Below are 55,861 nucleotides of genomic sequence, written 5' to 3' on the forward strand. Positions count from 1 at the left end.
GAACAAAAATTTCACCCTGGACATCAGCCGCGCCCGGCATTATCTGGATTACGACCCCAAGGTCAGTCTGTGGACAGCGCTGGATGAGTTCTGCGGCTGGTGGAAGGCCCAGGATATTCGCTGAGCAGCGCGGCACTGAACCGGGCCGAGGGGTGAAGGTCAATCGGTGCGGCGTGAAGGTTATACTCGCCGCATCCAGCTATCACCGCGTTTCACAAAGGTTGACTCAATGTCCATGCGTAACGATGCCAACGATGACTTCGACGATGTACCGAGCCTGCGCGCCGACAGCCTCGACGACGATGATTTTCCGGTCACCACGCGTACTTCCGTGCACTCACGGCCCGCGCCGGTAGTGCAGGCCAAAGGCCCGAGCACCGGGCCGTTGTGGGCATTGGTCGGGGCTTTGTTCTTTGCGTTCGCGGGCTTGGCCTGGTGGAGCTTTCAGCAGATTTCGCTGATGGAGCAGCAATTGGTGGCCACCCAGGAAAGCTTCGCCCGGATCAGTGAAGAAGCGGCGGGGCGCCTGCAGGATATTTCCGGCAAGGTGGTGGCCAGTCAGACCAACGTCACCAGCGACAGCGAAGCCCTGAAGCTGCAAATCAAACAGCTGGAAAGCAAGCTGCAGGATCAGAGTCAGCAACAACAAGGCGTCGCGGGCCAGACCTCGGATCTCGACAAGCGCCTGGCGCAGATGACGGCACAAACCACCGATCTGGATAAGCGCCTGGCGCAAATCAGCGCGCAGAGCACTGAGCACCAAACCGCCAATACGCAATTGCAGGCTCAGGTCAAAGTCTTGATCAGCGACGTGGCCGCGTTGAAGAGTGCTCCGGCAGACACGGAAAAATTCGATGCACAGCTGAAAAGCCTCGGCGCCGACATCACCGCATTGAAGAAACAAGGCAATCCGAGCGCCGCCATCGAGCGATTGGAGCAGGAGATCGTGGTGCTCAAAAGCGAACAGGACAATCGCCCGACGCCTGTCCAAGGCTCGACCAACACTGCCGAATTCGATGCGTTCCGCAGCCAGGTCACTCGCAATATCAATACCCTTCAGGCGCAGATCCAGAACCTGCAGCAGCAACTGCGCGCCCGCCAGTAATAGACCTGCGCATGAACACTTGTGGCGAGGGAGCTTGCTCCCGCCGGGTGGCAAAGCCGCCCCACTCCGTTCACTACGGATCCTGAATATTCGTACATGGCCCCAACCCGTCTACGCTCTTGAAACACGATCAAGATCGAGGGATGCGCAATGGGGTTTCTGCACAAATTGGCCTTGCTGGGCAGCATGCTTTTGCTGTGCCTGGGCCAGGTTCAAGCCGCCAACACCGAAAAATCTGACAGTCAGGCCGCCATCGCCTTACTGGAAAAAGCCTTGGCCTATTACCACGAAAATGGCGACAAGGCCTTCGCGGCGTTCAGCCGACAGGGCGAATTTGTCGACAAGGACCGTTATGTCTTTGTACTGGATACCAAGGGCGTGATGCTCGCCAGCGGCGGGCCATCCTCGGCGCTGATCGGCCGGGACGTATCGGAAACCCTCGGGCCGGATTTGCAGAAAACCTTCAAGGACGCCCTGAAAGTGCCGGAGGGCAATGGCATCCAGCAGGCGGAATACCGCTGGCAGAACTGGGCCGACGGCAAAATCGAACGCAAGCACGTCTACTACCAGCGTGTCGGCCAGCGGATTCTGGCGGTCGGGTATTACCTGCCACGGGCGTCAGCGGAACAGGCCATGGCACTGCTGAACAAAGCCGCGGCCGATCTGGCCAAAGACGAGAAGGGCACCCTGAGCGCCATCAACTCACTCAAGGGCGGTTATTTGCAGGATGACCTGTATGTGTTTGTCGTCGACCTGAATACCCGGCGTTACGTCGCCCACGGCACCAACCTGCGCTTGATCAACACCGATTTCAGCAAGATCAGCGACCCTGAAGGCAAGCCGGTGGGCGAGCCAATGCTGGCGCTCATGGCCGGGCAGGATTACGGCGAATACGACTATCGCTGGAAAAATCCGGTCACCGGCAAGGTCGAGGACAAGCATGCCTACCTGAAGAAAGTCGGGCATTTTCTGGTGGCTGTGGGGTATTACAGCCCTTGAGAGATGTTGTGTCTGTCATGACGTCATCGTCGGAACGCCGCCTGGAGCTTGCTCGCGATAGCGGGCGACTCGGTTCATCTACCGAACCTTGTCTTCCCGCCCCCGCAACAGCATGTTCGGCATGGCAATCGCCGCCGCCAGCCCCAGCAGCGACACCCCGGCACTGACCATCAATAGATGCCGGAAAGTGAGCAGCAGTTCGGCCCGCAGAGCGTTTTGTGTATCCCCCGCTGCAGCGTTCAAACCGTCCAGCAGCACATTCCCCGAATGCCCTTCGGCAATCAGCGATGAGCCGGCCAGGTGCGCGAAACTCGAATCCTGCAGCAACGCCAGCAGCAGCGCCGACATCACAGAAACGCCCACCGCGCCGCCCAGCGACCGGAAGAGGTTGGTGGTGCTGGTGGCGACGCCTATGTCGCGTTGTTCCACTGAGTTCTGTGTGCCCACCAGTGAGGTCGGGAACTGCATACCCCCGGCGATGCCGCTGAGCAACATGAACAGGCTGCTTAGCACAATCGCCTGGGGTGGGCTGAAGGCCATGCCGAGAATCGAGATTGGCATCAGCACAGCGCCGGTCAGGATCATCGGTTTGTAGCGTCCGGTCACAGACGTACGGCGGCCGGCGAAATAGGCACCGATCGGCATACCCATGGCCAGCGGCAGCAGATGCAGGGCTGCGCTGTCGGCCCCGGCCCCGGTCACGCTCTGAAAGCGCAGCGGCATCAGCACGATCAGCGAGATCGCCTGGAAACTGGTGAAGAAAATCGTGCACCAGCACAGAACCGCATTGCGATTGGCGAACAGATGCATGGGCAGCAACGGTTCCTGTGCCCGTCGTTCACAGGTCACGAACAAGCCCAGCACGAACACGGCGCAACCGAGCAGGGCCAGCACTTCGACGCTGCGCCATGAATGACCCTGGCCAACCAGGGTTATGCCCAGCAGCAACGCCGTCAGCCCGATGATCATCAGCAGGGTGCCGAGGTAATCGATGACCGGCTTGCGTTGCGGTATCGGCAAGCCCACCAGGGTGCGATTGGCCACCAGCCAGGCACCCAGGCCCAGCGGCAAGTTGATCAGGAACACCCAGCGCCAGGACAGGTATTCAGTCATGTAGCCGCCCAGCACCGGACCGGCCACGCTGGCCACGGCGTACATGCTGCTGAAATAACCCTGATAACGACCGCGTTCCCGTGGCGGCACGATGTCGCCGATGATCGCCTGGCTGACCGAGATCATGCCGCCGGCACCGACGCCTTGAAAAATCCGCGCCAGCACCAGTTGTTCCATGCTCTGGGCCATGCCGCAGAACAACGACGCCAGGGTGAACAGGCCCATGCCGAACAGCATCAACTTGCGGCGCCCGTACAAGTCGCCGAGTTTGCCGTAGATCGGCACGGCGACCGTCATCGCTACCATGTACCCGGAAATCACCCAGGCCAGCAGACTGACGTCCTTGAATTGCGCGGAAATGGCCGGCATCGACACGGCGACGATGGTTTGGTCCAGGGCGCCGAGGAAAATGGCCAGCATCAGGGCGATCAATACGCTTCGGATAGCCGGCTTGGGCGTTTCAGGCTGTTTGAGATTGGTCACGAAGAAAACCTGCGGGCAGTGATAACCGCCAGTGGCAAGGCGAGCGGGGGGTGCTCGCCAGTTTAAATCGATAGCAGGCTATTCGATAGCCCTCGACTGCTGCGCCACGCCATGGAAGCCATCGAACCCGGCGACCTGACGAGCGGCCATCAGGTCGTGGATGACCTCGGTCTGGCCTTGGATCATCAGTTTTTTCCGCCAGTCAGGGCGTGCAGATCGATAGGCACCTGGCGTCCATCGAGGGCCTGTTCGAAGCCACCGTGGACCCATCCTTCGGCGTCCATGCGCTGACCCACGCCGGCCTGGCGCAACAGCTCTACCATGCCTTTTTCAAGGACCCGGCGCGGATTCGCCCAAGCACATAGTCCGGGCTCTGACGTTCGAGAACGAGGGGATCGATGCCGGCGTTGTGCAGCCATTGACCGAGCAGCAGACCGGAAGGACCGGCGCCAATGATGGCAACTTGGGTTTCAGGGTTTTCATTGTTTTCATGACTCCCAAGCAGCACACGACCAGGGTCGCTGAGCGAGTTTTATGGATCGAGTGCTTGCATTTTTCACTTGCGAGTCTGTCAATTGAGGGTGAAAACTGAGCCGATATCTGTGCATTCTGCCAATCGGTGCGATTATCGTCCGTCATCTATTTCGAGGCCTGGATTGAAGTGATGAACAAGCCTGACCTGCCTTCGATTCCGGTGTTCAAGCTCTACGGTGAAAGCCTGAACTGGCCAACCCCGGACTTGCTGCACTGTGAAACCATTTCCAAACGCAGTCGCGAACATCAATGGGAAATCAAACCCCATCGCCACCCGGATCTTTGCCAGTTGCTCTTCGTGTTCAAAGGTCAGGCAGAGCTTGAAATCGAAGGCAAACATACGCAACTGAGCGAGCCGGCGATCCTGGTCCTGCCGCCGTTATCCGTGCATGGCTATCGTTTTTCCGAAGATGTCGAAGGGTTCGTCGTGACCCTGGCCGCGCCGTTGATCGCCCACCTGCAGGCGCAACTGGGGCATTCGGGGAATGCGCTGGCCCAGGCCGAGAGCTACCCGGCGGGTGAAAACAGCGAGTACCTCAACAGCTTGTTTTCGGCCTTGCAAGCCGAATACACGGGGCACCAACCGGCGCGGGAAATGCTGATGCATTCGCTGGTCAGCGTGATCATGGTATGGGTCAGCCGTCAGGTGATTCAGCGTCGTTCAGCCTCGCAGCGGCCGCAACGGGCGCGGGAGTACCTCAACGGGTTCATCCAACTGGTGGAAGAGACTTATCGCCAGCATGTCAAAGTCGAGGATCTGGCCCATCGGCTGGGGATTTCCGTGTCCCACCTCAATGGTACCTGTCGGGAGCTGGCCGGTCAGCCGGCGTTGCAGATCATGCACGAACGCCAATTGCTGGAGGCCAAGCGCTTGCTGACCTACACCAGCATGACCATTTACGAAATGTCCGACGTGTTGGGGTTCTCGGATCCGACCAACTTCACACGCCTGTTCCGACGCAGGGTGGGGATCTCGCCCAAGGCCTTCCGCGACCGCTTGAAGGCCGATCAGGGCAATGAAGCCTGATCCCCTTTGTTAACGGAGGGCATTGAGGGTCGCGTTGTGTGGAATGCAGCGTTCGAAGTTGCAACTGGCGTATTCACGGGGCAGGTTGCGTAACTGCTCGACCCGCCAGGCCGCAGCGCCATAGAGCCCGAGCGTGACCGCGCAGGTGATGAAAATGGCGAGGTATCTTCTTGTTCTGATGTTCATGGCGTTGACCTCTGAACGAATACCTTCCGGTATTACTTTGAGCATAGGTCAGTGCCAGTGAGTTGCCAGTGATGCCACGAACGTTGAGGGCCCCTGTGGGACGGAGGTTACAGGCCGATATCCCACACCGGTTCTTCGGGGAACCTCACCACCAGAAAATCCAGCAGGCTGCGCAATGCCGCCGGCATGTGCTTGCGCGAAGCGTACACCGCGTACACGTTCATCTGTCGCGGTTCGGCCCTTGGCAATAGGCGGACCAGCTCGCCGCTGTGGATGTGCACGCCCGCCTGATAAGTCGGCAGCATCGCCACTCCGGCACCGGCCATCGCCGCGCGCATGAGTGTGCTGGCTTCGTTGGCGCTGATGTTGCCCTGCACGGGCACCGAGACGTCTTCGCCCTCCTGCTCGAAATGCCACAGGCTTTTGCCGAAGTAGGAATGGGTCAGGCAATTGTGCTGGCTCAAGTCCTCGACCCGTTGCGGCGCCGGGTGCTCGCGCAGGTAAGCAGGAGAGGCGCAGATCACCGAGCGGCAGACGGTCAGTCGGCGGGCGATCAAATTGGGGTCCAGGTCATTGCTGGTGCGAATCGCCAGATCAATGCGCTCATCGACCAGGTTCACCGTGCGATCAAGCATCTGCATGTCGATGCTCACGCCGGGGTAGCGCTTGACGTACGCCGCCATGGCATCGGCCAGTTGCGCCTGGCCGAATGAAGTACTGACGCTGACCCGCAGCAGGCCGCGCGGTGCTTCGTCCGGTTCGCTGACGGCGGCTTGCATGTCGCTGGACAAGTCGAGCATTTGCCGGCAGCGCGGCAGGATTTCACTGCCGGCCGCGGTCAGGCTCAACTTGCGAGTGGTGCGGTGCATCAAGCGCGCGCCGACCCAGTCTTCCAGCTCGGCCAGATACCGGGAAACCACCGGCCGGGAAAGCTCCAGATGATCGGCGGCGGCCGACTGGCTACCGAGGTCGACCACCGTAACGAACACCCGCATTGCTTGTAGACGATCCATGATTTGCCCGATTTCAGAAACAAACTATGTTCCAGCATCGCATTTTTTGTACTGAACCAGGCAACTAAGCTCTGTTCCCTGTAGGAGCGAGCTTGCTCGCCCCTGCAAGGGACCACCACAGCCATTGGATACGGAGCAACAGATGATCGGTTTCACCACTCTCAAACGCGTTTTGCTGGCGACCACCGCTCTCGGTTTCGCCGCTCACGCCGCTGCGTCGACATTGACCCTGGATGTCTACAACCCCGGCGAAAAGGCCATTTTTCCGGTGACATCGGTACTGGTCAGCGGTGAGAAAGAGGCCATTCTGGTGGACGCCCAATTCGGCAAGTCCCAGGCCGAACAGGTGGTGGAAAAAATCCGCGCCAGCGGCAAGCAACTGACCACCATCTACATCAGTCACGGCGACCCGGACTATTACTTCGGCCTCGACACCCTGACGGCTGCATTCCCCAACGCCAAGGTGCTCGCTTCCCGGCCGACCGTTGATCACATCAAGCACACCGTCGACGGCAAACTGGCGTTCTGGGGGCCGAAAATGGGCGCCGACGTACCGGCTAAAACCATCGTGCCGGAGGTGCTGAAGGGCGACAGCCTGATGCTCGAAGGGCAAAAACTGCAGGTGGTCGGTCTTGAGGGCAAGCAACCGGATCGCAGCTTCGTGTGGATTCCATCGATCAAGGCCGTGGTCGGTGGCGTGGTCGTGGCAGAAAACATTCACCTGTGGATGGCTGACACCCAAACCCCGCAGTCCCATGCCGATTGGTTGACTACGCTGCACTCGATCGAAACCCTGAAACCGAAAACCGTCATCCCGGGACATTACCTCGGTGACAGCGCCCGCTCCCTGGCGGCGGTGCAATTCACCGCCGATTACATCAAGGCCTTCGACGTGGAAACCGCCAGGGCCAAGGATGCGGCCGCATTGATCGCCGCGATGAAAAAACGCTTCCCGACACTGGGTGACGAAAGCTCTCTGGAGCTGAGCGCCAAGGTCGCCAAGGGCGAAATGAAGTGGGGTGAATGAGTTTTTGTGTCCACCGCATGACCTGTGGCGAGGAAACAAGCTCCCTCGCCACAAAAGCATCGTTATCGCTACAGATACACCTCAAGCCAACTGGAGAACGTCATGAGCAAAATCGCAATCATCGGTGCCACCGGTCGTGCCGGTAGCCAGCTGTTGGAAGAAGCCCTGCGCCGTGGTCACAGTGTCACCGCCATCGCCCGCGATACCTCGAAGATCGGCCAGCGTACCGGCGTGGTCAGCCAGAATGTCGATGCCCTCGACAGTGCTGCGTTGCAAGCCGCAGTGGCGGGTCATGACCTGGTGATCAGCGCCGCGCATTTCGCCACGCTGCCTGCCAGTGCCGTCATCGGACCGGTGAAAAAGGCCGGGGTCAATCGCCTGTTGGTGGTGGGCGGTGCCGGGTCGTTGTTGTTGCCGGATGGCACCCGGGTGATCGATAGCCAAGGCTTCCCGGCCGAGTACAAGGCAGAAGCCGGAGCGGGTGCCGAGTTCCTGGAAAACCTGCGTCAGGAACAGGGTCTGGACTGGACCTTTTTGTCGCCATCGGCAGAGTTTGTCGAAGGCGAACGCACAGGCAAATTCCGCATCGGCAAGGATAATCTGCTGGTGAGCAGCGAAGGGCGCAGCTGGATCACGTTCGCTGACTTTGCCATCGCAATGCTGGATGAAGTGGAAGCGCCGAAGCACATTCGCCAGCGGTTTACCGTCGGGTATTGAACTGACTGTCTCTGTGGGAGCGAGCAAGCTCACTCCCACAGGGGTATCACGCCAGGACTCCTGGCTTTCAGCGACTCTGCGCCTGCTCCACCAACCACCCCGTCAGCTCGCGTAATTTCGCCGAGGGTCCGGGTTTTTCGGGGGAGACCAGGTAATACGCCAAGCCTGTCTTGACGATCAGATCGAAAGGCATGACCAGCCGCCCGGCGCTCAGGTCATCGCCAATCAGCGACCAGTCGCCGATTGCTACACCGGTGCCCTGTGACGCCATCGACATCGCCAGGTCCAGCGTTTCGAAATGCTGACCCTTGCTCACATTGCTCAAGCGAACATCCGCCGAGGCCAGCCAGGCCTTCCAGTCCCGTTCATCCCGGGTCGGGTGCAGCAGCATGTGCTGTTCCAGATCCTTCGGCGTGTGCAACGGCACCGGGCCTTCGAGCAATGGCTTGGAGCACACCGGTGTCAGTCGTTCTTCGAACAGGCGTTGCGACACCAGCGAAGCCTCCGGCGGCGCGCCATACATCACGGCCGCGTCGAATTGCTCGCGATGGAAATCCACGCCGTGCTTGACCGTGGTGGTCAGTTCGACCGGCACGTCCGGGCGTTCTTTCTGCCACTGCAACAGTCGTGGCAACAGCCAGCGCATGACGCAGGTCGGGGCCTTGAGTCGCAGGGTTTCGCGCTTCTCGCCGATCTGCTCCACCGCTTCATCGATCAAGCCGAAAATCTGCCGGACACGTGGCAGCCATTCCCGTCCCTCGGCGGTGAGGTCGAGGCCTCGGGCCTGGCGGATGAACAGTTCATAACCCAGGTGATCCTCCAGCCCGGCAATCTGCCGGCTCACTGCGCCCTGAGTGATGTGCAGTTGCTCGGCGGCCCGGGTGAAGTTGCAGCACTGCGCGGTAATCAAAAATGTGTACAGCGCCGGCAGGGGAGGCAGTCGTTTCATTCGGATCCAAGGTATGACGTGAGGACATGGCTAGTATGATTTTTTATCCATTGTTGCGGCTATGTGTCGCCCGTTCCAATGAGGCCATCCCTGGACCTGCGAATCCATCATAAACACTGCGCAGGCCCGGCGTCTCAATCGAATAAAAAGGGCAATGACATGGCGACGTGTGGCGAAGTACTGGTCAAGTTACTCGAAGGTTACGGGGTGGAGCAGGTGTTCGGCATCCCCGGGGTTCATACCGTGGAGCTGTATCGCGGGCTGGCCCGTTCGAGCATCAACCACGTCACGCCGCGTCACGAACAGGGCGCCGGTTTCATGGCCGACGGCTATGCCCGCACCCGCGGCAAACCGGGCGTGTGCTTCATCATCACCGGCCCCGGCATGACCAACATCACCACCGCGATGGGCCAGGCCTATGCCGACTCGATCCCGATGCTGGTGATCTCCAGTGTGCAATCGCGCAACCAGTTGGGCGGCGGTCGCGGCAAGCTGCATGAGCTGCCGAACCAGAGCGCCTTGTGCGCCGGTGTCGCGGCGTTCTCCCACACCCTGATGTCGGCCTCGGAGTTGCCAGGTGTTCTGGCCCGGGCGTTTGCGCTGTTCCAGGCCGGCCGTCCGCGCCCGGTGCACATTGAAATTCCGCTGGATGTTCTGGTGGAAGACGCCGACGACCTGCTCGCCAGCATCCCGGTGAACATCGACCGCGCCGGGGCCTCGCCCACTGCGGTGTCGCGCATGACCGAACTGCTGGCGGGCGCCAAGCGTCCGCTGATTCTCGCCGGCGGCGGCGCCATCGACGCCGCCGCCGAGCTGACTGAACTGGCTGAGCTGCTGGACGCGCCCGTCGCCCTGACCATTAATGCCAAGGGCATGCTGGAATCCGGTCACCCGCTGCTGATCGGTTCGACCCAAAGCCTGGTCGCCACTCGCGCGCTGGTCGCCGAGGCCGACGTGGTGTTGGCGATCGGAACTGAATTGGCCGAGACCGACTACGACGTTACCTTCGCCGGTGGCTTCGACATTCCCGGCAAGCTGCTGCGCGTCGACATCGACCCGGACCAGACCGTGCGCAACTACCCGCCGCACATGGCCCTTGTGTCCGACTCGCGCAACGCCGCGCAAGCCCTGTTGAGCGCGCTGTCGCACAAGTCCCTGGCCGAGCGCCGCAACGATTGGGGTCAGGTGCGTGCCGCCCGCCTGCGCGAAGAACTGGCGGCCTCCTGGGATGCGCCGACCCTGGCCCAGACCCGTTTCCTCGAAACCGTTTTGCACGAATTGCCGAACGCGGTGTTCGTCGGCGATTCGACCCAACCGGTGTACACCGGCAACCTGACGTTCAACCCGCAGCGCCCGCGTCGCTGGTTCAACTCGTCCACCGGCTACGGCACCCTCGGTTACGCCTTGCCGGCCGCGATTGGCGCCTGGTTGGGCGGCAGTATCGAAGGTGGCGCACGTCCGCCGGTGGTGTGCCTGATCGGCGACGGTGGCCTGCAGTTCACCCTGCCGGAACTGGCCAGCGCCGTTGAAGCGCGCACGCCGGTAATCGTGCTGCTGTGGAATAACCAGGGCTACGAAGAGATCAAGAAATACATGGTCAACCGCGCCATCGAGCCGGTCGGCGTGGACATCTACACCCCGGACTTCATCGCGGTGGCCAAGGCCCTGGGCTGTGCCGCCGAAGCAGTCAGCGGCGTCGAGCAACTGCGTGGCGCCTTGCGCGCAGCCTCGGACCGCCAAGGCCCGACCCTGATCGAAATCGATCAGACGGCCTGGACCAAGGCGGTGTCGAAATGAGCGCGGCCTTGACCTTACCCACCACGTTGGACGGCCTGTTCATCGACGGCCAATGGTCCGCCAGCAGCGAACACCTGCGGGTGATCAACCCGGCAACCGAAGCCCTGTTGACCACGGTGAAGGGCGGTGACGAGCGCGCTGTCGAACAAGCCGTCAGCGCCGCGACCAGGGCTTTCGCCGATTGGTCGAAAACCACCGGTGCCGAGCGCGGCGCGATCCTGCGCAAAATCGCCGCCGGCGTGCAGGCCGGTCGTGAGCACTTGATGCATTTGCAGTCCCTCAACAACGGCAAGCCACAATTCGAAGCGGCCATCGACGTCGATGACGTGATCGCCACGTTCGAGTATTACGCCGGTCTGGCCGAAGGCCTCGACGCAAAACAGGACAGCGCCGTTGAACTGCCGAGCGAAGATTTCCGCGCTCGTCTGCGCCGCGAACCTTGCGGCGTGGTCGGGCTGATCGTGCCGTGGAATTTCCCGATGGTCACCACGGCCTGGAAACTGGCGCCGGCCCTGGCTGCCGGTTGCTGCGTGGTGCTCAAGCCTTCGGAAGTGACGCCGTTGCCGGAGCTGGAACTGGCGGCAATCATTGCCGAAGCCGGCTTGCCCGCCGGTGTGTTCAACCTGGTGTGCGGCACGGGGCTGGCGGTTGGCGCGCCGCTGTCGGCGGACCCGCGCATCGCCAAGGTGTCGTTCACCGGCAGTAACGCGGTAGGCGTACAGGTCATGCAACGCGCGGCAGAAACCGTCAAAGGCGTGAGCCTGGAACTGGGCGGCAAATCCTCGTTGCTGGTGCTGGCCGATGCCGATATCGACCTGGCCGTGGAAGTCGCCTGTGGCGGCGGTTTCTTCAACGCCGGGCAAATGTGCTCGGCCACCAGCCGCGTGCTGGTCGCCGACGAACTGGCCGATGAATTCCTGATTCGATTGAAGAGCCGTGCCGAAGCGATTCGCGTGGCAGACCCGTTCGATCCGAACGTGGAAATGGGCGCGCTGGTCAATCAAACGCAATACCAGCGCGTGCTCGGCCACATCGACCGCGGTTTGAGTACCGGTGCCAAGCTGATTTGCGGCGGCAATCGCCCGGCGGATCTGCCGCGCGGATATTTTTTGCAGCCGACCATCTTCACCGAAGTGCCCCTCGACAGTGCGCTGTGGTGTGAAGAGATATTCGGCCCGGTGATTTGCGTGCGCAGCTTTGCCAGCGAAGCCGAAGCGATTGCCCTGGCCAATGACAGTCAGTTCGGTCTGGTCGCCAGCGTGGTGACGCGCAATGCCGAGACGGCGGATCGCGTCGCCAACGCTTTGCAAGCGGGGCTTGTGTGGATCAACGCGCCACAGGTGATCTTCCCGCAGACCGCCTGGGGTGGCTACAAACAGAGCAGCATTGGTCGTGAATTGGGCCCGTGGGGCTTGCAGGCTTTCCAGGAAATCAAGCACGTGATTCGAGCCGTCTGACCCCCTCCTTGTAGGAGCGAGCCTGCTCGCGATGGACGCAAGGACGACATGGGCTGTCTGACGCCCCGCGTTATCGTTGACGTCCATCGCGAGCAGGCTCGCTCCTACGGGGAGGCATGTGCTGGCGTCATGGCTTCAATGAGTTTTTATCGATAGTCAGCGGTTTTACACAACCTCAGGATGAACTCACTGGTTCAACCAACCCCCCGAAAATAGAGGGGAAAGCGCTGATCCAGTCGCGCGGATGCAACAGCTTCGACCTGCCTTATACCTAAAAAAACAAAGGGAGTCCGTAATGGGCGAGCATGATCTGAACAGACGTCAATTCATCAAGACTGTGGGCGTAGCCTCGGTTGCTGCGGCGGCCATGAGCCTGCCGTTCGTCAAGGCCAATGCCAGTGATACCCGTTTCCAGGGCAAGACCCTGCGTCTGTTGACCTGGTCTGACGACACAGGCCTGGCTGCACTGCGCAACATCGCCGCGACGTTCGAGGACAAATACGGCGTCAAGGTCATCGCAGACCGCACCGGCAGTACCTCGGAAATGGTCGCCAAACTCAAGGCCGGCGGTGATCGTCCGCAATACGACATCATCACCCTGGCAGGCGTCGGCGCCGAAGGTCTGGCCGCCGCCAACCTGCTGGAAAAACCCGACCTCAACCGCATTCCCAACATTGTCGATGTGCCGGAAAAGTATCGCACCGGCGCCAATGGCCACGGTATCGGTTACCTGCTCTGGTGCAATAGCCTGGTCTACAGCACTCGCACGCAGAAGGAAGCTCCGGCCAGCTACGCCGCCCTGTGGGATGCCGAGCTGGCACCGAACATCTTCCTGCCGCCGCCGAACTGGACCGAGGCCATGGACCTGATCATCATTGCCGCCAAACTGGCCGGTGGTGACGAACACAACATCGAGCCGGGCTTCAAGAAACTCGCCGAGCTCAAGGACCGTGTGGTGACCCTGGGTGAAAACCCGAACCAGATCGCCGAACTGTTCCGCACCGGTTCGCTGGACATGGGTGGCCTGTATGCGCCGGCGTTTTTCCCGAAACAGATCCGCGATCCGAACTACGGCCTGAGTGCAACCTTCGGCATGAAAGAAGGTTTCTACACCGACTTGATGCAATCGGTAATGCCGAAAAACCGTCCGGGCGACACCGACCTGGCTTACGCCTTCATCAACCACTCTCTGGACCCGCTGGTACAGGGCAAGATGGCCGAAGACATCTACAACGGCCCGGTCAACGCCAAGGCGATCATCTCCGCCGAAGCGCGCAAGAGCCCGTACATCCTCACCCCAGAGCAGATTGCCGAGAAGGCGATCATGCACGACAACGCCTTCCTGGCCACCGTGCATGACCAATGGATTCGTCGTTACACGGAAATCTTTTCTTCCTGATCGAGTGACGCCCACAGGATCTTCAAGCATTGAAGATCCCCTGTGGGAGCGAGCTTGCTCGCGATAGCGGAGTGTCAGTCACCTTCAATGGCGGCTGACAAGCAGTCATCGCGAGCAAGCTCGCTCCCACAAGGGGCCGATGCGTCTGCAAGTCCTGTGTTTGTCAGCTGCTTTCCATTGACGAGACCTTTGCTATGGAACACCAACCTCTGACCCATCCGGTGAGTGCCGCTCCCGCGCGCACTGATCGGGGTGTTTCGCCGACGACGCGCGCCTGGCTCTTTCTGACGCCGTCGATGCTGTTTCTGGGCGTACTGATTGCCGCCAGCCTGTTGGTCCTGCGCATGAGCGTGGGCACCAAGGGCGCGGAATGGACCGGGTTCAGCCTGGCCAGCTACGCGCAATTGCTGGAACCCTACTACCTCAAATCCCTGCTGCTGACCCTGCGCCTGGCGCTGATCAGCGCAGTGATCGCGGTCGTGCTGGCGATCCCGGTGGCTTACACCATGTCGCGCCTGACCTCGCCGTTCGTGCGCCGGATTTTCCTCGCGGCGGTGCTGCTGCCCTTGCTGGTCAACCTGCTGCTGCAAAGCTACGGCTGGCTGGTCATTCTCGGCCCGGGCGGGATGCTCAACCAGACGTTGATGGGCCTGGGCCTGATCAAGCGTCCGATCATGCTGCTCTACAACCAGAACGGCGTGTTGATGGGCCTGGTGCAAACCGCCTTCCCGCTGGCCGTGCTGCCGATCGCCAGCGCCATGCGCGGCGTTGCCCGCAGTTACGAAGAGGCCGCCGCCACCCTGGGCGCCAGTCGTTTTCAAGTGTTCCGCCAAGTGGTGTTGCCGATGAGCCTGCCGGGGATCATCACCGGTGCGACCCTGGTGTTCGCCTATAACGCCAGCAGCTTCGTGGTGCCGCTGCTGCTCGGTGGCCGTCGCGTGCCGATGCTGGCGGTGATGGTGCATGACCAGATCGCGCCGCTGATGAACTGGCCCGCCGCGTCCGCTGCCGGTGTGGTGCTGATTGTCACCACGCTCGCCATCATGACGTTGTCCGAATACATCACTGGCCGTCGTCGGCGCAGACTGGAGGCTTCGCAATGAGTACCCTGATCAAAAAGCGCCAGTCGCTGTTGCCGGGAGAAACCGGCAAGTTCGCAGGCATACTGTCCGGCTTCATCCTGTTGCTGGCGGTGTTGCCGATCCTGACCATGATCGTCATGTCCTTCAGTGGCGCGTCGAACCTCGACTTCCCACCGAGCAGCTACAGCCTGCAATGGTACAAGGCCGCCTGGCACACCTTCGTTTCGCCGGACGCCAGCGACGTGTTGAGCCTGGGCAAAGCCATGACCACCAGCCTCATGGTGTCGTGTCTGACCATGGTGTTCGCGACGCTGATCGCGGTGCCGGCGGCGTACGCACTGACCCGTTGCGAATTCCGCGGCAAAGCCGTGGCGCTGCAACTGATGTCGCTGCCGCTGGTGTTCCCGATGGTGGTGTTGGGCCTGGCGTTGCTGTTGGTGTTCGACAGCCTGCCGTTCCAGATGACCACCTCGCGCCTGGTGATTGCCCACGTGATCCTGGCGTTGCCGTTCGTGGTGAAGAACTGCACCGCCGCCATGCTCTCCATCGGCAGCGAAGTCGAAGAGGCTGCGCAAATGCTTGGCGCGTCACCGCTGCGGGCGATCGTCGATGTGGTGGTGCCGTTGATGAAGTCGGGGATTCTGGCGGGCATGCTGCTGGCGTTCATCGTCTCGTTCAACGAATTCACCGTGACCTATTTCCTCTACACCATCGACGTCATGACCGTGCCGATCTGGATGTACAGCCGCACCGTGTCTTCACTCGACCCAACCGTATTTTCGTTTGCCGTGCTGATCGTGCTGATCGACTTCGTCCTCATCTGGGCGCTGGAGAAGCTGGTTGGCGAAGGTGGCGTTTCGTTCTAGCTCCTGCCTGGAGGTGCCTGCGCTCGATCACGCTGCGTTAAAAGTCAGCTCAGAATGCTCATTGACTAAAGTCAACTCCGCTTCTTCGCAGACTTTTGCCTTGCCTGATCATCGCTCGGCGACCTCCAGCCAGAACCCCTGATTTCTTGAGGTGATTTATGTCTGGTCTGATTCTGGAAAACGTCGAGAAACACTACGGCTCGGCCTGCGCGGTAAAAGATGTAAACCTGCATTTGCCCGAGGGCAAGCTGGTGTGTTTCCTCGGCCCTTCGGGTTGCGGCAAAACCACGTTGCTGCGGATGATCGCCGGTCTTGAAACCCTGACCGGCGGTGAGATTCGCCTGGACGGTGAAGACATCGGTCAAACCCCGGCGCACTTGCGCAATTTCGGCATGGTGTTCCAGTCCCTGGCCCTGTTCCCGCACATGACGGTGGGCGAGAACATTGCTTACCCGCTGAAACTGCGCGGGGTCAGCAAGGCTGACCAGCAGGCGCGGGTGGTGGAGTTGCTGGAATTGATCCAGCTGCAACAGATGATTGATCGCCCGGTGGCCAAACTCTCCGGCGGGCAGCGTCAGCGGGTGGCGATTGCCCGGGCGATTGCCAGTCACCCGAAGATCCTTTTGCTCGACGAACCGCTGTCGGCGCTGGATGCCAAGCTGCGCGAGTCGATGCAGGTGGAGATCCGTCAGCTGCAACAACGCCTGAACATCACCACCATCATGGTGACTCACGACCAGCGTGAGGCCATGACCATGGCGGATATTGTCGTCGTGCTGGGTGAGCACCGGGTGCAGCAGGTCGGTACGCCGATCGAAATCTACCGGCACCCGGCCAACGAATTCGTCGCGGACTTTATCGGTTCGGGCAATATCTTCCCGGCCACGGCGCTGGGCAATGGCAAGATCAGTCTGCCGGGCGGTGATGCGCTGCAAGTGCCGATCTGCAGCAGCATTGTGGTCGGTGAGAAAGTGAAGATGCTGATTCGCCCGGAAGACTTGCAACTGTCGGCGCCGCAGGCGACGGCGGGCAATCGGTTGTTGGGCAAGGTGACGTTCGTACGGGATATCGGCGCGACCATCGAAACCACGGTCGAATGTTCCGGGGTTACATTCACGGCGCTGAGCACGCCGTGTCAGGGCTTTGGCTTGAGCGTCGGGCACCCGGTGTCGGTGACCCTTCCTGCCGAGGCGTGCAGGGTATTGGGAGCCTGATCCGGATTGGATCTTGGCCTCTCTGGCTCCATCGCGAGCAAGCTGGCTCGCGATGGGGCCGGTACTGATTGCACAAATCCTGGCTAAACGCTCAACCGCAACCGCGCCAGATCCCGCAACGGCGGCGCGCCGAACAAACGGCTGTACTCGCGGCTGAACTGCGAAGGGCTTTCATACCCGACCCGATATCCCGCCGCTGAAGCTTCCAGCCCTTCGGCCAGCATCAAGCGTCGCGCTTCCTGCAATCGCAGTTGTTTCTGGTACTGCAGCGGGCTCATCGCCGTCATCGCCTTGAAACGATGATGCAGCGTCGACACGCTCAGGTTCACTTCCTTCGCCAGATCATCGATGCGCAGCGGCTGTTCATAGTTGCTGTTGAGCCATTTGATTGCCTGGCTGATGCGATGGCTCTGGCTGTTGGCGATGGCGATTTCGTACAACCGGTGGCCCTGTTTGCTGCGCAGCAACCGATAGAGAATTTCCCGGCGAATCAGTGGCGCGAGCATGGCAATGTCTTTCGGCGTGTCGAGCAACCGTGCCAGGCGCAGCACTGCATCGAGCATTGCGCTGTCGAGCCGTTCGACATACAGCCCGCGCCCGGTCGGCCGGGTGGGCACGCCAAGCGGACCCGCGTCGGCGATCAAGGCGGTGATTTCCGCCGGGTCGATGTCCAGCCGCAATGCCAGGATCGGTTCCTGCGACGTGACATTCACAACCCGGCCGCTCAGTGGCATCGAGACGGAGACGACCAGGTAATTGAGCGGGTCGTAATTGAAGAACTCATCGGCGAGCCGAACTTCCTTGCGCCCCTGGGCCATGATGCACAGTGCCGGTTGCGCCAGCACCGGGGCGAAGTCGTGGTTTTGGCTGTGGCGCGACATGAGCAGCGAATCGACAGCGGTGGCATAACTGCCATCTTCGGCGGTGTTGCGACGAATGATCGCCGCCAGTTCCGCGCGCTGTTTCTCCATGTCGGCGTCCAGCGGGGCTTGAAAGTGATCGAGCGACGACATGGGAGGCATCCTCGGCAAGGTTGGGTTGAACGGGCAGAGCATAAGTTTGTGCAAGTCGCGGCGGTAGACACATCCTGCCGGATGCTTGCCTGATTCTGCATGGGCGTTGCTTTTTACCCCGACAAGACCGGACAGAGACGGCAAAACTTGCTTGAAACTCGCAGGGCAGAACCGTGACAGTGTTTTACACATTGTTACAGCCAATCCATGCACGCTCGCAGGATTGTGCAACGTCCCGGCAGAAATCGACTAACGAGCCATGCGCGCCAACCCTTAACCTTTGATCCTGTCGCAGCCCGTCCCCCGGCTGCCACACGACTCCCTGGGAGGGTTGAACATGTCTAAGCAGATCCCCGTCAGTCATATGGCCTTTGTTCGAGCGCGCGCCGGACGTTCGCAGGAGCTGGGTGTGCGCTTGAGCGCATTGATTGAGCCGTCTCGCGCCGCGCCAGGCTGCCTGAGCTTTGCCTTGCAGCATTCGCAATGTGACCCCGAGTTGTGGCTGGTCTCCGGTTTCTGGACTAACCAACAGGCCATGACCGCGTACTTCAGCACCCCGGCCATGGAGATCTTCGCCGAGCTGGTGCAGGAACTGGTGGTCAATCGCCTGGATTTTCACACCTTCAGGGATGTGTCGGCGGCGCAGGCCCTCCGCCAGTCCGGGGCTGCGGTACACAAACTGGCTGGTTGAGGGTTTAATGGCACTATTCTCAACCAGACAGGATGCGCGACATGGCACGCAAAGCCTTTGAAACCTTCGAAGCAGTATCGGCGGTCGTTCCCCGTGAAGGCGGGTATTACGCCGCAATCGCCACTAAAGCCATCGGTGGCTCGGGGGCGCCTCGCTTCAATAAGCTGCTGGAAGAGCAGACGTTCAAGACCGCCAAAGAAGCGGACGAAGCGGCCGCTCTGCAGTTGACTCACCTCAAGGGTGTCAGCGAAGACGGCGCCCTGATCTGGTAACTACCTGACCGCCCCCGGGCGATACATCTTGAACAAGGCCTCAGGCCCCAACTGGAAGTAGTCCGCCGGTCCGCCGCCGCGCAGAATCGGCTCTGCCGCGGCGGTGTCGTATACACCGTCCTTCAACAGTCTCCTGGCGATATGCACGGCGACCACTTCGCCCAGAATCAGCCAGCTCGGCACCACATTCCCGTCTGCCCGCTGCAACTGAATGATCTGCGTGACCTTGCACTCGAAGGACACCGGGCTTTCGGCCACCCGTGGCACTGAAATGACGTTCGAGGCAACGGTGGTCAGCCCGGACAGCTCGAATTCATTCACCTCTGGGCCAACCATAGCGCAGCTCTGGTTCATCTGTTCGGCCAATGGCCGGGTCGCCAGGTTCCACGCGAACTCACCGGTCTGTTCGATGTTGTTCAGGCTGTCTTTGCGCCCGATGCTGGAAAAACCAATGATCGGCGGAATGTAATTGAAGGCCGTGAAAAAGCTGTAAGGCGCCAGATTCAAATGGCCATCGGCATCCTGGGAGGAAATCCAGCCAATAGGGCGTGGGCCGACGATTGCGTTGAACGGATCGTGGGGCAGGCCATGGCCGTTGGCAGGTTCGTAATAGTGGATATCGTCGGGCATCGGGTAAACCTGGGTTTTTCGAGAGAGGCTCATATTGCTGGCGACGATGACTAATTTCCAGTCAATCGCGAGAGTCGGGGTCTTCTATGGGGGACCCTGAGGGGTTGTCTTATTTAGTGTTCTCCAGAAATGACCAAGCCCGGCCGAGGCCGGGCTGTGGTGCCGCGATTGCGGATCAGCTGATGGAAGCGCCGCCAGTACGGTCGTAGCCGTCTTCAGCGACGGTGGCGCCGCCAGTACGGTCGTAGCCATCTTCGGCAACGGTGGCAGAACCGGTGCGGTCGTAGCCATCAGCAGCGACCGTGGCCGAGCCAGTGCGTTCATAGCCGTCTGCTGCAACGGCGGAGCCGGTACGGTCAAAGCCGTCGGCGGCGAAGGTGTTGGCGGTCAGTACGGTGAGGGCCAGGGCGAGGAACAGTTTGGTTTTCATCTTCATTTCTCCAGATTCGTTGGCGGTTGTGTCTTGGGCATGGGTCTCATGCTACGCCAATTAAACTGATTAAAAAGCGCAAATAAATGCTAATAACAATCGATTAAATAGATGTTAAGGCCCGCAGATGTTTTCGCTTTCAAGGTCTGAGTGAGCGCATCGCAGTTAATCGATCAGGCAGGTTCAGGGTGGTGGTTAAGCATTAACTCGTGATTAATCCGGCTCTCACGGGGGTGAAGGTTTTTTCATGCCATGCCAAACAAAAAAAGGGGCAGACCCATGACGGTCTGCCCCTTTTGATGGTGACGCGGCTGGACTTAGTCCGTGACGATCCGCGAATGTTTGCGGGTGTCTTTCATGGTGATGTACACCAGCAGCGATACGGCAATACAGGCAGTGACATACCAGTAGTAGCCGGTCTCCATGCCGATGCTCTTGAACCACAGTGCGATGTATTCAGCGGTGCCACCGAAAATCGACACGGTCAGTGCGTAGGGCAGGCCAACACCCAGGGCGCGGATTTCGGTCGGGAACAGTTCGGCTTTGACTACCGCGTTGATCGAGGTGTAGCCGCTGACAATGATCAGCGCCGCCATGATCAGGAAGAACGCGCCCCACCAGGTCTGGATGGTGTGCAGGGTGGTGAGGATCGGCACGGTGAACAGGGTGCCCAGGATGCCGAAGGCGATCAGGATCGGCCGACGACCGATTTTATCCGACAGGCCGCCGATGATCGGTTGCAGGCACATGAACAGGAACAGCGTGGCGGCGGAAATGGTGGTGGAGTCGGAAATGCTCATGCCGACGGTGTTCACCAGGTATTTCTGCATGTACGTGGTGTAGGTGTAGAACGCCAGGGTGCCACCCATGGTCAGGCCGACCACGGTCATCAGTTCCTTTGGATGACGCAGCAAGGTGCGCATCGCGCTTTCCTTGGCCTTTTCCTTCTTGGTGAACGATTCGGTTTCTTCCATGCCGCGACGCAGGTACAGCGCGACGATGGCGCAGAGTGCGCCGATGGCGAACGGAATGCGCCAGCCCCAGGCGTACAGCTCCTCGGTGGTCAGCAATTGTTGCAATACGATCAACACAGCCAACGCGATGAGCTGGCCGGAGATCAGGGTCACGTACTGGAAACTGGAGTAGAAACCGCGGCGTTCCTTGGTCGCCATCTCACTGAGGTAAGTGGCCGAGGTGCCGTACTCGCCACCGACCGACAGGCCCTGTAGCAAGCGGGCGAACACCAGCAGGATCGGCGCGCCGATGCCAATGATTTCATAGCCCGGGCTCAGTGCGATCAGCAGCGAGCCGAAGCACATCAGGTACACCGAGGCCATCAGGGCCTTTTTACGCCCGACCTTGTCGGCATACAGGCCCATCAGCCAGCCACCGATCGGACGCATCAGGAAGCCCACGGCGAAGATTGCGGCGGTGTTCAGCAGTTGTGCAGTGGTGTCGCCTTTCGGGAAAAAGGTCTTGGCGAAGTACAGGGAGAAAGCGGCGTAGACGTACCAGTCATACCACTCGACCATGTTGCCGACCGAGCCGCTGAAGATCGACTTGATACGGCTGGAGGTGGTGCGTTCTCTTGTCGGCACGGCGGCCGACCCACGGGGCAGGGTATTGGAGTTATCCATTGAAGGATCCTTCGTCTAATTATTGTTTGTGGAGCGCGCGTTAACGCAGCCTGCGGGGGCTATAGCAGGAGGTGTGCCAAGGTGGAGAGTGCCGTTTTAGAGGGGGTGGAGCGATCTTATGAGCGGAAATCCGCTCATGAAAGGTTGGGTGTGAGCGAAAAATTGCTCATGGGGGATGTTGCCTGGACCAGCCTCTTCGCGGGCAAGCCCGCTCCCACAATGACCGAGCTGATCGCGAGTTTTGCGTACGGCACCGGCCCCCTGTGGGAGCGGGCTTGCCCGCGAAGAGGCCATTAAAGGCGCTGGAGCATTCAGTTTTCTTGCAGGAACATCTCTCGACTCAGGCCATGACGCTGCATCTTTTCGTTGAACGTACGGCGTGGCAGTTGCAGCTCTTCAAGCACGGCCTTGACGTCACCCTTGTGTCGGGTCAGCGCCGCGCGCAAGCACTGCGCCTCAAAGGCTTCCTGCTGGGCCGCCAGTGACTGCCCAGGGTCGATGCCCGCAGGAACAGGTTCGCCAAGCCCCAGCACCTGACGTTCGGCGACATTCGCCAGTTCACGCACATTGCCTGGCCAGTCGTGGCTCAGCAGGTGGCTCAACTGCGGGCCGCTCAGCGGCGCGAAGGTGCGCCCGAGGCGTTCGGCGGCATGGCGGGCGAACGATTCGTACAACAACGGAATGTCTTCGCGGCGATCGCGCAACGGCGGCAGACGCAGCTCGGCGACGTTCAAACGATAAGCCAGGTCCTCGCGAAAACGCCCGGCCCGTGCTTCGTCGAGCAAGTCCGGCTTGGTCGCGGCAATGATCCGTAGATCCACGCGGATACTCTGGTTCGAGCCCAGGCGTTCCAGTTTCTGTTCCTGTAACACGCGCAGCAGCTTCACCTGCTGCGCCAAGGGCATGCTTTCAATCTCATCGAGAAACAGCGTGCCGCCGTCGGCGTATTCGAGTTTGCCGATGCGTTTGCCCTGGGCGCCGGTAAACGCACCGCTCTCATGACCGAACAGCTCGGCTTCAAACAGTTGCTCGGGGATGGCTGCGCAGTTCAACGCCACAAAAGGTTTATCCGCCCGCGGGCCGAAGTCGTGCAGGCAGCGGGCAACCAGTTCCTTGCCGCTGCCGGTTTCGCCACGGATCAGCACATTGACCGGCAATGCAGCCAGCTCCAGCACCTGACGGCGCAAGGTCTGCAAGCCACGGGATACGCCCAGCAGCGTGGCATCGAGTTTGGCGCGGTTGTCCGCCTGTTCATGCAGGGCACGGTTCTCCAGCACCAGCCGGCGCTTGTCCAGCGCGCGGCGCAGGCTGCCGAGCAGGGCTTCGGGGCTGAAGGGTTTCTCCAGAAAGTCGTAGGCCCCGTCGCGCATCGCATCCACGGCCATCGGCACGTCGCCGTGACCGGTCAGCAGGATCACCGGCAGCTCGGCATCGCGCTGCTGCACTTCGGCCAGCAGTTCCAGGCCGCTCATGCCGGGCATGCGCACATCGCTGAGAATCACCCCGGCAAAGTGTTTCGGCAACTGCGCCAGGCACTCGTCCGCACGGCTGAACAACTGCACATCGAAACCCGACAGGCTCAACCATTGTTCGACGGCGCTGCGGATGCTGCTTTCGTCGTCGACCACCATCACGGAATTCAGCATGAGCCATGGGCCTCCAGGTCGATGGGCAGGGTGAGGGAGAACACGGCGCCGTTGTCGCGATTGCCGGCCGTCAGGCGCCCGCCCGACTCGTGAGCGATTGCAAAGGAAACCGCCAGTCCGATGCCCAGTCCATCGCCGACCGGTTTGGTGGTGAAGAACGGGTCGAACACTTTGGCCAGGTTCTCTTCGGCAATGCCGCCACCGTTATCAATGACGCTCAGGCGCCACAATTGTTCATCGGCTTCGAGACGGATTTCCAGGCGCTTGCAGGGTTTGTCCTGCATTGCGTCCAGGGCATTGCGCAGCAGGTTGATCAGCACTTGTTCCAGACGAATCGCATCGCCGCGCACCCAGGCCGGACGCGTCAGATGCAACACCGTGCTGACTTGCTCATCGCGCAATCGGGTGTCGAGCAGTTGCATTGACTGATCCACCACGGTGGCCAGATCCAGGCGTTCGCGCAAGCCGCCGGGACTTTTCCGGGCGAAGGTTTTCAGGTGTCCGGTGAGCGCCGCCATGCGCGTGAGCATCTCGTCGAGCGGTTTGAGCGCTTTGTAGGCGTCGTCGACGCGGCCGTGGTCGAGCAGCAACCTCAGCGTGGCCAGCTGCATGCGCTGGGCAGTCAAAGGCTGATTGATCTCATGGGCGAGGGCGGCGGACATCTGCCCGAGGGCCGCGAGTTTGGCCGATTGCACCAGGCCTTCCTGGGCGGTGCGCAGGTCGCGGGTACGTTCTTCTACAAGCTGTTCAAGCTCTTCGCGGCTGCGCTGGCGCATTTTCGCCAGACGCCAGCGCTGGTTGAGGAACAGCAGTAGAAACACCAGGGTCAACCAAAGGCCGGCAGCGGCGAGTGCAGCGTTGCGACTGTCCTCGAACGCGACGTGCGGGCGACGCAGCAGGTGCAGCGTCCAGCCTTCGGCGGGAAGCGGAAGGGACTCCCATAGGTAATCAGACTTACCGTCCGGGCCATCGACCCGTGCCAGCTCGCTGTTTTCGTCAAAACGGCGCAGTGATTGATAATCAAGCGGTGTCAGTGGCTGCTTGTCGTATTGGCGGGTGGCCTTGAGTTCGGCGTGATCCCTGTCATTGAGCGGTTTCAAAAGCCGATAGCGCCAGCCCGGCTGGTTGGCGATGAAGATGATCCCACGGGCGTCGCTGACCAGCAGTGTGTCGCTGCCCTGACGCCACTCCCGTTCCAGTTCCGGAAATTCCAGTTTGACCACCATCGCGCCGAGAAACTGCCCGTCGTCATCGCTGACGGCGCTGGACAGGAAGTAACCCGGTATCCCACTGGTCACGCCCACGGCGTAAAAACGCCCGGTGCCCTGGGTGCGCGTCTGACTGAAGTAAGGGCGGAAACCGTAATTGTGACCGACATAACTGCTGGGCAAACGCCAGTTGCTGGCTGCCACGGCCAGGCCGGTGCGATCAAGCAATTCCAGGGTCGAGGACTCGGCGGCGCCGTTGATTTTTTCCAGCTTGCGGTTCAGCACGTCCTGTTGCTCGGCGCTTACCGGGCCATTGAGTGCTTCGCGTAATTGTGGGTCCAGTGCCAGCACGGAGGGCAGGGCACGGTAACGCTCGATCAGGGTATGCAGCGACGTGGCGTACAGCGCCAATTGCTGATTGGCCCGGGCGGCGTCTTCGACCATGGACTGGCGTACGGTGTGGCGCATCGCCAGGGTGGCGGCGATGGCGGCACCGGCGATGATCACCAGGGTGTAGAGCGCCAGGCGCAAGGGGCGAGATAACTCGAACATGCTGGGTATGACACACAGGTACAGAGGGCGCGCACCATAACATGCGGCGCTTGACCCTTGTAGGCGCGAGCCTGCTCGCGATGGTCGTCAACGATAACGCGGGGCAACAGACAAACCGTGTTGTCCATGCGTCCATCGCGATCAGGCTCGCTCCTACGGGGGACGCATCTGGCAATAAAAAAGGCGACAGGGTTAGCCCTGTCGCCTTTTTCAGTGGTCAGTCGAAATACTTACTGCACTTCCACCGCCAGGCTGTCACTGATCTTTTTCTGCCAGATGGCAGGACCGGTGATGTGTACCGACTCGCCGTTGCTGTCGACTGCAACAGTGACCGGCATGTCTTTCACGTCGAACTCGTAGATCGCTTCCATGCCCAGTTCGGCGAAAGCCACCACGCGGGATTTCTTGATGGCTTGCGCCACCAGGTAAGCCGCGCCGCCGACAGCCATCAGGTAGACGGCCTTGTAGTCCTTGATCGCTTCGATGGCGGTCGGGCCGCGCTCGGATTTGCCGATCATGCCCAACAGGCCGGTTTGCTCGAGGATCTGACGGGTGAACTTGTCCATCCGCGTGGCGGTGGTCGGGCCAGCCGGGCCAACCACTTCTTCACGGACCGGATCGACCGGGCCGACGTAGTAGATGAAGCGGCCCTTGAGGTCGACCGGCAGGGTTTCACCCTTGTTCAGCATCTCGACCATGCGCTTGTGCGCGGCGTCGCGACCGGTGAGCATCTTGCCGTTGAGCAGGATGGTTTCGCCCGGCTTCCAGCTCTGCACTTCTTCCGGGGTCAGGGTGTCGAGGTTCACGCGACGGGCCGACGGACCCGCTTCCCAGACGATTTCCGGGTAGGCGTCCAGCGATGGCGCTTCCAGGGACGCCGGGCCGGAGCCGTCGAGCACGAAGTGTGCGTGGCGGGTGGCGGCGCAGTTCGGGATCATGCACACCGGCAACGAAGCGGCGTGAGTCGGGTAATCCATGATCTTCACGTCGAGCACGGTGGTCAGGCCGCCCAGGCCCTGGGCGCCGATGCCCAACTGATTGACCTTCTCGAACAGTTCCAGACGCATTTCTTCGATGCGGTTCTGTGGGCCACGGGCCTTCAGTTCGTGGATGTCGATGGATTCCATCAACACTTCCTTGGCCATCACCGCGGCTTTCTCGGCGGTGCCGCCGATGCCGATGCCGAGCATACCCGGTGGGCACCAGCCGGCACCCATGGTCGGAACGGTCTTGAGCACCCAGTCGACGATCGAGTCGGACGGGTTGAGCATGGCCATTTTCGATTTGTTCTCGGAACCGCCGCCCTTGGCCGCCACGTCCACTTCCACGGTGTTACCCGGAACGATGGAGTAGTGGATAACGGCCGGGGTGTTGTCCTTGGTGTTCTTGCGAGCGCCTGCCGGGTCGGCAAGGATCGAGGCACGCAGGACGTTTTCCGGCAGGTTGTAGGCGCGACGAACGCCTTCGTTGATCATGTCGTCCAGGCCCATGGTGGCGCCATCCCAACGCACGTCCATGCCCACGCGGACAAACACGGTCACGATGCCGGTGTCCTGGCAGATCGGACGGTGGCCGGTGGCGCACATGCGCGAGTTGATCAGGATTTGAGCGATGGAGTCACGGGCTGCCGGCGATTCTTCACGCAGGTAGGCCTCGTGCATCGCCTGGATGAAATCCACGGGGTGGTAGTAGGAAATGAACTGCAGGGCGTCGGCAACGCTCTGAATCAGGTCGTCTTGCTTGATCACGGTCATGAGTCGCGCTCCTCTAAAAGACGGGAACATTCAATAAGGTGCTTGCAGCTTGGGTGCATCGGTCGGTTGCAAGCACCTTTCAAGGCACGCCGGGCATGCTGGCGCGACGCTAAAAAGGCGCGGCAGTATAACGCGCCTCGGTTCGGTAAACACCCGCCGGTAATCAATCGTTGGTCGCATACAGGCAGCAGCAAGTTTGAAACGGGCAGATAAAGGCATATTGCTTTTGCGGCGAGGGAGCTTGCTCCCGTTGAGTCGCGTGTATTCCTGTTATCCACCCTTGAAAATAGGATGGTCATTTATTGGCCACGCCACTAAAGTGACATACGGTCTGTAGAGTAGGACGCTCTGTCAGTCTCCTTTCATTCGGTGAGTCAACGATTGACCCATAACGCCATCCAGCGACTGTTGCTCAAGCGTTTCGCCCTTGCGGCCGGCACCTATGCCCTGGCATTGGTATTGCTGTGGCTGGCATTTTTTACCGGGCACTATGAAGAGTCGCTCTCCGGCGTTGCCATTGGCAGCGCACTGGTGGTCATCAGTCAGGCGACGCTGTTTGCACTGTTCTATTCGGGCCTCAACCTGCGCTTTGCCGACCCCAGCCTGACCGAGGCCCAAGTCTTGCTGGGGCTGGGGTGGCAAACCTGGCTGATCGCACACCTGGGGGATGCCCGTGGGGCGTTTCTGGTTTTTTACGTACTGATTCTGCTGTTCGGGCTGTTCCATCTGTCCCGTCGCTCATTTGTGCGTTGTGCCTCGCTGGTGTTTTTCAGTTTCAGCGCGATCACGCTGTGGGAGGGCTACCACTTCCAGTTGCCTGACCCGGCATTGGCGGCGTTGCAAGTGTGCGTGCTGTTGATCGTGCTGGTGTGGCTGGTGCTCTATGCCGGTTATGTCCAGGCTTCGCGACACCGCATGCGTCAGCGGCGATTTGCCTTGCAGGCGCACCAGGACACGCTGCGCGGGATGATGCGTCAGCTCGAGGACCTGGTGGCCACTGATGAGTTGACCGGGTTGTTCAATCGTCGGCATTTCCTGCGCCTGGCCTCCCGCGAGTTGAACGCCATGGAGGTGGGTGTCGTGCATGGCCTGGCGCTGATCGATCTCGACCATTTCAAACGCATCAACGATTTGCACGGCCACGCCGCAGGCGACCAGGTGTTGCAAGCCTTTGCCGGCGTGGCCTCGGCCTGTCTGCGCGAGGGTGATGTCCTGGCCCGTTATGGCGGCGAGGAGTTCGTGGTGCTGCTGCCCGATTGCGATCCCGAGAGCTTGACCTCCTGTTGCGAGCGGCTGCGCATCGCCTTCACCGATGTCGAATTGATTGGCCTGAATGTGCGTAACCTCAGCCTGTCCGCCGGCATGACCCTGCTGGAACTCGGTGATGATCTCGACGATGCCTTGCAGCGCGCCGACCAGGCGCTTTATCGCGCCAAACGCGACGGCCGCAACCGTTGCGCGGCGGCCTGGGAAAACGTCGATGCCTGAGTTGCGTGTTGGCGACCGTCTTTGGTCGGTGGCGGCGGGCAGCAATTTGCTGGATGCCCTGAATCAGAACGGCGTGCCGGTGCCCTACAGCTGTCGCGCCGGCAGTTGTCATGCCTGCCTGGTGCAATGTGTGCAAGGCCTGCCGAGCGACAGCCGTCCCGATGCCTTGAGCGCCGAGCAGCGTCAGCAAGGCTGGCGCCTGGCCTGTCAGTGCCAGGTGATCGAGGACCTGCAGGTGCACACCTTCGACCCGCAGCGGGATGGCCAGCCGGCGGAGGTCGCCGCCGTCGATTGGCTGAGTGCCAGCGTGTTGCGTTTGCGCCTGACCCCGCAGCGGCCATTGCGCTACAGCGCCGGCCAGCATCTGGTGTTGTGGGCGGGCAATGTGGCGCGGCCTTACTCCCTCGCCAGCCTGCCGCAAGATGACCGTTTTCTGGAGTTTCACCTCGATTGTCGACAGCCCGGGCAATTCAGCGATGCGGCGCGTCAACTGAAGATCGGCGACGGGATCCGCCTCGGCGAGTTGCGGGGCGGGGCCTTGCATTACGACCCGGACTGGCACGAACGCCCGCTGTGGCTGATGGCTGCGGGCACCGGACTGGGGCCGCTGTTCGGTGTGTTGCGCGAAGCGTTGCGCCAGGATCACCAGGGTGCGATTCGTGTCATTCACCTGGCCCATGATGCCAATGAGCATTATCTGGCCAAACCCCTGCAAGCCCTGGCGGCGAACCGGTCGAACCTGAGTATCGAGCTGTGGACCGCGGCCGAGTTGCCGGCGGCTTTGGCGCAACTGCGGCTTGTTTCCCGGCAAACCCAGGCCTTACTCTGCGGAGCCCCCGACAGCATCGACGCCTTTGCCCGACGCCTGTACCTGGCGGGATTGCCGCGCAATCAACTGCTGGCCGACGTCTTCCTGCCCCGTGGTTGAGCGCTGATCTTTCAGACGCGAGACCTGCCATGACCGATGCCATCCAAGTTGAACGCGAACGGGGCCTGTTGACCCTGCGGCTGAATCGTCCCGACAAGAAAAACGCCCTGACCCGCGCCATGTACAGCCACTTGGCCGAAGCGCTGAAACTGGCCGACCACGACCCTGAAATCCATGCCGTACTGATCACGGGTTCCAGTGAGTGCTTCACCGCCGGCAACGACATTGCCGATTTCATCCAGCAACCGCCGAGCGGCCTCGACAGCCCGGTGTTCCAGTTCATGCTCAACCTGCTTGAATGCCGCAAGCCGGTGATCGCGGCGGTGGCGGGTGCGGCGGTGGGCATTGGTACGACCCTCTTGCTGCATTGTGATCTGGTGTACGTCAGCCGCGATGCGCGTTTGCGCATGCCATTCGTCAACCTTGGTTTGTGCCCGGAATTCGGTTCCAGCCTGATCCTGCCGCGCTTGCTCGGGCAGGCCAGGGCGGCGGAGTTGCTGTTGCTCGGTGAGGGTTTCAACGGTGAACAAGCTGCCGCATGGGGCATTGCCTGCGAAGCCTTGGGCAGTGGCGAAGAGACGTTGGCCAAGGCGCGGGAAATGGCGCTGCGTTTTGAGTCGCTGCCGCCGGAAGCGGTGCGTATCAGCAAGCAATTGATGAGGGCGCCGGATCGGGAGATGTTGCGCAAGGTCATAGAAGAAGAGGGTGCGTTGTTCACCCAGCGGCTGCGTTCGCCGGAAGCGATGGCGGCGTTGGCAGGGTTTATCAACCGGCATTGAACTTGCGGTGTCAGGGCCGGCCCCATCGCGGGCAAGCCCGCTCCCACAGGATTTTGTGTTCGGCACAGGTTATGTGAACGACACCGGCTACTGTGGGAGCGGGCTTGCCCGCGAAGAGGCCGGATCAGACAACACACCTGTCGAATCAGAAAAAAAAGCCCCGGCATTCACATGGCGGGGCTTTTGTTTTTCAGCGAGCAGTCACTCAGACCATCGGGTCGCCAACGTGCAGGATTTTCATGCCGTTGGTGCCACCGGTGGTGTGGTAGCTGTCGCCCTTGGTCAGGATGACCCAGTCGCCTTTCACCACGATGCCGCGCTTGACCAGTTCGTCGATCGCCTTCTGGCTGACTTCGTTCGGCGCCAGCGAAGCCGGATCGAACGGAATGGTGTACACGCCACGGAACAACGCCGCGCGAGCCTGGGCTTCACGGTGCGGGGTGAACGCGTAGATCGGCACCGAGGAACGGATGCGCGACATGATCAGCGGGGTGTAGCCACTTTCGGTCAGGGCGATGATCGCCTTCACGCCCGGGAAGTGGTTGGCGGTGTACATGGTCGCCAGGGCAATGCTCTCGTCGCAACGCGTGAACTCCTTGCCGATGCGGTGGCTGGACGTCTTGCTGGTCGGGTGCTTTTCGGCGCCGACACAGATGCGTGCCATGGCCTGCACGGCCTCCAGCGGATACAGACCGGCGGCACTTTCCGCAGAAAGCATCACGGCGTCGGTGTAGTCGAGCACGGCGTTCGCCACGTCGGACACTTCAGCGCGGGTCGGCATCGGGTTCTGGATCATCGACTCCATCATCTGGGTCGCCACGATCACGGCCTTGTTGTGGCGGCGTGCATGCAGAATGATTTTCTTCTGGATGCCCACCAGCTCGGCGTCGCCGATTTCCACGCCCAGGTCACCACGGGCCACCATCACGGCGTCGGATGCCTTGATCAGGCCATCGAGGGTTTCGTCGTCGGCCACGGCTTCGGCGCGTTCGATCTTCGCCACCAGCCAGGCGGTGCCGCCAGCTTCGTCGCGCAGTTGACGGGCGTATTCCATGTCGGCAGCGTCACGCGGGAACGATACGGCGAGGTAGTCGACCTGCATTTCGGCGGCGAGCTTGATGTCAGCCTTGTCTTTTTCGGTCAGGGCCGGTGCGGTCAGGCCACCACCGCGACGGTTGATGCCTTTGTGGTCCGACAGCGGACCGCCGATGGTCACGGTGCAGTGCAGTTCGGTGGCGGTGGCGGTATCGACACGCATCACGACGCGACCGTCGTCGAGCAGCAGCTCGTCGCCCACGCCGCAGTCCTTGACCAGATCCGGGTAATCGATGCCGACCACTTGCTGGTTGCCTTCGGTCAGCGGATGGCTGGTGGAGAAGGTGAATTGATCACCGATCTTCAGCTCGATGCGCTTGTTGGCGAATTTGGCGATACGGATTTTCGGGCCTTGCAGGTCACCCAGCAGGGCCACGAAGCGGCCATGCTTGGCAGCGAGATCACGCACCAGCTTGGCGCGAGCCTTATGCTCGTCGGGGGTGCCGTGGGAGAAGTTCAGACGGGCGACGTCCAGGCCAGCCAGAATCAGCTGTTCGAGAACTTCCGGCGAGTTACTGGCCGGGCCAAGGGTGGCAACGATTTTGGTACGACGGACGGACATGCAAAGACTCCTGAGTTCAAGCGCTGAGTGAGGCTACTATGGTCCGAAGTTGTAGTCATTGTTCGTATGCACTACTTATTGCTTTCTTTATTGAACACCGCAACTTTGCATCCCGGCCGCCTGAAGATTTCCGACCATGGGTCGATACAGCGTTCAAGACAGGAGATTTTCCCATGCGTTTCGTACTCGTTGCTGCCCTTGCCATCAGCGCCTTCAGCGTCACCGGTTGCACCCGTTGGGCGATGAATCATCATTTGAACAATGCCTACAGTGCCTATGACCGTGGCAATTGCGAGCAGGTGATGCTTGAGTTGTCCAAGGTCGAGCGCGACAGCCGGGCACGCCCCTATGTGTGGCCTGAAGTCTCGATGATGCGCGGTCAGTGCCTGGAACGGCAGAAGATGTTTATCGATGCGGCTCAGACTTACCAATTCATTATCGCGTCCTATCCGCAGAGCGAGTACGCCTACCGCGCCCGCGCCCGCCTGGAAACCCTGCAGAGCCTGGGCCATTACCCGACTCGCAGTGCGGCGGTGGTGCGCCCGACCCGGTTCTGATGTCAGTGGTCATCTGATGGCTGGCCTACCGGCGGTGGTGAGCTATAGTCGATTAGACCGGTTTTAGAGCCTTGCCTCTAAACCGAGGTAACACCTGTGATCGGCAGAGGTAAGCGGCAGCGGTTTTCGGCGACTGTCGCACCGGGATCGGGGAGAGCGGGCCGCCCGTGGCTGTCAAACCACACCAGGCAGGTCTGTTCCGAAGCATTAGTGCGGCCCTGCTTAAGGGCCTTGCATAGCGAATTCAGCATGTTCACTGACCGCCGGATCGAGCGGCATCAACTGCCGTATTTTCTGAAAGTGTTCAACAGCAACACCGACAAACCCATCGGATTTCTGGGCAACGTGTCCGAGGACGGGCTGATGCTGATCAGTCAGTTGCCCCTGATGATCGGCGCGGACTTCGATTTACGCCTGAAGATCCCCGCCAGCGATGGTTGCCAACAGGTCATCGACCTGCGGGCGTGTTGCCTGTGGTGCCACGAAGACGCAACCCCTCAGCACTATGACGCCGGGTTCAGCATGCAACGGCCGCCGCCGGAGTATGGGCAACTGGTAGAGGCGTTGAAGCAGTACTTCAGTTTTCATACGTTGCCGGCTTCGGCGTGAGAGGCAAATGATCACAGGCTGACTACCCTCAGCGTGTGTGCTTCCGTTGAAGCATCACAGGCTTGTCAAATGCACGCTATTGAGCGGCGCCGCCTACAAGAGCCCAGCGTGTTTGGTCATGGGCGTGAGATTGTTGCGAGGAGGGTCGTTGCTCTCCAGGGCACAGTCTAACGTCAATGAACCTGGCATTAATATTTCTGGTTTGGAAATAAAAAGTCATATTGATTATTCCATTTGTGTCTTCATAACTGTCAGTTCTGACAGTGGTAAATGAATAGGCGATTGAGTTATTTTTTCTGGGCAGTCTATTTAGAGTCTTTGTGGAGGTGGCAGATGAATGGTAAAGCTGATAAAGAAAATCTTGTGGTGAAATACGTGCTGGCTGATGACTTTAAAGATGGTTCATTTGTAGCGCGCGGTGAAGGTGAAGAGCTTTTCGATAGTTTTTGGGAAGGTGTGGAGGTTTTAACTTATCATCATCGGCATTTAAGAGTTGGGGAGTTGACGGGGCAGGTGGAGTATCAATATAAATTTGATAGTGGCCGAGTGTATGTGCGGACATTGAGGTACATTTTGACCAGTCGGCCGAGTAATAGGTATTGGTATCGCGCCAATATTGATGTGCAACTTGAAAGTTATGGCTCGCAGCGTGTGAACTCACCCGACACGATGAGCCAAGACACGCAGTGGCATACCTATAACGTGGGCCTGAACGTCGTTCATGACCCCGTGTTCAGAGCGGGTTTTAAAATTCGAATCGAGTATGACGGAACCAATAATGGCGTGGGTGAGCGCGATAGTTGGGGGAATGTAGTTGATTTGATTCCGCGATAAGTAAAACACCTTTAATTTCTTCGTGCTGAGCAATCATGCTGTCTGTTTTGTTAGTGGTCGTGCTAAACCTCTAAACGCGTCAGTGTGAAATGGCTTCTGGTCGAGGGACGGCAGTACTTCAAAGTGTTTGATGGATTTCTTCTTGTTATTGATTTTTAAAATGCTGCCGTCAGTTTTTATTGGGGGGAGGGTTGGTGTTGTCGTTTTGTATGGGGTTGTCTTCTTTAGGTGAGTGTTGCAGATGGGTGGTTGAATTTTACATTGCGCAATTAGATGTGTTTTTTGGGGCGTTCGTTGTTGGTAAGGCGATTTATGTTTTTTGGAGCGGGAATGTTTGATTGCGCCTGATGCCACCGCCCCCCCTACAACGTACCGTTTTTTTTCCAGTTCAGATAACGCGTTAACAAGTCCACACCCAATTCCCGGGGCAAGACATTTATTGCTGATATCCCATGAGCGTCCAGTTTCTCGTGGAGTTTGGTCCGTGCATTGAGGTAATCCATCGCTCCGCAGTAGGCCAGTGCCTCGGACAAGGTTTGCACGGGGGCTTGGCGAATGCGGTCGAGTACGTCTTCCCTCATGCTGGCGACGATCACTTGATGCTGTTTGCCCATTCGTTTGACGGCCGTGAGCAGTTCCTCATCATCTTCATCGCGCAGATTGGTCATCAACACCACCAGCGCTCGACGTTTTTGTCGGGCCAAAAGTTGGGTGATGGCGGTTTGATAGTCAGCACTATGTTGACTGCTGTACAGGTCGTAGACCGTATTGAGCAAAACGTTGAGTTGCCCGGTGCCTTTGACTGGGGCGAGGTAGCGAGCTTGCTCGCTCGCAAAGGTGCTGAATCCCACCGCGTCGCCCTGGCGTAGTGCGACGTAACTCAGCAGCAGGCAGGCATTGAGCGCATGGTCGAAATGCGACAGCTCGCCGTCCTGACTGCGCATGCGGCGTCCGCAGTCGAGCAGGAAGATTATCTGCTGGTCACGTTCGTCCTGATACTCCCGGGCAATCGGCGTGCGTTGGCGGGCGGTGGCCTTCCAGTCGATTTGCCGCAGGCTGTCGCCCTCGCGAAATTCGCGCAACTGATGAAACTCCTGCCCCTGGCCACGGCGTTGGTGTTGGCGTACGCCGAGCTGGCTGAGCCAGTTATCCACAGCCAGTAACTGGCCGCCGTAAAGGCGGGCGAAATCCGGATAGACACGGGTCTGGTCCGGAACGGTCAGCAGGCGTTTGTCGGACCACAAGCCCAATGGGCCGGGCAGGCTGACTTCGCAGTGTTCGAAGCTGAAGTGACCACGTTTGAGCGGGCGCAGACGATAGCCGATCAGGCTGCGTTGGCCGGGCTGAAGTTCCACCGTCTGGGGCAGGTTTTCAACGTTCAGCCCATCCGGTACGTGGTCGAAGAGCTGGATGTTCAATGATTGGGAAAAATCATGCTCGACCTCCAGGTTGGTTTCGCTCCATCGACCCAGCGCCAGACTGCCGGACAGGCGTCGGGTAACCCTCGGGGATGGCAGGCGTTTGATCAGCACGATGTCCAGAGCAGCCAATACCAGCAATGCCAGCAGCAACGCCCAGTTGATTCGAAGCAGGCTCGGTGCAACGTCGATTCCCAATGCCCGCACAGTGCCCAGCACGATGCCGACGGCCAGCAGCAAGGCGAGCCAGAGCAACAGCAGGCGGGTCGGTTTCACAGGCGTGGCGCCGGTACTTGATCGAGCAATTGCCGTAGCACGTGATCGACCTCCAGCCCTTCGATGTCCAGTTCTGGCGAGATGCGCACCCGATGGCGCAGCACGGCCAGCGCGCAGCCCTTGATGTCGTCCGGAATCACGAACTCGCCACCGCGCAACAGGGCCCGCGCCCTGGCGCAACGCACCAGGGCTATGGAGGCTCTGGGCCCGGCGCCGAGTGTCAGTCCCGGCCAGCCGCGGGTGGTACGGGCCAGACGCACGGCGTAGTCGAGCACCTGATCGTCCAGGGGCAGTTCGCTGGCAATACGTTGCAGGACCAGCACGTCTTTGGCCTGCAGGAGGGTGCGCAATGGTTGCACGTCGAGCATGTCGGCGCGGGTAGAGCGGCAGACTTGACGCACCATGTCCAGTTCCTGCCCGGCGTCCGGGTAGTCCATGCGCACCTTGAGCATGAAGCGATCCAGCTCGGCTTCCGGCAGTGGATAGGTGCCTTCCTGTTCGATGGGGTTCTGTGTGGCGAGCACCATGAAGGGCTGCGCGATCGGCAGGGCGCGACCTTCCAGGGTGACTTGCCGCTCCTGCATGGCTTCGAGCAAGGCGGCCTGGGTTTTCGCCGGGGCACGGTTGATCTCGTCGGCCAGTAACAGGTGGGTGAAGAGCGGGCCTTTGCGCAGTTTGAATTGCTCGGTTTGCAGGTCGTACACCGCATGCCCGGTGACATCGCTGGGCATCAGGTCCGGGGTGAACTGAATACGGGCGAAATCACCGCCGAAGCAACGCGCCAGCGCGCGTACCAGCAAAGTCTTGCCCAGCCCCGGCACGCCTTCGAGCAATACGTGGCCGCCGGCAATCAGTGCGGTGAGAACGTCGTCGATCACGCTGCCCTGGCCGATCACGACTTTTTGCAGCTCGTTGCGTATCGCTTGGGCCAGTTGGCTGGCGCGCAGGCGTTGCTGCTCGGCATGGCCAGGTGTGCCGGGCTCGATCTGTTCACTCGTCACGACTTGCGCAGCGCTGGTGACTGTCACCTGTGGTTTATCTTCCATAAATCAGTCACTTACCTAATCTGGTTTTTTCATTTTTTGACGTGCGTAACCTGTGATTGGCTGCCAATCTGCACGATTGCACGTCCGGAGTGACCTCTCGTTTTGAGTTGTCTGAAGTGGAGGTTAGGCCATCACGAGCGCTACATCGCGAATCCGCTCAGGAAGTTATCTACCCGCTTGGTCGCTCTTGTCGGGATCGAGGGGCGGGTGCGCAATGTTTCAAGGCATTTGCGCCCCTGCCACCGCCACATGAATCATGTACAGCGAAGTGTTCGCGGTAATGAATAACCGATTGCGCCGTGGCCCGCCAAACGTCAGGTTGGCGACTTTCTCCGGCAGCAGGATCTTGCCCAGCAATGTGCCACACGGCGCGAAACACTGAATTCCGTCCCCGGCGCTGGTCCAGATATTGCCCTGCACGTCGACCCGCAGCCCATCGGGAATCCCCGGCTCAATCTGCGCCAGCACCCGCGAAGCGCCAAGCCGGCAATTGTCCAGCACCGTCAGGGCACGAATGTGATGCGGTGCATCGGGGTCGTGGGTGCGCGCCGAATCGGCCACGTAGAGGGTGCTGCCGTCCGGCGAAAAAGCCAGGCCATTGGGCTGCACAAAGTCGTCGGCGACACAGCTCAACTCGCCGCTACGCGGGTCAATGCGGTAGACATTGCGACTCGCCTGCTCAGGGTCAGCCTTAAAGCCCTCGTAGTCGCTGAGGATTCCGTAGGTCGGGTCGGTGAACCAGATGCCGCCATCGCGATGCACCACCACATCGTTCGGCGAATTCAGGCGTCGTCCTTCAAAGCGCTCGGCCAGCACAGTGATCGAGCCATCCGGCTCGGTGCGGGTCACGCGGCGGGTGCCGTGCTCACAGGTGATCAAGCGTCCCTGCACATCTCGGGTGTTGCCGTTGGCGAAGTTCGAGGCGTGGCGATAGACCGAGACGCCCTGCTCCGGGGTCCAGCGCAAGATGCGCTGGTTCGGAATGTCACTCCACAGCAGGTAGCCGCCATCGTTGAACCACACCGGACCTTCGGCCCAGCGGCATTGGTCGTACAGCCGCTCCAACTGGGTATTGGGCAACGTCAGCGCGCGAAAGCGCGGGTCGAGGTATTCGTAAACAGGTTCGGACATGTCAGTACCCAAGATTCAAGCGGAGCGGGCCGATCTGCGGCCGCTGACGGCGGTAATCACCGCGATGATGATTAACCCGGTGAGGATCATCCGTACCCCGGCGCTGGTGCCGAAGGTGTTGAGCATGCTCACCAGTAAATACAGAAACAGCGATGCGCCCCAGATCCCTGGCACGTTGGAAAAACCCCCTGCCACCGAGGTGCCGCCGATCACCACCACGGCAATCGAGGCCAACAGGTATTCATCACCCATGCTCAAGGACGCACCGCCGGAGAAGCCCGCCAGCAGCAATCCGCACAAGGAGGCCAGCAACGCGCTGAGCACATAGGTGGCAAATCGCACACGCCCGATCCGGCCACCCGCCAGTTCGGCGGCTCGCGGGTTCTGGCCGATGGCGATGACCCAACGCCCGTAAAGGGTGCGATTGAGCACCACCGCCATCAGCACCGCGAGCACGACAACGCTGATCGCCAGGTACGGCACGCCCCACAGGTTGCCGGTGCAGAACTGATAGAAAATTTCCGGCGGTTGCACCCGCACGCTACGGCCGTAAGCGATGGCCATCGACTGCAACAGGAAACTGGCGGACAGGGTGGCGATGATCGGCGGAATGCGCAGCACGCGAATCAACGCGTAATTGCTACAGCCCACCAGCAGACCGCTGCAGAACACGCCCAGCACACCGAGCCAGATCAACCCTGGATCGCCGTTCATCAACTTCATGCCGATGGCGCCGCTCAAGGCGATATTGGCCGGGATCGACAGGTCGATATTGCCGGGACCGGTTGTGATGACGAACATCTGACCGATGCCGACGATGACGAAAAACGCCGAAAAACTCAGGGCGCCCGACAGCAGCGAACCGGCGCCCGCTCCACCGGTAAAGGCGATGGTCGCCAGCCAGATCAGCAATGCCGCCAAAAACGACCATAACCAGGGTTTGCGCGTCAGCGTGGACAACGAAGCACGAGGGTTCATAGGGGCCGGGTCTCCAGGCGATTGACGGCGGCACGCAGGGCCAGCACCAGAATCAGGATTGCGCCCTGGGCACCGATCTGCCAGTCAGGGGAAATGCGCATGAATGACAACAACGAACCGGCCAGCACCAGGGTCAAGGCACCCAGTACCGCGCCAATCGGTGACACCCGACCGCCGACAAATTCGCCGCCACCGAGGATCACCCCGGCAATCGACAGCAAGGTGTAGCGCAGGGCGATGGTGGCGTCCGCCGAGGTGGTCAGGCCCACCAGGAACAATCCGGCCAATACGCCAAAACTGCCGGCCAGGGCATAGAGCGAGACCTTGATGCGCAGCAGCGACCAACCGGCCTTGGCCACCGCCAGCGGGTTGCCGCCCGCCCCGCGCAACACCACGCCGAGGGGCGAACGCATGAGGAAGGCATGCACCAGCAATGCCAGTACTATGCAGACGATGATTGCGAACGGCAGCCAGGGTGTCTTGATCCGCACCAGGCTTTGCAGCCAGTGCGGCGCGCTGCCGCCGGGCGCGGGTAGCAGCAACACGGCACCGCCCATCCAGATAAACGACATGCCCAACGTCACTACGATCGACGGCAAATTGCGGGTATGGATCAACGCCCCAATCAGCGCGTACACCGCGATACAGGCCAGCAATGCGAGGCAACCGAGCAGCGGATACTCGTTGAGCAAAGTGGCCGCGACGCAGGCAACGAAACTGATGAAACTGCCCAGGGACAGGTCCAGGTCATTGACCGTGATGATCAGCATCTGCGCGATGGTTGCCAAGGCAATCGGCACCGCGAGGTTGAGCATCAGGTTCATGCCCATGTAGCTTATGGCCCGTGGCTGAATGATGAAAATCGCCACCAGCAGCAACGCCAGCGACAAGCCAGGCAAGGCGCTGCGTAGTAGCCGCGCACGATTGATCTGCGGTTTTTTCAGCGCTTGCGCGCTCAAGGACAGGGATGGGTTCATGCCGGTTGTTCCTCGAAGGAGCAACGCAAAATCTGCTCCTCGCTCAATTCGTTGCGGGGTAGATCCAACACCACCTGACCGTCGCGAAACACATAGATGTGATCGCAGTAGTCGAGCTCTTCCAGTTCGGTGGTGTACCAGATAAAGGTCCGGCCTTTGGCGGCCTCTTGGGCGATGATCGAATACACCTCGCGTTTGGTGCCCACATCGACGCCGCGCATGGGGTCGTCCATCAGGATCAGGTCATTACGCGAGGCCAGGGCCCTGGCGAACAGGGCCTTTTGCTGGTTTCCGCCGGACAATGAAAGAATCGGGTTGTCCATGTCCGGCGTACGAATGCCCATGCGGGTCTGCCATTGTTCGGCCATGGCGCGTTCGGCTTGTGGATCGATCAAGGCGCCGCGCTTGAGGTCCGCCAGGGAACTGATGGTGATGTTTTCGGCAATCGACCACAGCGGGAAAACGCCATCGGTCTGCCGATCACCGGCCACCAGCGCCGCCCCCTGGCCGCGGGTGATGCGTTGGCGCAACACTTGAATCAGCAGTTGGCTCTGACCATGCCCGGCCAGGCCCGCCAGACCGACGATTTCACCGGTATGTGCCTTGACCGTCTGGCCATCGACCTGGCGCGCCGGCCGCTGTTCGACCACTGCGGCCTTGCCTTCACGACGGGAGACAAACGCCTGCTGCTGTACTGCCTCCTTGGTCGCGCTGCCCATGCATTCCACCAGCGAGGCGTGACTGAAATCCCCCGCCGGGCGAATCTCCACGATGCGGCCATCGCGCATCACCGCAATGCGGTCGCAGGTGTCTAGCATCTCACCGAGGATATGGCTGATCAGCACCACGCTGCCGCCACCCGCCACGAAGCGCCGGACGAAACCCAGCAACTGCTCGGCCACCCGGGCGTCCAGCGAAGAGGTGGGCTCGTCGAGAATCACCAGTTCCAGGCGCTCATCCACCTGGACAAAAGCACGGGCAATCTCAACCATCTGCCGCTTGCCAATCGGCAGCTCGGCGACGATGTCGTCGGCTGCAATACCATGGCCGGGAAAAATCTCATCAAGGCTGGCGTCGATCAGCGCCTTGGCCTGTCGGCGCCAACCCCAGCCACGAATCGCTGGCGACATCAGCCGCAGGTTCTCGGCAACGCTCAGGTTCGGGCACAAAGACAGTTCCTGAAACACGCAACGAATGCCGTGCTGGCGGGCCATCTGCACGTTGTAACTGCTGCGCACTTCATGCCTGGCCAAGTGCAACACGCCGCAATCGGCACTCAGGGTACCGGCCAGCACCTGCATCAGGGTGGATTTACCGGCGCCGTTGTGACCGATCAGGCCCAGGCATTCACCCCGGTGAAAACTCAGATTGACCTCGCTCAGCGCACGCACCGCGCCGAACGACTTGCCAGTGCCCGTAAAGGTCACCAACGCAGGGTTGGGGAAAGTCATAACAGCCTCCTCGACAGTGCCACGCCGCTCAGCCAAACACCGCGACGCGATGTGCGTTGGTTATTGGGCGGATGAGGTTTTCAGGCCCGCGACGTCTTCGATGCTGTAGACCTGACTGACAATCCCGCCCTTTTCAACGCCCTTGAGCGAGGATTCCAGGGTGTCCTGGGTCACACTGAGCGCTGGCGAGAGCAAGTCGTGGGGCAGTTCTTTGCCATCCAGCAGTTGTTGGGCGACGTAGAACGCCAGGCTGGAAATACTCGGTGCGCTGGAGATGGAGAAGGACTGGTAACCATTGGCGTCTTTCTGTTTCTTCCACCACGACAGCTCTTCCTCGCGGTTGCCGAACATGATGGTCGGGATCGGTCGCCCCGCCGCGGTAAACGCCTGGGCCACGCCGTAACCATCATCACCCTGGGCCACCACCGCGTCGATTTTCGGCAAGCTGGGCAGCACCCCGGCCACCGCTTTTTGCGCGGCGGTCTGGGACCAGTTGCCATTCACCGAACCGACCAGTTTGAGCTTGGGATGCTTCTGCGCGCCGGCCACAATTCCGGAGTGAATCAGCTCATCCACAGAGACCCCGGCCAGGCCGCGCACCTCCAGCACATTGGCACCGTCGGGGTAACGCTCGGCCAGATAGTCCATCTGGGCGATGCCGCTTTGCTTGAAGTCCATGGAGATGCGGTAGGCGCAAGGCTCGGTGACCACGCCGTCAAAGGAAACGACGATGATGCCTGCGTCACACGCCTGCTTCACCGCGCCGTTGAGGGCGGTGGGCGATGCAGCATCAATGACGATGGCGTTGTAACCCTGCAGGATCAGGTTCTGGATTTGCGCCGCTTGTTCCGTGGCTTGGTTCTCACCCGTGGTGAACGAATCGGCACCGGCGATCACCCCGTCCTTGACGGCTTTTTCCGTGGTTTGTTGCCAACTGGCAAGCATGCCCTGACGCCAGGAGTTACCCGCATAGTTGTTGGACAAGGCAATCGTTTTATCGGAGGTATCGGCCAGAGCGGCGAAGCTTGGCAGCAGAATCAGTGCACTGGACAGCAGCGCACAGCGCAATGGTTGGAATTTCATAGTGTGACCCTTGTTATTGTTGTGGGCTTTCGGCAGCAGGCGAACAACTGACCGGTGGTACTACGCATTCGGGGCCAGTCTGCACCCCCTGAGCAGGCGGTGTCTGTGGCTATAGGTGCAGACTTTCGGCGGATACACGCATGATGGGTGCGGGATCCCGCACAAAACCCGCGCGACACCGCAAACCTTCACTCGCCCGCCTGCTTGGCGTGGTGGACACACCGCACACGGCGTATGGTGAGCCGGACAAAATCAGAGCCGAAACCATCGTGCTACGACCACACATTCAGGCCGAAGAAGTGCTCAAACACTTTCTCGGCATCTCCAGGGCCCTGGCTGGCTTGCTGGACTTCCAGTCGATGATCAATGCGGTCTCCGAGCAGATCCGCTTCATCCTGCCCCACGATCACCTCGACGTGAGCCTGTTGCTGCTCAATGCCGAAAACCATCTGCACACTGCCTACGAGGCCGGTGTTCATACCTCATGGAGCGGTTTTGCCAAGCAGCCGTTGCCAGTGTCGCAAAGCCCGTTGCGCACTTTGTTGCTGGGGGAAGCGCCCTTCATCCTCAGTGATGACGCGATGAACGACCCGCGTTTTCAGTTTCCCGGTGCGTTCAACCGGCCGATTTTCGATGCCCAACTGCGCAGTCGATTGCATGTGCCGTTGCGGGTGCGAAACGAAGTGATCGGCGCCTTGAGCTGCTCCATGCACTCGGCCAATTACTACACCCTGGACGATGTGCACCATGCCCAACACGTCGCCGACCTGCTCGCCTCTTATCTATACGCCTTGCGCCAGACCGACCAGGCCAAGGAACTGGCCATCGCCCAGGCCCAGACCCGCGCCCGGGAAGAAGGCTTGCGCCTCGGGGCCTTGCGCCTGACCGAAGAGCTGGAAAACGAACGCCAGCGCATCGGCATGGACTTGCACGACCAGACCCTGGCCGACATGACCCGCCTGCATCGACGCCTCGCCCGCCTGCAACTGCAAGACAGCCTGAGCGGCGAGACATTGCGTCCCATCAGCCAGGCCTTGCAGGAGAGCATGCAAGAGCTGCGCTCTATCATTGATGCGGTCAAACCCACGGTGCTGCAGCTGTTCGGTTTCGAAGAAGGCCTGGAGGACTTGCTCCTGCGCAGCGTGCGCAATAGCGGGCTGGAAATTGCCACGCACCTGCGCGACAACACCTTGGGCCAAGCCAATCGCCTGGCCGAGCCGCAAAAAATCGCTTTATTCCGCATCATTCAGGAAGCGGTCAACAATGCGATCAAACACGCTTCGCCGGACTCGATTGCCATCGACATCAGCCGCTCGCGGCGCCATCTGAACCTGACCATCATCGACGATGGCCTGGGCCTTGATTGCAGCAATCGCCTGGATACCGGGGGCATCAAAAACATGCAGATCCGCGCCCAGTTGCTGGGTGCCAAGGTGCAAATCGACCGTGGCGAACAGGGCAAGGGCACACGGGTGTGCATAAGGTTGCCCCTGGACGAATACCACCTGACTAGCGATCCGGAGATTTGATGGACGTTCTGTTGATAGAAGACGATCCGGTGCACCGCGCCTTCCTCAAAGAAGTCATAGAAGCCGCCATGCCCGAATGCTCGCGCCTGCTGGAGGCCGACGACGGCCAGATCGGTGAGCGTCTGGCCCACGAGCATCAAGTGGCGTGTGTGGTGATGGACCTGCAAATGCCCAGGCGAACGGGCGTCGAGGCGGCCAAGACGATCTGGAAGGAGCGTCCCGAGACCTCGATTCTGTTCTGGTCCAACTATGCCGATGAAGCCTATGTACGCGGCATTGCGCGCATCGTTCCGCAAGGGGCGGCCTACGGCTACATCCTCAAGACCGCGTCCGAAGAACGCCTGCGCCTGGCGCTGCGCAGCCTGTTCATCGAGCAGCAATGCGTGATCGACCGCGAGATTCGCGGCGTCCAGCAAAAGGCCCAGGACCAGTCGGTGGGCCTTACCGATGCAGAATACGAAGTGCTGCAAGACATCGCCTTGGGGCTGACCGACCGCACCATCGCCAACCGCCGCAGCCTGTCGTTGCGCAGCGTGCAGAACCGCTTGCAGCAGCTGTACGAAAAGCTTGGCATCTATCAACCGTCCCAAACCGGCGAACGCAGTTCGGCCTTCAACCTCCGGGCCCGCGCGGTGAACATTGCCCTATTGCGCAAACTGCTCAATCGCACCGCACTGGAGCAGGCCGAAGCAGAACTACAGGAATGGCTAAAGGATCCGTTGCATGACTATTTCAATGTGTAAGTGAGGCGAGGGGGAGCGCCACACTTCATGATCGGTGGAATGATCCAGAGTCGCTGCTCCAGGGACTCCTTCTGCCGTCCTCTGCACTCATCAGTTAGAGCATTGAATAGACCCTGAAACACCTGAGTTTCCACGTGTCTGTTTCCAATTTCACGGAAATCCAACGCTTTTCAGGCGCCAGATCATAAGGCATTCCTCAGGGTTTGCAGCTGAGCGACCAGGCGGCTGAATTCGCCGCTGGAAAGCCGTTGCTTCGGTCGCGGGCTCATGGCCTGGCTAATAGCGTGTGTGGGTTGGCCGGTCAGGCGTGCGAGCACCTGCCATTGTTCGCTGACGTCGAGTTGTTCATAACCCGGGTGGCGCCGTCGCATGCGACGCAGGATGTCCTGCTGCAAGGCTTCCAACAGACGGCCCTGACCGCTGCGGCGCAGCATGAAATCGGCACTGGCGTGCAAGTGCTCCTGCCATTGGCGACGAGCCTTCGTCGCCGGCTTCAGTAGCGGGCCGTGACGCACGCCGACGTGCCAGAAAACCAGGCCGATCAAGGCGATCAGGGCAACCAGCGCCTGGGGGAAATAACGCAACAACAAGGTCCACAGGCTGTCGTGATCGGTGTTGAACAACAGGGTCACGTTCGTGTCCGCGGTCAGGTACCAGAGCAGCCAGGCGTTGTCGTATTGATCGATAGCGGGGGTTTTCCACAGGTCGGCATCGGTCACCACAATGATCGAGCCAAGCCCATGGTTGAGCTGCATCATGTGCGTGCCCTTGGCACTGTTGGCCCAGGACTGGGCGAGGTTGTTCGGGTCTTCGAGATGGAACGCGGTGTCGAAGCTGGCGTAGGCCGGCGCGTGTTCGTTTTCCAGATAGAGCTTGGTGAGTGTGGGATAGGGGTCGTCGCTGATGACGGGCGGTGGGGCCTTGAGGTCTTTGCTCAACGATTGGTGCAACTGGACCCGGTCCAGCAACAGATCGTTACTTTGTCCGGTCTTCTCATCCCACAGCGACTGAGCGACGAACAACAGGCGCCCGCCGGCCCGGGTCCAGCTCATCAGCTGGTCAATTTGCCGGGGTGTCATGGTGTAGCGGTCGCCGAGCAACAGCAGGCTGTGGTGACGTGGCTCCAGGCTGGGCAGGACATCGAAGCGGTTGGCATGGCTGACGGTCAGGCCCTGTTTGCGCAGGAAATGTTCGGCGGCCAGGTAGGGATTGGCCTGGGCTTCGGGCGAGGGGCCGTGGTCGATTTCCGCCGGATAGGGGATTGCCTTGAGGTACAGATAAATACTCAGTGCGCCCAGCAACATGGCAATGATTACGCCAACCATTAGCCAGGCACGCCGGATCAATGGACTGCCTCCGGGCCGAACAAGCTGCGCCAGCCATCGCACAATTGCTGTCGCACATGTGCCGGTGGCGGTTGATGACCGTAGGCCATGTTCTGCCAGTGTCCGGTCAGGTTTCTGCTGTAAGCCGACAGGGCCGGTTGTTGTAATTGTTCGACACGCTCCAGGACTTGACCTTCAGTGTCGGCGGCTTTCAACGCGATGTTGAAGTCGTGCAGCAAGTGGCTGAGCAGCGCGCGATAGAGCAATCCCAGCGCTTCCCGAGGGTGGGTTTGCCAGAGGCTTTCGGCGCTGGCGGCGATGTCGTGGGGGAGCGTGTCAGGACTCAGGTCCAGGCCGAAAGCCTGCTGCGGTAACGGTCGCGCGGCTTTTTCGCGCGGCCTCGGGCGACGGCTGAAGAAAGCCTGCAACCCGTCACGATAACGCCAGATCAACCCGCCGATGGCCGCCATCACGGCCCCCCACAACACCACTTCGATCAGCGTGGCCAATGCACTGAAGCGCTGGCTGTCAAACAGCTTCAACAGCGCTTTGAGCCACTCGAGAGTGCGGTCGTCGCTCTGGTTTTCGCGGGTCGCTTGCGCCTCGCCAAAGCGATAACGGGTCACGGTTTCCCTGTTCTGGAAGGGCGGCTGCTCAAGGATTGCCTTGATGCTGTCGCGGGACGCCTGGCTGGTCAGTGGTTGTTCCAGCAAACGCGGGCTGTCAGGTGTCATGGCCGACTCGGCTGCCCAGGCGTTCTGCGCGTTCGGCATCGACAGCATTATCGTCAGGAGCAACGCAACCGATGCACCGTTCAAACGCTTGCGGAGCTGGCGGAATACCCGTTCGATGTCCCAGGCTTCCAGCACGGTGCGCCGGTTCAGGTACAGGCTGAACCCGCAGGCAACGTAGATGGGCTCCCAAACGATCAGCACCAGGACATAGAAGGCATTGGTCAGGTGTTCCAGCCATTGCCAATCCTGAGTGCCGGCAGCAATCAGCGACTGCCAGTTCCAGTCGAGTGCAACCTGTTGTGGCAAGAGCAGGTAGAACAGCACCATCATGCCGATCCACAGCGCTGTTTCCAGATGCGCGCCTATTACCGTCAGCCACCGCGCCGCACCGGCGTCACGCTGTAACAACACCTGTATGCGCTGCTGTCGCGCCTCTGCGCCCAGGCCTTCGAGCTGCACCACTGGTAATAGAAAACTGCGGCTCAGGCTCAGTCTTCGCCAGGTCAGGCTGGCCAGCAATTGGGGCTGGAGCAGTCGCGGCCATTGGAAAAGCGCCTGTTTCAGTGTGGGCGTTTCACCGAACATGGCTTTGGACAGAATGAACAACGGCAGGCGTTCGAAGGCCGGTTTCAGCCACCAGAAAAGGAATATCGCGAGAGACGGCGATGTCCAGAAGACCGCGCTGAACAGCACGAAAACCGGCAAGGTGACGATGGCCCAACTGGTCATCAGCAGGCGCCGGTGGCGTTGGCTCAACAACACGCCGAGGTCCATGGCTTCCCAGGTCGGACGCGGACGGATCACCACGCAGGCGTCACTCAGGCGCATGGCGGCTCCGTCCGGCAAACAGCAAATACGCCGCCATCAACATCCATAGTGCCGCACCGACCAGGTATTTGATCAGGGGCGAGGGCGCCGTCATCGACGACCAGTAGGCTTCGATAAAAGCCGCAACCAGCAGAAACAGCATGACCCCGCAAATCAGTAACACGCTCTTGCGCGCCGCCACCAGCAAGGCCTCCCCACGGGGCTGGCGCCCTGGTGCAATCAATGCCCAGCCCAATTGCAGGCCGGCGGCTCCGGCCAGGGCGATGGCCGTCAGTTCGAAGGCACCATGGCCGATCACGAATGACCAGAAAGTTTGCCCAAAGCCAATCCGGGTCAGATGCCCGGCTACCGCGCCGATCATCAGGCCGTTGAAAATCAGGAAGAATGCGCTGCCCAGGCCAAACAGCAAACCGCTGGCGAAGGTCTGAAAGGCGATCCCGATGTTGTGCATGATGTAGTAGCCGAACATCGCCCAGTCTTCACTGGCCGCGCGTTCCGCCAAGCGTCCCAGGTGACCGGCGTCAGGATCGTACATGCCCTGCATCTCACTCACCTGTTCGGCTGGAATCAGGCTGTAGATCAGTTCCGGGTACAGGTACACCAATAGCGCGAAGCCGATCAGACTGCCAAAAAACATCAGGCAGGCAGCCAGCACGAAACGCCATTGCTCACGCACCAGCCGAGGGAAGTCCGCCAGGATGAAACTCAATACATGGGGGCCGAGTCGGCTGCGGTGGCGATAAAGCTGTTGATGCCCGCGCAGTGCTTGTTGCTGCAACGAGTCGATGAGAAAACTGCTGTAGCCACGCTCCCGCGCCAATGCCAGGTGCTGGCAGAGACGGCGATAATCGCTGGGGAAGTTTTCGACGCCGACGGCGTTCTTGTCCCCCTCCAGTTTGTCCAGCGTCCGGGAAAACTGCTCCCATTCGGCCATGTGCCGATGTTCGAAAAGACTTTGCTTCATGCCGACCCCAACAAACCACGGGCGATGCCGTTGAGCTCGGCCACCGCCTGTGGCGGCCGAATCTGCAGTGGTTGGGCGAGGATGGACGCGAGTTCGTTGACCCTGGCGGCAGAGAGTTCACTCTGGCGCTCGGCGAAGCCGATGATGGCCCTTTGCTCGGCCAGTGTCAGGGGAAATGCAGGGCGGCGGGGTTCGGCGGGCGGCAGCTGCGGCCGGCTCAGTGGTTGTTCGCGGTAGATGACCAGGGTGCCGGCGGCAATGTCACCGAGGCGTTTGAATCCAGGGTGTTGCAAGCAACTGATGGCGCCGAGGAAGTAACCGAACGGCAACAGGTCGACACATCGCAACAGGTTACGCAGCAACGATGCCGACCAGCCAATGGGGGTGCCGTCGTCCTGTACCACGCGCAGGCCCATCCACTGTTTGCCCGGTGAACGTCCCTGGTTGAGGACTTCGAACAGCACCATATACCACCAGCTCACCGCGAAGATCAGCAGTGAGCCCAGTCCGGCGCCCAGTTTTCCGAGCATCGCCAAAACAATGAACAGCGAGCCGAGGATCAACCCGCGCAGCATCAGGTCGATGGTGAACGCCAGCGCACGGACCATCAGCCCGGCCGGGCGCAATGGCAAATCGATGCCTTCCGGCGTTTCGACTTGATACCGCGTATCCAGTGGCAGGGACAGCGTTGCTTTCCTTGGCAGTGCTGTAGTCTCGAGCATGGGCTACCTGATGATGTGGCCTGATCGGGATGGACTGTCCTACGGATGCTAGCAGCCTCGCCGGGGAATACGACACAACATGTATTGCACGTTAAACAAGCAGAGATGATTCAATGACAAGTTTGCTGGCCGGGGCGGGATACGAACGCCTAGACTTCGCCGATCTTCAGTTCAGGAATAGCCCGTGACCTCCATCTTCTGGTACGACTATGAAACGACGGGCATCAACCCCCGTTGCGATCGCCCACTGCAAATGGCGGGACTGCGTACCGACTTCGATCTCAATGAAATAGACGAGCCGGTCAATCTCTATTGTCAGCCCAGTGACGACATCCTGCCGCATCCGGCGGCCTGCGCGATCACCGGCATAACCCCGGGTCAATTGGCCGAACACGGCCTGAGTGAAGCTGACTTCATGACCCGGGTGCATGCCCAACTCGCGGCGCCCGGTACTTGCGGTGCGGGTTACAACACCTTGCGTTTCGACGACGAAATGACTCGATACAGCCTCTATCGCAACTTTTTCGACCCGTACGCGCGGGAGTGGCAGGGTGGTAACAGTCGCTGGGATCTGATCGATGTAGTGCGCGCGGCCTATGCCTTGCGCCCCGATGGCATCGTCTGGCCGATGGATGAAGAAGGCCGGGTGACGCTCAAGCTCGAACGTTTGACCGCCGCCAATGGCATCGACCATGGCAACGCCCACGAAGCGCTATCGGATGTACGGGCCACCATCGCGCTGGCGCGGCTGATCCGGGAAAAGCAACCGAAGCTGTATGACTGGCTGTTTAATCTGCGCAGCAAGCAAAAGGTGTTGGATCAGATTCGATTGCTGCAGCCGATGGTGCATGTCTCCGGGCGCTTTTCCGCGACGCGCAATTACGTCGGTGTGGTGTTGCCCCTGGCCTGGCACCCGCGTAACAAGAACGCCTTGATCGTCTGTGATCTGCAGCTGGATCCTCAGGGTCTGCTCGACCTGGACGCCGAGACATTGCGACAGCGGTTGTATACCCGTCGCGAAGATCTGGCCGAAGGTGAGTTGCCGGTTCCACTCAAGCTCATTCACATTAATAAATGCCCGGTGGTGGCGCCGATGTCGGTACTTCGCCCGGAAGATCAGCAGCGGCTGGGGCTGGATATGGCGCTTTATCAGCAGCGTGCGCTGCGGCTAAACGATGCGAAAAAAGTTTGGCAGGATAAAGTCTCGGCGATATACGCCCGCGAGGATTTCACCGCGAGTCAGGACCCGGAACAACAGTTATACGACGGTTTTATCGGTGATCGCGATCGACGCCTGTGCGAACAAGTGCGAATGGCCGATCCGGCACAATTAGCGCAAGCGCAATGGCCGTTCGATGATGAGCGTTTGCCGGAATTATTGTTTCGATATCGTGCACGTAACTTTCCCGATACGTTGAATTTCGACGAGCAAGAACGCTGGCGATTATTCTGTCAGAAACGTTTGTCAGTGCCTGAGTGGGGCGCGCCCAATACCCTGGAAAGTTTCGTACAGACCGCAGCCCAACTGAATGTTACTGCGACACCGTTTCAAAAATCGGTGCTGAATGAATGGCAGGAATATGTCCAGGGGTTGCGTAAACGTTTGAGTCTTTGAAAACGAAAATCCCCGAAGCCTGAACTCCGGGCATAAAAAAACGCCAGCGTATGCTGGCGTTCTTTTTTTGCAGTTCATTTCGCGACAAGCACCGCGGCTTAGCCCAGCAGGGTAGCCCAGCCTTCGACCACGTCACCGCCCCACTTGGCTTTCCACTCTTTCAGAGTCTTGTGGTTGCCACCTTTGGTTTCGATGACTTCGCCGTTGTGCGGGTTTTTGTATTGTTTAACTTTGCGAGCACGTTTGGTGCCGGTAGTTTTTACAGCGCCGCCGCGTGGTGCTTTGGTTTTGGATTCTGGATCCAGCAACGCGATGATGTCACGCAGGGACTTGGAGTATTCGCCCATCAGGGTGCGCAGTTTGCCTTCGAATTCCAGCTCGGTTTGCAGTTTGTCGTCTTGGGACAGGTTCTTCAAACGGGCTTGCAGCTCTTTGATAGCTTCTTCGGTGGCACGATATTCGTTGATCAGGGACATGATGACTACCTTATACAGGTCATAGGATGGCAGGGAACAGTGCCGCAATAATAGTCAGGGTGTTTCATCAAGTAAACATTAAAGGGAGTTTTATTTAATTTAGTCGCGATGAAATTCGCCGCACACTGGATGTGCGGTTAAATAGTGCGATACACCGGCGCGGATATTCACAATTGTATGCTTGTAGATGTTTAACTACGCCGCTGTTACCGCCGGTTGCCGACGGCGGCAACGGTCCTGTCGCTGACGCTCGGGCATGGTGCTACGTCATCAATACTGCAGTTTTGCTGCGCAATCGTTAGAATGCCCGCCTTTGCGAAGTTCTGGAGTTTCCCCTCATGCGCACTTTTCGGCTGGTGATTTCTTGCCCGGACCGCGTCGGCATCGTTGCCAAAGTCAGTAATTTTCTGGCGTCCCATAATGGCTGGATCACTGAAGCGAGTCATCACTCGGACAATCTCAGTGGCTGGTTCTTCATGCGTCACGAAATTCGTGCCGACTCGCTGCCTTTCGGTATCGAAGCCTTGCGCGAAGCCTTTGCGCCGATTGCCGAAGAATTCTCGATGGACTGGCGCATCACCGATACCGAGCAGAAGAAGCGCGTGGTCCTGATGGCCAGCCGCGAGTCCCATTGCCTGGCTGATTTGCTGCATCGCTGGCACAGCGACGAACTGGACTGTGAAATCGCCTGTGTGATTTCCAACCACGACGACCTGCGCAGCATGGTCGAATGGCACGGCATTCCCTACTACCACGTGCCGGTCAATCCACAGGACAAGGAGCCGGCGTTCGCCGAAGTCTCGCGCCTGGTCAAACAGCACGATGCCGAAGTGGTCGTACTGGCCCGCTACATGCAAATCCTGCCACCGGAACTGTGCCGCGAATATGCGCACAAGGTCATCAACATTCACCACAGCTTCCTGCCATCGTTCGTCGGTGCCAAGCCTTACCACCAGGCTTCCCTGCGTGGTGTGAAACTGATCGGTGCGACCTGCCACTATGTGACCGAAGAGCTGGACGCCGGGCCGATCATCGAGCAGGACGTGGTGCGCGTCAGCCACAGCGACAGCATCGAAGACATGGTGCGTTTCGGTCGTGACGTCGAGAAAATGGTGCTGGCCCGCGGTCTGCGTTATCACCTGGAAGACCGGGTGCTGGTGCACGGCAACAAAACCGTGGTGTTCTGACCGTCGCCACACGACACGGTTGAAATTCGGAGGGCCTGGGCGTTCAATCGCTTCAGGCCCTTCGCCGTTTCTACACTGAGGATATGTCTATGGCCGATCCACTGGATAAAGCCACTTCCAGGGCACCCGCCACGCTGGGGGAAGGCTGTTTGAGTCGTTATGACCCGGATGACATGAGCCCGGAGGACGGCACGGAGTTTCCCGGCGCGGCCCAATTGTGGGAGCAATTGCAGGAGCGGCCCGAAAAACCGCCTAAGCCTGCTTGAAGTTCATCAGCTTCTTGAGCAAGGGTCGGCCAAGCATCAATAGAAATACCGGGCCACCCACCAACAGATAAAAGTAGTAAGTCACCGCCCGCCAGATCAGGATCGCCGCTGCTGCCGTGGATTTCCCCACCATGGGCGCCAACAGCGCCGCCGATGTCAATTCCGCCGCCCCCGCGCCCCCCGGCAACAGACTGAATTGCCCTGCACTCAATGACAGCATCTGGATCAGAAAACTCCAGGCCCACTGCAAGTCCGCGCCGAGCCCGCGCAGTGCCAGGTACAACACGCTGTAACGCAAGACCCAATGCAGGCAGGTCAGGGCAAACACCGTGATCAATGTCTGAAAGGGCAGCTTCAGGGTGTCGGTAAAGGCTGCAAGGAAATGCAGGAGCTTGCGGGCCCAGCGAACCCGGGTGCTGGCTTTGACATTGAGACGAGCCAGCAACCGGCCGGTCAGGCGAATCAGCCCGCGATGATAGCGAGCCACGACGATGCAACTGATCAATCCGCCGAACATCGAGATCGCGCTGACGGTCAGCAACCATTCCATGCGCTGGCTCAAGTGCTGGAACAGGGCATAAATCAGAATCCCGCTCAGCGCGCAGAGAAAGAACAGCAAGTCACTGAGCTGGTCCATGGCGAACACCGCGCTGCCTCTCGCTGGCCGCACGCCGTTGCGAGCCAGCAGCGCCATGATCGTCAGTGGCCCGCCGCTGCCGCCCGGCGTGGCGCAGTAGGCAAATTCGGCGGCCATCACCACCCCGAGGCTTTTGACCGGGCTCACCTTATCGCGTTGATCTCCCAGCAACAGGCGCAAACGCAGCGTATTGATCAGCCAGCACAACAGGATCATGCCGAACATGATCAACAATTCGCTCAACGGAAAACTCTGCAATCGCGACCAGGTCTCGCTTCCGCCCAATAGCCAAGGGATCAGCACCGCCGCGAGCAGGCCGAGGAACGCCAGAAAGCCGCGACTCATGCGGCACGACCCATGCGCTCGCAGTGTCGTGCCAGCCAGTCTGCCTTGGTCATCGGTACTCGACCCTCGGCGATCAGGCGCTTGAGGGTTTGCAGCCAGTAGCTTCGCGAGAACTCATGGCGCATGTCCACCGGGTGCAGGCCGAGTCGAATCACCGGTGCTTGTCGCCAGCGTTGTTCGCGTTGATCACTGACCAGCTTCGATATTCCCCGGCGCCAGGCACTGCGCGCACTCCAGACCAGTCCCGGGGCATCGATGACGGCAAAATCCGGCAGTCGATAGAGGTGTTGCGGGTCGCTGGTGTAACTCAGCGGCAATTGACCCAGGGCCTGGCGCGTCCCTTCGCTCATCAGCCACGCCGGAGCGACGAAGCCATGCAGTGGCCAACGGTAACGCTGAAACATTTCGATGCCGGCGTGCAGGCGGGTGAGGGCCGCTTCCCGGGTCAGGCTGTAGAACTCGCCTTCGTGGGTGTAGACGCGGCGCATGAACCAGTCTCGGGGATTGCTCATCACAGGTCCGTCGTCGCAATGGAAATAACCGTGCAACGCCAGCTCATCACCGCGAGCGAGTCTTCCGCTGAGCAGGCGACGGAATCCCGGATGCGCCTGAAGCTCATAGTGTTTGTGGAAGTTCGGCACCACCAGCCAGGTCATCGGCACGTTGCCCAATGCATCGACGGCTTCGACAAAGGGCTGATAATCGGCCCAGGTGTGTGGTGCGACGTCGTGCAGCACCAACAACAGGCTGGGCGGTGCGATGGGCTCAGCCATTGGCCACCTGCGGCCATTGGCTGCCGAGCACGGCGTGATAGTGACCGAGCAGGCTATTGACCACGGTGTCCCAAGAGTAATGTCGTTCGACATGGCGCCGCGCTTGTTGGCCAAGGGCGGCGCAGCCCTGATTGAACAGTTCGTGCACCGCATTGGCCATCGCTTGCGGATCGTTGGGCGTACAGAGCAAGCCGCATTGACGGGTGACAATTTCCTCAAAGGCCCCGGCCGCCGCGGCCACCACCGGAATTCCGCTGGCCATGGCTTCGAGGATCACCAGGCCAAAGGTCTCCTGATCACCGGCATGCAGCAGCGCATCGGCACTGGCCATCAGGCGGGCGACTTGCGCGGCGGGGCAGAATTCGTCGACGACAGTGACATTATCCGGCACCGCAGCCGGCATCGAAGAGCCCACCAGCAGCAAGTGATAGCGCCGGCCCAGGCGCTTCATGCACTCAAGCAGCACAGGCAGGTTTTTTTCTTTGGAACCGCGCCCGGCAAAGATCAGCAGATGGGTGTTTTCATCAATGCCCAGTTCGGCTCGCAGCCCCGGATCACAGGCGTCGGGGTGGAAGGTCTGCAAGTCGACGCCCAAAGGCTGCACGAAAACGTTCTTCACCCCCAGGCCTGTCAGTTTTTCAGCCATGACCCGACTGGGCGCCAGCACTCGGTCGAAATTGCCGTAGAGCTTCCTGACATAAGCCTCGATGTTGGGGGTGACCCAATTGCCCATCCGGTTGCTGATCAGCAGCGGCAGGTCCGAGTGGTAAAAACCAATGACCGGCACGTCCAGTTGCCGTCGGGCATCCAGGGCGGCCCAGGCGGTGAGGTAAGGGTCGCCAACCTCGATCAGGTCCGGTTGCAAATCCTGCAGGACATTGCGCCAGGGCGCGAGACGGAGAGGGAAACGATAACCCTTGCCGAAGGGCAGGGCGGGCGCTGGAACGGTGTAAATGCCATCACGTTCGCTAAAAGAGGCCCCAGGAATCAACAAACTGTGGCGGATACCCGGCCGATTGCACAGGCGACGGTGTTTGGCATCCAGATAAGTGCGCACGCCACCGCTGGCGGGGGCGTAGAACATGGTTATGTCAGCGATGTGCACGATCAACATCCCTCCGGTCCGTTGCTCTCCCTTGGTTGACCTTAATGAAGAATAGTTGTTCGGTTGCGGATTTGTGGGCGAGGACGGAGGTAACGGCGATGTTATGGCGAGGGAGATTGCTCCCTCGCCATAAGGGGGGATCAGACGCTAGATTCGGAAACTGCCCACCAGGTGCTGCAGTCGCGCCGCCTGCTGTTCCAGATCGGCACAGGCACGCAAGGTCGCTTGCAGGTTTTCCACACCTTCTTGATTGAGGGTGTTGATTTCGGTGATGTCGACGTTGATCGACTCGACCACGGCCGTCTGCTCTTCGGTCGCCGTGGCCACCGACTGGTTCATGCCGTCGATTTCGCCGATGCGCTGGGTCACGCTGCTCAGGCGTTCGCCCGCCAGGTTGGCGATGTCCACGCTGTCCTGACTGTGGCGCTGGCTGTCGCTCATGGTACTGACCGATTCGCGCGCGCCAACTTGCAGCTCCTCGATCATGGTCTGTACCTGTTGCGCCGACTCCTGGGTGCGGTGCGCCAGGTTGCGAACTTCGTCGGCGACCACGGCAAACCCGCGTCCGGCTTCACCCGCTCGTGCGGCTTCGATGGCGG

General features: G+C 60.2%; 53 protein-coding genes and 1 pseudogene (2 of these 54 running past the window's edge). 25 read left to right on the top strand and 29 right to left on the bottom strand.

The annotated features are described in order from the left end of the window. The 3 genes from ACX3YD_RS05000 to ACX3YD_RS05010 all read left to right on the top strand — a co-directional run. Nucleotides 1-124, top strand: partial view of an NAD-dependent epimerase/dehydratase family protein gene (locus ACX3YD_RS05000; RefSeq protein WP_103403922.1) — the final stretch only. Its footprint begins 869 nt before the window's first position; only the last 124 of its 993 coding nucleotides appear in the window; its start codon lies beyond the left edge, outside the window; it ends in the stop codon at nt 122-124. 105 nt (nt 125-229) lie between these two features. Then, nucleotides 230-1,105, top strand: a complete 876-nt coding sequence (locus ACX3YD_RS05005) for an ATPase (protein WP_458959383.1) — start codon at nt 230-232, stop codon at nt 1,103-1,105. A 150-nt stretch (nt 1,106-1,255) separates the two neighbouring features. Next, complete coding sequence (locus ACX3YD_RS05010) at nt 1,256-2,104, top strand: cache domain-containing protein (RefSeq protein WP_103403924.1); 849 nt, start codon at nt 1,256-1,258, stop codon at nt 2,102-2,104. Nucleotides 2,105-2,182: 78 nt separating this feature from the next. Here the strand turns inward: ACX3YD_RS05010 and ACX3YD_RS05015 are convergent, their stop codons facing one another. After that, nucleotides 2,183-3,700 carry an MDR family MFS transporter gene (locus ACX3YD_RS05015; protein ID WP_458959384.1) on the bottom strand — a complete coding sequence of 506 codons (1,518 nt, stop codon included), beginning with the start codon at nt 3,698-3,700 and terminating at the stop codon, nt 2,183-2,185. Nucleotides 3,701-3,838: 138 nt separating this feature from the next. Continuing rightward, nucleotides 3,839-4,205 (bottom strand): annotated as a pseudogene (locus ACX3YD_RS05020) (FAD-dependent monooxygenase); the annotation flags it as partial. A 159-nt stretch (nt 4,206-4,364) separates the two neighbouring features. Between ACX3YD_RS05020 and ACX3YD_RS05025 the strand changes: the two are divergent. Beyond that, entirely contained in the window at nt 4,365-5,261 is an 897-nt protein-coding gene (locus tag ACX3YD_RS05025) for a helix-turn-helix domain-containing protein (RefSeq protein WP_458959385.1), read from the top strand. 9 nt (nt 5,262-5,270) lie between these two features. Here ACX3YD_RS05025 and ACX3YD_RS05030 read toward each other — a convergent pair whose 3' ends face one another. Together ACX3YD_RS05030 and ACX3YD_RS05035 are read right to left on the bottom strand one after the other, a co-directional pair. Further along, nucleotides 5,271-5,492, bottom strand: a complete 222-nt coding sequence (locus ACX3YD_RS05030; RefSeq protein ID WP_103403927.1) for a hypothetical protein — start codon at nt 5,490-5,492, stop codon at nt 5,271-5,273. A 62-nt stretch (nt 5,493-5,554) separates the two neighbouring features. Continuing rightward, nucleotides 5,555-6,460, bottom strand: coding sequence for a LysR family transcriptional regulator (locus tag ACX3YD_RS05035; protein ID WP_208604205.1), 906 nt, complete (start codon nt 6,458-6,460; stop codon nt 5,555-5,557). 142 nt (nt 6,461-6,602) lie between these two features. Between ACX3YD_RS05035 and ACX3YD_RS05040 the strand changes: the two genes are divergently transcribed. Next, entirely contained in the window at nt 6,603-7,487 is an 885-nt protein-coding gene (locus ACX3YD_RS05040) for an MBL fold metallo-hydrolase (protein WP_458959386.1), read from the top strand. Between the two features lie 102 nt (nt 7,488-7,589). Beyond that, nucleotides 7,590-8,204 (top strand): NAD(P)-dependent oxidoreductase, encoded by a 615-nt coding sequence (locus ACX3YD_RS05045; protein ID WP_458959387.1) that lies wholly within the window; start codon nt 7,590-7,592, stop codon nt 8,202-8,204. Nucleotides 8,205-8,271: 67 nt separating this feature from the next. Here the strand turns inward: ACX3YD_RS05045 and ACX3YD_RS05050 are convergent, their stop codons facing one another. Next, complete coding sequence (locus ACX3YD_RS05050) at nt 8,272-9,153, bottom strand: LysR substrate-binding domain-containing protein (RefSeq protein ID WP_047532602.1); 882 nt, start codon at nt 9,151-9,153, stop codon at nt 8,272-8,274. A gap of 159 nt (nt 9,154-9,312) precedes the next feature. On the opposite strand from ACX3YD_RS05050, the gene ACX3YD_RS05055 reads away from it, so the two are divergent. The 6 genes from ACX3YD_RS05055 to ACX3YD_RS05080 all read left to right on the top strand — a co-directional run bounded on the left by ACX3YD_RS05055 (nt 9,313) and on the right by ACX3YD_RS05080 (nt 16,968). Then, nucleotides 9,313-10,950 (top strand): 5-guanidino-2-oxopentanoate decarboxylase, encoded by a 1,638-nt coding sequence (locus tag ACX3YD_RS05055; RefSeq protein ID WP_458959388.1) that lies wholly within the window; start codon nt 9,313-9,315, stop codon nt 10,948-10,950. Between the two features lie 8 nt (nt 10,951-10,958). Continuing rightward, nucleotides 10,959-12,407, top strand: coding sequence for an aldehyde dehydrogenase family protein (locus ACX3YD_RS05060; RefSeq protein WP_458960384.1), 1,449 nt, complete (start codon nt 10,959-10,961; stop codon nt 12,405-12,407). A gap of 295 nt (nt 12,408-12,702) precedes the next feature. Next, nucleotides 12,703-13,806 (top strand): extracellular solute-binding protein, encoded by a 1,104-nt coding sequence (locus tag ACX3YD_RS05065; RefSeq protein ID WP_458959389.1) that lies wholly within the window; start codon nt 12,703-12,705, stop codon nt 13,804-13,806. A 194-nt stretch (nt 13,807-14,000) separates the two neighbouring features. Continuing rightward, nucleotides 14,001-14,909, top strand: coding sequence for an ABC transporter permease (locus tag ACX3YD_RS05070; protein ID WP_458959390.1), 909 nt, complete (start codon nt 14,001-14,003; stop codon nt 14,907-14,909). Beyond that, complete coding sequence (locus ACX3YD_RS05075; RefSeq protein WP_103403934.1) at nt 14,906-15,754, top strand: ABC transporter permease; 849 nt, start codon at nt 14,906-14,908, stop codon at nt 15,752-15,754. Before ACX3YD_RS05070 ends, ACX3YD_RS05075 begins: the two co-directional genes overlap by 4 nt. 158 nt (nt 15,755-15,912) lie before the next feature. Next, nucleotides 15,913-16,968, top strand: coding sequence for an ABC transporter ATP-binding protein (locus ACX3YD_RS05080; protein ID WP_047532591.1), 1,056 nt, complete (start codon nt 15,913-15,915; stop codon nt 16,966-16,968). A gap of 83 nt (nt 16,969-17,051) precedes the next feature. Here the strand turns inward: ACX3YD_RS05080 and ACX3YD_RS05085 are convergent, their stop codons facing one another. Further along, entirely contained in the window at nt 17,052-17,981 is a 930-nt protein-coding gene (locus tag ACX3YD_RS05085) for an AraC family transcriptional regulator (protein ID WP_047532588.1), read from the bottom strand. A 337-nt stretch (nt 17,982-18,318) separates the two neighbouring features. Here ACX3YD_RS05085 and ACX3YD_RS05090 point away from each other — a divergent pair, with 337 nt between their 5' ends. Continuing rightward, entirely contained in the window at nt 18,319-18,672 is a 354-nt protein-coding gene (locus ACX3YD_RS05090; protein WP_458959391.1) for a putative quinol monooxygenase, read from the top strand. A 41-nt stretch (nt 18,673-18,713) separates the two neighbouring features. Continuing rightward, nucleotides 18,714-18,944 carry a hypothetical protein gene (locus tag ACX3YD_RS05095; protein WP_103403936.1) on the top strand — a complete coding sequence of 77 codons (231 nt, stop codon included), beginning with the start codon at nt 18,714-18,716 and terminating at the stop codon, nt 18,942-18,944. Here ACX3YD_RS05095 and ACX3YD_RS05100 read toward each other — a convergent pair whose 3' ends face one another. From ACX3YD_RS05100 to ACX3YD_RS05125, 6 genes are all read right to left on the bottom strand, one after another. Then, a complete protein-coding gene (locus tag ACX3YD_RS05100; RefSeq protein ID WP_103403937.1) occupies nt 18,945-19,574 on the bottom strand; it encodes a flavin reductase family protein in 630 nt (209 codons plus the stop codon). Between the two features lie 175 nt (nt 19,575-19,749). Further along, a complete protein-coding gene (locus ACX3YD_RS05105; RefSeq protein WP_458959392.1) occupies nt 19,750-20,004 on the bottom strand; it encodes a hypothetical protein in 255 nt (84 codons plus the stop codon). A 317-nt stretch (nt 20,005-20,321) separates the two neighbouring features. Then, on the bottom strand, nt 20,322-21,641 hold the full coding sequence (locus ACX3YD_RS05110; protein ID WP_047532584.1) for an MFS transporter: 1,320 nt from the start codon (nt 21,639-21,641) through the stop codon (nt 20,322-20,324). 311 nt (nt 21,642-21,952) lie between these two features. Further along, nucleotides 21,953-23,287, bottom strand: coding sequence for a sigma-54-dependent transcriptional regulator (locus ACX3YD_RS05115; RefSeq protein ID WP_103403940.1), 1,335 nt, complete (start codon nt 23,285-23,287; stop codon nt 21,953-21,955). Next, nucleotides 23,281-25,047, bottom strand: coding sequence for a sensor histidine kinase (locus ACX3YD_RS05120; RefSeq protein WP_458959393.1), 1,767 nt, complete (start codon nt 25,045-25,047; stop codon nt 23,281-23,283). The genes ACX3YD_RS05115 and ACX3YD_RS05120 overlap by 7 nt, the downstream gene beginning before the upstream one ends. Before the next feature lie 230 nt (nt 25,048-25,277). Beyond that, nucleotides 25,278-26,801 (bottom strand): fumarate hydratase, encoded by a 1,524-nt coding sequence (locus tag ACX3YD_RS05125; RefSeq protein WP_458959394.1) that lies wholly within the window; start codon nt 26,799-26,801, stop codon nt 25,278-25,280. Between the two features lie 381 nt (nt 26,802-27,182). On the opposite strand from ACX3YD_RS05125, the gene ACX3YD_RS05130 reads away from it, so the two are divergent. From ACX3YD_RS05130 to ACX3YD_RS05140, 3 genes are read left to right on the top strand one after another with little or no spacing between them, the layout of a single operon-like run. Then, on the top strand, nt 27,183-28,289 hold the full coding sequence (locus tag ACX3YD_RS05130) for a GGDEF domain-containing protein (protein WP_047532575.1): 1,107 nt from the start codon (nt 27,183-27,185) through the stop codon (nt 28,287-28,289). Further along, nucleotides 28,282-29,217: an iron-sulfur-binding ferredoxin reductase gene (locus ACX3YD_RS05135; protein WP_047532572.1), complete on the top strand. Its 936-nt coding sequence runs from the start codon at nt 28,282-28,284 to the stop codon at nt 29,215-29,217. Before ACX3YD_RS05130 ends, ACX3YD_RS05135 begins: the two co-directional genes overlap by 8 nt. 29 nt (nt 29,218-29,246) lie before the next feature. Then, nucleotides 29,247-29,996 (top strand): enoyl-CoA hydratase-related protein, encoded by a 750-nt coding sequence (locus ACX3YD_RS05140; protein ID WP_458959395.1) that lies wholly within the window; start codon nt 29,247-29,249, stop codon nt 29,994-29,996. Between the two features lie 205 nt (nt 29,997-30,201). On the opposite strand, the gene pyk is transcribed toward ACX3YD_RS05140, so the two are convergent. Next, complete coding sequence (gene pyk / locus ACX3YD_RS05145) at nt 30,202-31,653, bottom strand: pyruvate kinase (RefSeq protein WP_047532568.1); 1,452 nt, start codon at nt 31,651-31,653, stop codon at nt 30,202-30,204. A gap of 173 nt (nt 31,654-31,826) precedes the next feature. Here pyk and ACX3YD_RS05150 point away from each other — a divergent pair, with 173 nt between their 5' ends. The 3 genes from ACX3YD_RS05150 to ACX3YD_RS05160 all read left to right on the top strand — a co-directional run bounded on the left by ACX3YD_RS05150 (nt 31,827) and on the right by ACX3YD_RS05160 (nt 33,653). After that, nucleotides 31,827-32,210, top strand: a complete 384-nt coding sequence (locus ACX3YD_RS05150; RefSeq protein WP_103403945.1) for a tetratricopeptide repeat protein — start codon at nt 31,827-31,829, stop codon at nt 32,208-32,210. 249 nt (nt 32,211-32,459) lie between these two features. Beyond that, on the top strand, nt 32,460-32,819 hold the full coding sequence (locus tag ACX3YD_RS05155; protein WP_458959396.1) for a PilZ domain-containing protein: 360 nt from the start codon (nt 32,460-32,462) through the stop codon (nt 32,817-32,819). A gap of 333 nt (nt 32,820-33,152) precedes the next feature. After that, nucleotides 33,153-33,653, top strand: a complete 501-nt coding sequence (locus ACX3YD_RS05160; protein WP_458959397.1) for a hypothetical protein — start codon at nt 33,153-33,155, stop codon at nt 33,651-33,653. A gap of 362 nt (nt 33,654-34,015) precedes the next feature. Here the strand turns inward: ACX3YD_RS05160 and ACX3YD_RS05165 are convergent, their stop codons facing one another. The 7 genes from ACX3YD_RS05165 to ACX3YD_RS05195 all read right to left on the bottom strand — a co-directional run bounded on the left by ACX3YD_RS05165 (nt 34,016) and on the right by ACX3YD_RS05195 (nt 42,013). Continuing rightward, on the bottom strand, nt 34,016-35,347 hold the full coding sequence (locus ACX3YD_RS05165) for a DUF58 domain-containing protein (protein ID WP_458959398.1): 1,332 nt from the start codon (nt 35,345-35,347) through the stop codon (nt 34,016-34,018). Then, complete coding sequence (locus tag ACX3YD_RS05170) at nt 35,344-36,393, bottom strand: AAA family ATPase (RefSeq protein ID WP_458959399.1); 1,050 nt, start codon at nt 36,391-36,393, stop codon at nt 35,344-35,346. Before ACX3YD_RS05170 ends, ACX3YD_RS05165 begins: the two co-directional genes overlap by 4 nt. A 219-nt stretch (nt 36,394-36,612) precedes the next feature. Further along, the gene (locus tag ACX3YD_RS05175; RefSeq protein WP_090464682.1) at nt 36,613-37,524 is read right to left on the bottom strand and encodes an SMP-30/gluconolactonase/LRE family protein; all 912 of its coding nucleotides are present in this window, start codon (nt 37,522-37,524) and stop codon (nt 36,613-36,615) included. A 15-nt stretch (nt 37,525-37,539) separates the two neighbouring features. Beyond that, nucleotides 37,540-38,502 (bottom strand): ABC transporter permease, encoded by a 963-nt coding sequence (locus ACX3YD_RS05180; protein WP_103403951.1) that lies wholly within the window; start codon nt 38,500-38,502, stop codon nt 37,540-37,542. Beyond that, the gene (locus tag ACX3YD_RS05185) at nt 38,499-39,479 is read right to left on the bottom strand and encodes an ABC transporter permease (protein WP_458959400.1); all 981 of its coding nucleotides are present in this window, start codon (nt 39,477-39,479) and stop codon (nt 38,499-38,501) included. The genes ACX3YD_RS05180 and ACX3YD_RS05185 overlap by 4 nt, the downstream gene beginning before the upstream one ends. Then, nucleotides 39,476-40,930: a sugar ABC transporter ATP-binding protein gene (locus ACX3YD_RS05190; protein WP_458959401.1), complete on the bottom strand. Its 1,455-nt coding sequence runs from the start codon at nt 40,928-40,930 to the stop codon at nt 39,476-39,478. Before ACX3YD_RS05190 ends, ACX3YD_RS05185 begins: the two co-directional genes overlap by 4 nt. A 60-nt stretch (nt 40,931-40,990) precedes the next feature. Then, on the bottom strand, nt 40,991-42,013 hold the full coding sequence (locus tag ACX3YD_RS05195; RefSeq protein ID WP_458959402.1) for a substrate-binding domain-containing protein: 1,023 nt from the start codon (nt 42,011-42,013) through the stop codon (nt 40,991-40,993). 140 nt (nt 42,014-42,153) lie between these two features. Here ACX3YD_RS05195 and ACX3YD_RS05200 point away from each other — a divergent pair, with 140 nt between their 5' ends. Beyond that, complete coding sequence (locus ACX3YD_RS05200) at nt 42,154-43,542, top strand: GAF domain-containing sensor histidine kinase (protein ID WP_256590202.1); 1,389 nt, start codon at nt 42,154-42,156, stop codon at nt 43,540-43,542. Next, entirely contained in the window at nt 43,542-44,285 is a 744-nt protein-coding gene (locus ACX3YD_RS05205; RefSeq protein ID WP_103403954.1) for a response regulator transcription factor, read from the top strand. Before ACX3YD_RS05200 ends, ACX3YD_RS05205 begins: the two co-directional genes overlap by 1 nt. A 182-nt stretch (nt 44,286-44,467) precedes the next feature. Here the strand turns inward: ACX3YD_RS05205 and ACX3YD_RS05210 are convergent, their stop codons facing one another. From ACX3YD_RS05210 to ACX3YD_RS05225, 4 genes are read right to left on the bottom strand one after another with little or no spacing between them, the layout of a single operon-like run. Continuing rightward, nucleotides 44,468-45,631, bottom strand: a complete 1,164-nt coding sequence (locus ACX3YD_RS05210) for a DUF4350 domain-containing protein (RefSeq protein WP_458959403.1) — start codon at nt 45,629-45,631, stop codon at nt 44,468-44,470. Next, the gene (locus ACX3YD_RS05215) at nt 45,628-47,172 is read right to left on the bottom strand and encodes a DUF4129 domain-containing protein (protein WP_458959404.1); all 1,545 of its coding nucleotides are present in this window, start codon (nt 47,170-47,172) and stop codon (nt 45,628-45,630) included. The genes ACX3YD_RS05210 and ACX3YD_RS05215 overlap by 4 nt, the downstream gene beginning before the upstream one ends. Continuing rightward, on the bottom strand, nt 47,159-48,136 hold the full coding sequence (locus ACX3YD_RS05220; RefSeq protein WP_458959405.1) for a stage II sporulation protein M: 978 nt from the start codon (nt 48,134-48,136) through the stop codon (nt 47,159-47,161). The genes ACX3YD_RS05215 and ACX3YD_RS05220 overlap by 14 nt, the downstream gene beginning before the upstream one ends. After that, complete coding sequence (locus ACX3YD_RS05225) at nt 48,133-48,858, bottom strand: RDD family protein (RefSeq protein WP_458959406.1); 726 nt, start codon at nt 48,856-48,858, stop codon at nt 48,133-48,135. The genes ACX3YD_RS05220 and ACX3YD_RS05225 overlap by 4 nt, the downstream gene beginning before the upstream one ends. A gap of 184 nt (nt 48,859-49,042) precedes the next feature. On the opposite strand from ACX3YD_RS05225, the gene sbcB reads away from it, so the two are divergent. Next, nucleotides 49,043-50,473, top strand: a complete 1,431-nt coding sequence (gene sbcB, locus ACX3YD_RS05230) for an exodeoxyribonuclease I (protein WP_458959407.1) — start codon at nt 49,043-49,045, stop codon at nt 50,471-50,473. Between the two features lie 98 nt (nt 50,474-50,571). Here the strand turns inward: sbcB and mvaT are convergent, their stop codons facing one another. Then, on the bottom strand, nt 50,572-50,949 hold the full coding sequence (gene mvaT / locus ACX3YD_RS05235) for a histone-like nucleoid-structuring protein MvaT (protein WP_007933316.1): 378 nt from the start codon (nt 50,947-50,949) through the stop codon (nt 50,572-50,574). Nucleotides 50,950-51,287: 338 nt separating this feature from the next. Between mvaT and purU the strand changes: the two genes are divergently transcribed. Further along, complete coding sequence (gene purU / locus ACX3YD_RS05240; RefSeq protein ID WP_020797876.1) at nt 51,288-52,136, top strand: formyltetrahydrofolate deformylase; 849 nt, start codon at nt 51,288-51,290, stop codon at nt 52,134-52,136. An 89-nt stretch (nt 52,137-52,225) separates the two neighbouring features. Beyond that, nucleotides 52,226-52,402: a hypothetical protein gene (locus ACX3YD_RS05245; protein WP_458959408.1), complete on the top strand. Its 177-nt coding sequence runs from the start codon at nt 52,226-52,228 to the stop codon at nt 52,400-52,402. Here ACX3YD_RS05245 and ACX3YD_RS05250 read toward each other — a convergent pair. From ACX3YD_RS05250 to ACX3YD_RS05265, 4 genes are all read right to left on the bottom strand, one after another. Beyond that, the gene (locus tag ACX3YD_RS05250) at nt 52,389-53,384 is read right to left on the bottom strand and encodes a lysylphosphatidylglycerol synthase transmembrane domain-containing protein (protein ID WP_458959409.1); all 996 of its coding nucleotides are present in this window, start codon (nt 53,382-53,384) and stop codon (nt 52,389-52,391) included. The two genes, ACX3YD_RS05245 and ACX3YD_RS05250, sit on opposite strands and share 14 nt — an antisense overlap. Next, complete coding sequence (locus tag ACX3YD_RS05255) at nt 53,381-54,157, bottom strand: DUF2334 domain-containing protein (protein WP_458959410.1); 777 nt, start codon at nt 54,155-54,157, stop codon at nt 53,381-53,383. The genes ACX3YD_RS05250 and ACX3YD_RS05255 overlap by 4 nt, the downstream gene beginning before the upstream one ends. Further along, entirely contained in the window at nt 54,150-55,271 is a 1,122-nt protein-coding gene (locus tag ACX3YD_RS05260) for a glycosyltransferase family 4 protein (protein ID WP_458959411.1), read from the bottom strand. The genes ACX3YD_RS05255 and ACX3YD_RS05260 overlap by 8 nt, the downstream gene beginning before the upstream one ends. Before the next feature lie 138 nt (nt 55,272-55,409). After that, nucleotides 55,410-55,861 carry the 3' portion of a methyl-accepting chemotaxis protein gene (locus ACX3YD_RS05265; RefSeq protein ID WP_371919898.1) on the bottom strand. The gene runs 313 nt beyond the window's last position, so the window shows 452 of its 765 coding nt (coding positions 314-765); its start codon lies beyond the right edge, outside the window; it ends in the stop codon at nt 55,410-55,412.

This window comes from Pseudomonas fluorescens group sp. PF-1 (assembly GCF_054481335.1).

Excerpts from the sequence above, each read along its gene's own strand:
- ACX3YD_RS05200 (WP_256590202.1), top strand. The coding sequence starts at position 42,154 with ATGATGGGTGCGGGATCCCGCACAAAACCCGCGCGACACCGCAAACCT.
- ACX3YD_RS05085 (WP_047532588.1), bottom strand. The coding sequence starts at position 17,981 with ATGTCGTCGCTCGATCACTTTCAAGCCCCGCTGGACGCCGACATGGAG.
- ACX3YD_RS05055 (WP_458959388.1), top strand. The coding sequence starts at position 9,313 with ATGGCGACGTGTGGCGAAGTACTGGTCAAGTTACTCGAAGGTTACGGG.
- ACX3YD_RS05045 (WP_458959387.1), top strand. The coding sequence starts at position 7,590 with ATGAGCAAAATCGCAATCATCGGTGCCACCGGTCGTGCCGGTAGCCAG.
- ACX3YD_RS05105 (WP_458959392.1), bottom strand. The coding sequence starts at position 20,004 with ATGAAAACCAAACTGTTCCTCGCCCTGGCCCTCACCGTACTGACCGCC.
- ACX3YD_RS05205 (WP_103403954.1), top strand. The coding sequence starts at position 43,542 with ATGGACGTTCTGTTGATAGAAGACGATCCGGTGCACCGCGCCTTCCTC.
- ACX3YD_RS05150 (WP_103403945.1), top strand. The coding sequence starts at position 31,827 with ATGCGTTTCGTACTCGTTGCTGCCCTTGCCATCAGCGCCTTCAGCGTC.
- mvaT (WP_007933316.1), bottom strand. The coding sequence starts at position 50,949 with ATGTCCCTGATCAACGAATATCGTGCCACCGAAGAAGCTATCAAAGAG.
- pyk (WP_047532568.1), bottom strand. The coding sequence starts at position 31,653 with ATGTCCGTCCGTCGTACCAAAATCGTTGCCACCCTTGGCCCGGCCAGT.
- ACX3YD_RS05025 (WP_458959385.1), top strand. The coding sequence starts at position 4,365 with ATGAACAAGCCTGACCTGCCTTCGATTCCGGTGTTCAAGCTCTACGGT.
- ACX3YD_RS05185 (WP_458959400.1), bottom strand. The coding sequence starts at position 39,479 with ATGAACCCATCCCTGTCCTTGAGCGCGCAAGCGCTGAAAAAACCGCAG.
- ACX3YD_RS05255 (WP_458959410.1), bottom strand. The coding sequence starts at position 54,157 with ATGGCTGAGCCCATCGCACCGCCCAGCCTGTTGTTGGTGCTGCACGAC.
- ACX3YD_RS05090 (WP_458959391.1), top strand. The coding sequence starts at position 18,319 with ATGTCTAAGCAGATCCCCGTCAGTCATATGGCCTTTGTTCGAGCGCGC.
- ACX3YD_RS05050 (WP_047532602.1), bottom strand. The coding sequence starts at position 9,153 with ATGAAACGACTGCCTCCCCTGCCGGCGCTGTACACATTTTTGATTACC.
- ACX3YD_RS05005 (WP_458959383.1), top strand. The coding sequence starts at position 230 with ATGTCCATGCGTAACGATGCCAACGATGACTTCGACGATGTACCGAGC.
- ACX3YD_RS05245 (WP_458959408.1), top strand. The coding sequence starts at position 52,226 with ATGGCCGATCCACTGGATAAAGCCACTTCCAGGGCACCCGCCACGCTG.
- ACX3YD_RS05070 (WP_458959390.1), top strand. The coding sequence starts at position 14,001 with ATGGAACACCAACCTCTGACCCATCCGGTGAGTGCCGCTCCCGCGCGC.
- ACX3YD_RS05260 (WP_458959411.1), bottom strand. The coding sequence starts at position 55,271 with ATGTTGATCGTGCACATCGCTGACATAACCATGTTCTACGCCCCCGCC.
- ACX3YD_RS05170 (WP_458959399.1), bottom strand. The coding sequence starts at position 36,393 with ATGGAAGATAAACCACAGGTGACAGTCACCAGCGCTGCGCAAGTCGTG.
- ACX3YD_RS05220 (WP_458959405.1), bottom strand. The coding sequence starts at position 48,136 with ATGAAGCAAAGTCTTTTCGAACATCGGCACATGGCCGAATGGGAGCAG.
- ACX3YD_RS05140 (WP_458959395.1), top strand. The coding sequence starts at position 29,247 with ATGACCGATGCCATCCAAGTTGAACGCGAACGGGGCCTGTTGACCCTG.
- ACX3YD_RS05035 (WP_208604205.1), bottom strand. The coding sequence starts at position 6,460 with ATGGATCGTCTACAAGCAATGCGGGTGTTCGTTACGGTGGTCGACCTC.
- ACX3YD_RS05030 (WP_103403927.1), bottom strand. The coding sequence starts at position 5,492 with ATGCTCAAAGTAATACCGGAAGGTATTCGTTCAGAGGTCAACGCCATG.
- ACX3YD_RS05075 (WP_103403934.1), top strand. The coding sequence starts at position 14,906 with ATGAGTACCCTGATCAAAAAGCGCCAGTCGCTGTTGCCGGGAGAAACC.
- ACX3YD_RS05250 (WP_458959409.1), bottom strand. The coding sequence starts at position 53,384 with ATGAGTCGCGGCTTTCTGGCGTTCCTCGGCCTGCTCGCGGCGGTGCTG.
- ACX3YD_RS05155 (WP_458959396.1), top strand. The coding sequence starts at position 32,460 with ATGTTCACTGACCGCCGGATCGAGCGGCATCAACTGCCGTATTTTCTG.
- ACX3YD_RS05160 (WP_458959397.1), top strand. The coding sequence starts at position 33,153 with ATGAATGGTAAAGCTGATAAAGAAAATCTTGTGGTGAAATACGTGCTG.
- ACX3YD_RS05110 (WP_047532584.1), bottom strand. The coding sequence starts at position 21,641 with ATGGATAACTCCAATACCCTGCCCCGTGGGTCGGCCGCCGTGCCGACA.
- ACX3YD_RS05100 (WP_103403937.1), bottom strand. The coding sequence starts at position 19,574 with ATGCCCGACGATATCCACTATTACGAACCTGCCAACGGCCATGGCCTG.
- purU (WP_020797876.1), top strand. The coding sequence starts at position 51,288 with ATGCGCACTTTTCGGCTGGTGATTTCTTGCCCGGACCGCGTCGGCATC.
- ACX3YD_RS05010 (WP_103403924.1), top strand. The coding sequence starts at position 1,256 with ATGGGGTTTCTGCACAAATTGGCCTTGCTGGGCAGCATGCTTTTGCTG.
- ACX3YD_RS05135 (WP_047532572.1), top strand. The coding sequence starts at position 28,282 with ATGCCTGAGTTGCGTGTTGGCGACCGTCTTTGGTCGGTGGCGGCGGGC.
- ACX3YD_RS05040 (WP_458959386.1), top strand. The coding sequence starts at position 6,603 with ATGATCGGTTTCACCACTCTCAAACGCGTTTTGCTGGCGACCACCGCT.
- ACX3YD_RS05180 (WP_103403951.1), bottom strand. The coding sequence starts at position 38,502 with ATGAACCCTCGTGCTTCGTTGTCCACGCTGACGCGCAAACCCTGGTTA.
- ACX3YD_RS05095 (WP_103403936.1), top strand. The coding sequence starts at position 18,714 with ATGGCACGCAAAGCCTTTGAAACCTTCGAAGCAGTATCGGCGGTCGTT.
- ACX3YD_RS05225 (WP_458959406.1), bottom strand. The coding sequence starts at position 48,858 with ATGCTCGAGACTACAGCACTGCCAAGGAAAGCAACGCTGTCCCTGCCA.
- ACX3YD_RS05215 (WP_458959404.1), bottom strand. The coding sequence starts at position 47,172 with ATGCGCCTGAGTGACGCCTGCGTGGTGATCCGTCCGCGTCCGACCTGG.
- ACX3YD_RS05195 (WP_458959402.1), bottom strand. The coding sequence starts at position 42,013 with ATGAAATTCCAACCATTGCGCTGTGCGCTGCTGTCCAGTGCACTGATT.
- ACX3YD_RS05065 (WP_458959389.1), top strand. The coding sequence starts at position 12,703 with ATGGGCGAGCATGATCTGAACAGACGTCAATTCATCAAGACTGTGGGC.
- ACX3YD_RS05120 (WP_458959393.1), bottom strand. The coding sequence starts at position 25,047 with ATGTTCGAGTTATCTCGCCCCTTGCGCCTGGCGCTCTACACCCTGGTG.
- ACX3YD_RS05175 (WP_090464682.1), bottom strand. The coding sequence starts at position 37,524 with ATGTCCGAACCTGTTTACGAATACCTCGACCCGCGCTTTCGCGCGCTG.
- ACX3YD_RS05080 (WP_047532591.1), top strand. The coding sequence starts at position 15,913 with ATGTCTGGTCTGATTCTGGAAAACGTCGAGAAACACTACGGCTCGGCC.
- ACX3YD_RS05190 (WP_458959401.1), bottom strand. The coding sequence starts at position 40,930 with ATGACTTTCCCCAACCCTGCGTTGGTGACCTTTACGGGCACTGGCAAG.
- ACX3YD_RS05125 (WP_458959394.1), bottom strand. The coding sequence starts at position 26,801 with ATGACCGTGATCAAGCAAGACGACCTGATTCAGAGCGTTGCCGACGCC.
- ACX3YD_RS05115 (WP_103403940.1), bottom strand. The coding sequence starts at position 23,287 with ATGCTGAATTCCGTGATGGTGGTCGACGACGAAAGCAGCATCCGCAGC.